Annotated in this window: 61 protein-coding genes, 2 riboswitches and 2 other annotated features (2 of these 65 only partly in view); of the genes, 36 read left to right on the top strand and 25 right to left on the bottom strand. The window is 49.5% G+C overall.

Annotation, left to right across the window (positions count from 1 at the left end; translation table 11 throughout):
* The 4 genes from KNO91_RS03940 to cydC all read left to right on the top strand — a co-directional run.
* Positions 1-480, top strand: the end of a protein-coding gene (locus KNO91_RS03940; RefSeq protein ID WP_214816346.1) for a glycoside hydrolase family 31 protein. 1,863 nt of this gene lie to the left of the window's left edge; the window shows 480 of its 2,343 coding nt (coding positions 1,864-2,343); the start codon falls outside the window, past its left edge; the stop codon is at positions 478-480.
* Positions 481-593: 113 nt separating this feature from the next.
* Entirely contained in the window at positions 594-1,283 is a 690-nt protein-coding gene (locus KNO91_RS03945; RefSeq protein ID WP_214816349.1) for a Crp/Fnr family transcriptional regulator, read from the top strand.
* A 122-nt stretch (positions 1,284-1,405) separates the two neighbouring features.
* Entirely contained in the window at positions 1,406-3,130 is a 1,725-nt protein-coding gene (cydD, locus tag KNO91_RS03950) for a thiol reductant ABC exporter subunit CydD (protein WP_214816352.1), read from the top strand.
* Complete coding sequence (gene cydC, locus KNO91_RS03955) at positions 3,127-4,845, top strand: thiol reductant ABC exporter subunit CydC (protein WP_214816355.1); 1,719 nt, start codon at positions 3,127-3,129, stop codon at positions 4,843-4,845. The genes cydD and cydC overlap by 4 nt, the downstream gene beginning before the upstream one ends.
* Positions 4,846-5,102: 257 nt before the next feature.
* Here the strand turns inward: cydC and KNO91_RS03960 are convergent, their stop codons facing one another.
* Positions 5,103-5,627 carry a hypothetical protein gene (locus KNO91_RS03960; RefSeq protein WP_214816358.1) on the bottom strand — a complete coding sequence of 175 codons (525 nt, stop codon included), beginning with the start codon at positions 5,625-5,627 and terminating at the stop codon, positions 5,103-5,105.
* 128 nt (positions 5,628-5,755) lie between these two features.
* Positions 5,756-6,832, bottom strand: coding sequence for a diguanylate cyclase (locus tag KNO91_RS03965; protein ID WP_214786050.1), 1,077 nt, complete (start codon positions 6,830-6,832; stop codon positions 5,756-5,758).
* Positions 6,833-7,054: 222 nt separating this feature from the next.
* On the opposite strand from KNO91_RS03965, the gene KNO91_RS03970 reads away from it, so the two are divergent.
* The 6 genes from KNO91_RS03970 to KNO91_RS03995 all read left to right on the top strand — a co-directional run bounded on the left by KNO91_RS03970 (position 7,055) and on the right by KNO91_RS03995 (position 11,133).
* A complete protein-coding gene (locus KNO91_RS03970) occupies positions 7,055-7,237 on the top strand; it encodes a hypothetical protein (RefSeq protein ID WP_031422036.1) in 183 nt (60 codons plus the stop codon).
* A gap of 82 nt (positions 7,238-7,319) precedes the next feature.
* On the top strand, positions 7,320-8,270 hold the full coding sequence (msrA, locus tag KNO91_RS03975) for a peptide-methionine (S)-S-oxide reductase MsrA (protein ID WP_012727512.1): 951 nt from the start codon (positions 7,320-7,322) through the stop codon (positions 8,268-8,270).
* 13 nt (positions 8,271-8,283) lie between these two features.
* Positions 8,284-9,570 carry a DUF2252 domain-containing protein gene (locus KNO91_RS03980; protein WP_214816361.1) on the top strand — a complete coding sequence of 429 codons (1,287 nt, stop codon included), beginning with the start codon at positions 8,284-8,286 and terminating at the stop codon, positions 9,568-9,570.
* A gap of 62 nt (positions 9,571-9,632) precedes the next feature.
* Positions 9,633-9,911, top strand: coding sequence for a DUF5327 family protein (locus tag KNO91_RS03985; RefSeq protein ID WP_214816364.1), 279 nt, complete (start codon positions 9,633-9,635; stop codon positions 9,909-9,911).
* A gap of 109 nt (positions 9,912-10,020) precedes the next feature.
* Positions 10,021-10,386, top strand: coding sequence for a rhodanese-like domain-containing protein (locus KNO91_RS03990; RefSeq protein ID WP_012727509.1), 366 nt, complete (start codon positions 10,021-10,023; stop codon positions 10,384-10,386).
* A gap of 114 nt (positions 10,387-10,500) precedes the next feature.
* On the top strand, positions 10,501-11,133 hold the full coding sequence (locus KNO91_RS03995) for an HAD family hydrolase (protein ID WP_214792643.1): 633 nt from the start codon (positions 10,501-10,503) through the stop codon (positions 11,131-11,133).
* 48 nt (positions 11,134-11,181) lie between these two features.
* Here KNO91_RS03995 and KNO91_RS04000 read toward each other — a convergent pair whose 3' ends face one another.
* Entirely contained in the window at positions 11,182-12,594 is a 1,413-nt protein-coding gene (locus KNO91_RS04000; protein ID WP_214816367.1) for an NAD-dependent succinate-semialdehyde dehydrogenase, read from the bottom strand.
* Positions 12,595-12,686: 92 nt separating this feature from the next.
* On the opposite strand from KNO91_RS04000, the gene KNO91_RS04005 reads away from it, so the two are divergent.
* Together KNO91_RS04005 and KNO91_RS04010 are read left to right on the top strand one after the other, a co-directional pair.
* Positions 12,687-13,199, top strand: a complete 513-nt coding sequence (locus tag KNO91_RS04005; protein WP_214792648.1) for a glycerol-3-phosphate acyltransferase — start codon at positions 12,687-12,689, stop codon at positions 13,197-13,199.
* Positions 13,196-14,779 (top strand): GNAT family N-acetyltransferase, encoded by a 1,584-nt coding sequence (locus KNO91_RS04010; RefSeq protein ID WP_214816369.1) that lies wholly within the window; start codon positions 13,196-13,198, stop codon positions 14,777-14,779. Before KNO91_RS04005 ends, KNO91_RS04010 begins: the two co-directional genes overlap by 4 nt.
* Here the strand turns inward: KNO91_RS04010 and KNO91_RS04015 are convergent.
* Positions 14,718-16,355 (bottom strand): ABC1 kinase family protein, encoded by a 1,638-nt coding sequence (locus KNO91_RS04015; RefSeq protein ID WP_214786070.1) that lies wholly within the window; start codon positions 16,353-16,355, stop codon positions 14,718-14,720. The two genes, KNO91_RS04010 and KNO91_RS04015, sit on opposite strands and share 62 nt — an antisense overlap.
* 93 nt (positions 16,356-16,448) lie before the next feature.
* Here KNO91_RS04015 and KNO91_RS04020 point away from each other — a divergent pair, with 93 nt between their 5' ends.
* The 3 genes from KNO91_RS04020 (at position 16,449) to KNO91_RS04030 (ending at position 19,348) form a co-directional block, all read left to right on the top strand.
* The gene (locus tag KNO91_RS04020) at positions 16,449-17,054 is read left to right on the top strand and encodes a trimeric intracellular cation channel family protein (protein WP_012727503.1); all 606 of its coding nucleotides are present in this window, start codon (positions 16,449-16,451) and stop codon (positions 17,052-17,054) included.
* Between the two features lie 12 nt (positions 17,055-17,066).
* On the top strand, positions 17,067-17,432 hold the full coding sequence (locus KNO91_RS04025; RefSeq protein WP_214786072.1) for a DUF423 domain-containing protein: 366 nt from the start codon (positions 17,067-17,069) through the stop codon (positions 17,430-17,432).
* Positions 17,433-17,854: 422 nt separating this feature from the next.
* Positions 17,855-19,348, top strand: a complete 1,494-nt coding sequence (locus KNO91_RS04030) for a murein hydrolase activator EnvC family protein (RefSeq protein ID WP_214816370.1) — start codon at positions 17,855-17,857, stop codon at positions 19,346-19,348.
* Between the two features lie 85 nt (positions 19,349-19,433).
* On the opposite strand, the gene KNO91_RS04035 is transcribed toward KNO91_RS04030, so the two are convergent.
* Positions 19,434-20,795 (bottom strand): amino acid permease, encoded by a 1,362-nt coding sequence (locus KNO91_RS04035; protein WP_214816371.1) that lies wholly within the window; start codon positions 20,793-20,795, stop codon positions 19,434-19,436.
* A 194-nt stretch (positions 20,796-20,989) separates the two neighbouring features.
* Positions 20,990-21,218 (top strand) — a binding site (T-box leader).
* Positions 21,219-21,266: 48 nt separating this feature from the next.
* Positions 21,267-21,494 (top strand) — a binding site (T-box leader).
* A gap of 55 nt (positions 21,495-21,549) precedes the next feature.
* Here KNO91_RS04035 and trpD point away from each other — a divergent pair.
* From trpD to trpA, 5 genes are read left to right on the top strand one after another with little or no spacing between them, the layout of a single operon-like run.
* Entirely contained in the window at positions 21,550-22,539 is a 990-nt protein-coding gene (gene trpD, locus KNO91_RS04040; RefSeq protein ID WP_214792662.1) for an anthranilate phosphoribosyltransferase, read from the top strand.
* Positions 22,536-23,297, top strand: coding sequence for an indole-3-glycerol phosphate synthase TrpC (trpC, locus tag KNO91_RS04045; protein ID WP_214816372.1), 762 nt, complete (start codon positions 22,536-22,538; stop codon positions 23,295-23,297). The genes trpD and trpC overlap by 4 nt, the downstream gene beginning before the upstream one ends.
* Positions 23,273-23,845 (top strand): phosphoribosylanthranilate isomerase, encoded by a 573-nt coding sequence (locus KNO91_RS04050; RefSeq protein WP_214792668.1) that lies wholly within the window; start codon positions 23,273-23,275, stop codon positions 23,843-23,845. The genes trpC and KNO91_RS04050 overlap by 25 nt, the downstream gene beginning before the upstream one ends.
* Positions 23,827-25,011, top strand: a complete 1,185-nt coding sequence (trpB, locus tag KNO91_RS04055) for a tryptophan synthase subunit beta (protein WP_214816373.1) — start codon at positions 23,827-23,829, stop codon at positions 25,009-25,011. Before KNO91_RS04050 ends, trpB begins: the two co-directional genes overlap by 19 nt.
* Entirely contained in the window at positions 25,008-25,775 is a 768-nt protein-coding gene (gene trpA, locus KNO91_RS04060) for a tryptophan synthase subunit alpha (protein WP_214816374.1), read from the top strand. Before trpB ends, trpA begins: the two co-directional genes overlap by 4 nt.
* A 37-nt stretch (positions 25,776-25,812) precedes the next feature.
* On the opposite strand, the gene KNO91_RS04065 is transcribed toward trpA, so the two are convergent.
* Complete coding sequence (locus tag KNO91_RS04065; protein WP_214786089.1) at positions 25,813-27,303, bottom strand: potassium/proton antiporter; 1,491 nt, start codon at positions 27,301-27,303, stop codon at positions 25,813-25,815.
* A gap of 152 nt (positions 27,304-27,455) precedes the next feature.
* Here KNO91_RS04065 and KNO91_RS04070 point away from each other — a divergent pair, with 152 nt between their 5' ends.
* A complete protein-coding gene (locus tag KNO91_RS04070) occupies positions 27,456-28,394 on the top strand; it encodes an ATP-grasp domain-containing protein (protein WP_214792678.1) in 939 nt (312 codons plus the stop codon).
* Positions 28,395-28,397: 3 nt separating this feature from the next.
* Here the strand turns inward: KNO91_RS04070 and KNO91_RS04075 are convergent, their stop codons facing one another.
* Both KNO91_RS04075 and hemQ read right to left on the bottom strand, forming a co-directional pair.
* Entirely contained in the window at positions 28,398-28,544 is a 147-nt protein-coding gene (locus KNO91_RS04075; protein ID WP_012727492.1) for a hypothetical protein, read from the bottom strand.
* Between the two features lie 75 nt (positions 28,545-28,619).
* Positions 28,620-29,396: a hydrogen peroxide-dependent heme synthase gene (hemQ, locus tag KNO91_RS04080; protein WP_214786093.1), complete on the bottom strand. Its 777-nt coding sequence runs from the start codon at positions 29,394-29,396 to the stop codon at positions 28,620-28,622.
* Between the two features lie 338 nt (positions 29,397-29,734).
* Between hemQ and pta the strand changes: the two genes are divergently transcribed.
* The 3 genes from pta to KNO91_RS04095 all read left to right on the top strand — a co-directional run bounded on the left by pta (position 29,735) and on the right by KNO91_RS04095 (position 31,292).
* Complete coding sequence (gene pta, locus KNO91_RS04085; RefSeq protein ID WP_214792681.1) at positions 29,735-30,724, top strand: phosphate acetyltransferase; 990 nt, start codon at positions 29,735-29,737, stop codon at positions 30,722-30,724.
* Between the two features lie 104 nt (positions 30,725-30,828).
* Entirely contained in the window at positions 30,829-31,128 is a 300-nt protein-coding gene (locus KNO91_RS04090) for a rhodanese-like domain-containing protein (RefSeq protein ID WP_074035656.1), read from the top strand.
* On the top strand, positions 31,128-31,292 hold the full coding sequence (locus KNO91_RS04095) for a hypothetical protein (RefSeq protein WP_012727488.1): 165 nt from the start codon (positions 31,128-31,130) through the stop codon (positions 31,290-31,292). Before KNO91_RS04090 ends, KNO91_RS04095 begins: the two co-directional genes overlap by 1 nt.
* Positions 31,293-31,330: 38 nt before the next feature.
* Here KNO91_RS04095 and folE2 read toward each other — a convergent pair whose 3' ends face one another.
* Positions 31,331-32,242 (bottom strand): GTP cyclohydrolase FolE2, encoded by a 912-nt coding sequence (folE2, locus tag KNO91_RS04100; RefSeq protein ID WP_012727487.1) that lies wholly within the window; start codon positions 32,240-32,242, stop codon positions 31,331-31,333.
* 255 nt (positions 32,243-32,497) lie between these two features.
* Between folE2 and KNO91_RS04105 the strand changes: the two genes are divergently transcribed.
* Positions 32,498-33,328, top strand: coding sequence for a TerC family protein (locus KNO91_RS04105; RefSeq protein WP_214786101.1), 831 nt, complete (start codon positions 32,498-32,500; stop codon positions 33,326-33,328).
* 36 nt (positions 33,329-33,364) lie between these two features.
* Here the strand turns inward: KNO91_RS04105 and KNO91_RS04110 are convergent, their stop codons facing one another.
* Genes KNO91_RS04110 through KNO91_RS04125 form a run of 4 tightly spaced genes read right to left on the bottom strand, consistent with a single transcriptional unit; the run spans position 33,365 to position 36,327 of the window.
* Complete coding sequence (locus tag KNO91_RS04110) at positions 33,365-33,898, bottom strand: cupin domain-containing protein (RefSeq protein WP_214792686.1); 534 nt, start codon at positions 33,896-33,898, stop codon at positions 33,365-33,367.
* Positions 33,899-33,911: 13 nt separating this feature from the next.
* Positions 33,912-34,529, bottom strand: a complete 618-nt coding sequence (locus KNO91_RS04115) for a methylthioribulose 1-phosphate dehydratase (RefSeq protein ID WP_214816378.1) — start codon at positions 34,527-34,529, stop codon at positions 33,912-33,914.
* Positions 34,526-35,176 (bottom strand): 2-hydroxy-3-keto-5-methylthiopentenyl-1-phosphate phosphatase, encoded by a 651-nt coding sequence (locus KNO91_RS04120; RefSeq protein WP_214816381.1) that lies wholly within the window; start codon positions 35,174-35,176, stop codon positions 34,526-34,528. The genes KNO91_RS04115 and KNO91_RS04120 overlap by 4 nt, the downstream gene beginning before the upstream one ends.
* Positions 35,173-36,327 (bottom strand): 2,3-diketo-5-methylthiopentyl-1-phosphate enolase, encoded by a 1,155-nt coding sequence (locus tag KNO91_RS04125; protein WP_214792695.1) that lies wholly within the window; start codon positions 36,325-36,327, stop codon positions 35,173-35,175. Before KNO91_RS04125 ends, KNO91_RS04120 begins: the two co-directional genes overlap by 4 nt.
* 70 nt (positions 36,328-36,397) lie before the next feature.
* A riboswitch (SAM riboswitch) is annotated at positions 36,398-36,499 on the bottom strand.
* A 205-nt stretch (positions 36,500-36,704) separates the two neighbouring features.
* Positions 36,705-36,807: riboswitch (SAM riboswitch) on the top strand.
* An 81-nt stretch (positions 36,808-36,888) separates the two neighbouring features.
* Here KNO91_RS04125 and mtnK point away from each other — a divergent pair.
* Genes mtnK through KNO91_RS04150 form a run of 5 tightly spaced genes read left to right on the top strand, consistent with a single transcriptional unit; the run spans position 36,889 to position 42,519 of the window.
* Positions 36,889-38,040 (top strand): S-methyl-5-thioribose kinase, encoded by a 1,152-nt coding sequence (gene mtnK / locus KNO91_RS04130; protein ID WP_214816384.1) that lies wholly within the window; start codon positions 36,889-36,891, stop codon positions 38,038-38,040.
* Positions 38,037-39,071: an S-methyl-5-thioribose-1-phosphate isomerase gene (mtnA, locus tag KNO91_RS04135; RefSeq protein ID WP_214816387.1), complete on the top strand. Its 1,035-nt coding sequence runs from the start codon at positions 38,037-38,039 to the stop codon at positions 39,069-39,071. Before mtnK ends, mtnA begins: the two co-directional genes overlap by 4 nt.
* Positions 39,064-40,143: a sugar ABC transporter substrate-binding protein gene (locus tag KNO91_RS04140; RefSeq protein WP_214816390.1), complete on the top strand. Its 1,080-nt coding sequence runs from the start codon at positions 39,064-39,066 to the stop codon at positions 40,141-40,143. The genes mtnA and KNO91_RS04140 overlap by 8 nt, the downstream gene beginning before the upstream one ends.
* Positions 40,143-41,516 (top strand): sugar ABC transporter ATP-binding protein, encoded by a 1,374-nt coding sequence (locus KNO91_RS04145; protein WP_214816393.1) that lies wholly within the window; start codon positions 40,143-40,145, stop codon positions 41,514-41,516. Before KNO91_RS04140 ends, KNO91_RS04145 begins: the two co-directional genes overlap by 1 nt.
* A gap of 1 nt (position 41,517) precedes the next feature.
* Positions 41,518-42,519: an ABC transporter permease gene (locus KNO91_RS04150; RefSeq protein WP_214792710.1), complete on the top strand. Its 1,002-nt coding sequence runs from the start codon at positions 41,518-41,520 to the stop codon at positions 42,517-42,519.
* A 15-nt stretch (positions 42,520-42,534) separates the two neighbouring features.
* On the opposite strand, the gene KNO91_RS04155 is transcribed toward KNO91_RS04150, so the two are convergent.
* Positions 42,535-43,017: a GNAT family N-acetyltransferase gene (locus KNO91_RS04155; protein WP_214816396.1), complete on the bottom strand. Its 483-nt coding sequence runs from the start codon at positions 43,015-43,017 to the stop codon at positions 42,535-42,537.
* 75 nt (positions 43,018-43,092) lie between these two features.
* Between KNO91_RS04155 and KNO91_RS04160 the strand changes: the two genes are divergently transcribed.
* A complete protein-coding gene (locus KNO91_RS04160; protein WP_214792716.1) occupies positions 43,093-43,473 on the top strand; it encodes a VOC family protein in 381 nt (126 codons plus the stop codon).
* A 28-nt stretch (positions 43,474-43,501) separates the two neighbouring features.
* Here KNO91_RS04160 and KNO91_RS04165 read toward each other — a convergent pair whose 3' ends face one another.
* A complete protein-coding gene (locus KNO91_RS04165) occupies positions 43,502-43,810 on the bottom strand; it encodes a winged helix-turn-helix transcriptional regulator (RefSeq protein ID WP_026824988.1) in 309 nt (102 codons plus the stop codon).
* 118 nt (positions 43,811-43,928) lie between these two features.
* Here KNO91_RS04165 and KNO91_RS04170 point away from each other — a divergent pair, with 118 nt between their 5' ends.
* From KNO91_RS04170 to KNO91_RS04180, 3 genes are read left to right on the top strand one after another with little or no spacing between them, the layout of a single operon-like run.
* Positions 43,929-44,420, top strand: a complete 492-nt coding sequence (locus tag KNO91_RS04170; RefSeq protein WP_012727473.1) for a lactoylglutathione lyase family protein — start codon at positions 43,929-43,931, stop codon at positions 44,418-44,420.
* A gap of 2 nt (positions 44,421-44,422) precedes the next feature.
* On the top strand, positions 44,423-45,403 hold the full coding sequence (locus tag KNO91_RS04175) for a zinc-binding dehydrogenase (RefSeq protein ID WP_214816399.1): 981 nt from the start codon (positions 44,423-44,425) through the stop codon (positions 45,401-45,403).
* 55 nt (positions 45,404-45,458) lie between these two features.
* A complete protein-coding gene (locus tag KNO91_RS04180) occupies positions 45,459-46,517 on the top strand; it encodes a threonine aldolase family protein (RefSeq protein ID WP_214816401.1) in 1,059 nt (352 codons plus the stop codon).
* Between the two features lie 45 nt (positions 46,518-46,562).
* Here the strand turns inward: KNO91_RS04180 and KNO91_RS04185 are convergent, their stop codons facing one another.
* From KNO91_RS04185 to KNO91_RS04210, 6 genes are all read right to left on the bottom strand, one after another.
* Entirely contained in the window at positions 46,563-47,063 is a 501-nt protein-coding gene (locus KNO91_RS04185; RefSeq protein WP_214792728.1) for an SRPBCC family protein, read from the bottom strand.
* Complete coding sequence (locus tag KNO91_RS04190; protein ID WP_214792731.1) at positions 47,060-47,392, bottom strand: ArsR/SmtB family transcription factor; 333 nt, start codon at positions 47,390-47,392, stop codon at positions 47,060-47,062. The genes KNO91_RS04185 and KNO91_RS04190 overlap by 4 nt, the downstream gene beginning before the upstream one ends.
* Before the next feature lie 63 nt (positions 47,393-47,455).
* On the bottom strand, positions 47,456-49,747 hold the full coding sequence (gshAB, locus tag KNO91_RS04195) for a bifunctional glutamate--cysteine ligase GshA/glutathione synthetase GshB (RefSeq protein ID WP_214816404.1): 2,292 nt from the start codon (positions 49,745-49,747) through the stop codon (positions 47,456-47,458).
* Entirely contained in the window at positions 49,731-51,059 is a 1,329-nt protein-coding gene (locus KNO91_RS04200; RefSeq protein ID WP_214816407.1) for an MATE family efflux transporter, read from the bottom strand. Before KNO91_RS04200 ends, gshAB begins: the two co-directional genes overlap by 17 nt.
* A gap of 130 nt (positions 51,060-51,189) precedes the next feature.
* Positions 51,190-51,657: a hypothetical protein gene (locus KNO91_RS04205; protein WP_214786127.1), complete on the bottom strand. Its 468-nt coding sequence runs from the start codon at positions 51,655-51,657 to the stop codon at positions 51,190-51,192.
* Positions 51,654-51,863, bottom strand: a complete 210-nt coding sequence (locus tag KNO91_RS04210) for a helix-turn-helix transcriptional regulator (RefSeq protein WP_214792743.1) — start codon at positions 51,861-51,863, stop codon at positions 51,654-51,656. The genes KNO91_RS04205 and KNO91_RS04210 overlap by 4 nt, the downstream gene beginning before the upstream one ends.
* 116 nt (positions 51,864-51,979) lie before the next feature.
* Here KNO91_RS04210 and KNO91_RS04215 point away from each other — a divergent pair, with 116 nt between their 5' ends.
* Positions 51,980-52,915 carry a ring-cleaving dioxygenase gene (locus tag KNO91_RS04215; protein WP_251126541.1) on the top strand — a complete coding sequence of 312 codons (936 nt, stop codon included), beginning with the start codon at positions 51,980-51,982 and terminating at the stop codon, positions 52,913-52,915.
* A gap of 19 nt (positions 52,916-52,934) precedes the next feature.
* Here the strand turns inward: KNO91_RS04215 and KNO91_RS04220 are convergent, their stop codons facing one another.
* Positions 52,935-53,375 (bottom strand): RrF2 family transcriptional regulator, encoded by a 441-nt coding sequence (locus KNO91_RS04220; RefSeq protein ID WP_214792746.1) that lies wholly within the window; start codon positions 53,373-53,375, stop codon positions 52,935-52,937.
* A gap of 186 nt (positions 53,376-53,561) precedes the next feature.
* Here KNO91_RS04220 and KNO91_RS04225 point away from each other — a divergent pair, with 186 nt between their 5' ends.
* On the top strand, positions 53,562-54,662 hold the full coding sequence (locus KNO91_RS04225) for a globin domain-containing protein (protein WP_214816410.1): 1,101 nt from the start codon (positions 53,562-53,564) through the stop codon (positions 54,660-54,662).
* 41 nt (positions 54,663-54,703) lie between these two features.
* Here KNO91_RS04225 and KNO91_RS04230 read toward each other — a convergent pair whose 3' ends face one another.
* The 3 genes from KNO91_RS04230 to KNO91_RS04240 all read right to left on the bottom strand — a co-directional run.
* A complete protein-coding gene (locus KNO91_RS04230; RefSeq protein WP_214816413.1) occupies positions 54,704-55,261 on the bottom strand; it encodes a hypothetical protein in 558 nt (185 codons plus the stop codon).
* 68 nt (positions 55,262-55,329) lie between these two features.
* Entirely contained in the window at positions 55,330-55,743 is a 414-nt protein-coding gene (locus tag KNO91_RS04235; RefSeq protein WP_012727460.1) for a DUF350 domain-containing protein, read from the bottom strand.
* On the bottom strand, positions 55,740-56,241 hold the end of the coding sequence (locus tag KNO91_RS04240) for a glutathionylspermidine synthase family protein (protein ID WP_214816416.1). 728 nt of this gene lie beyond the right edge of the window; the window shows 502 of its 1,230 coding nt (coding positions 729-1,230); its start codon lies beyond the right edge, outside the window; its stop codon occupies positions 55,740-55,742. Before KNO91_RS04240 ends, KNO91_RS04235 begins: the two co-directional genes overlap by 4 nt.

Here is a 56,241-nt window from a genome sequence, read left to right on the forward strand (position 1 = left end):
GTCTTCCCAGGTGCCTCGAACACGTTCACGATGTACGAAGATGACGGGGAGAGTCGGGATTATGAGAAAGGCGCGTCTCTCGAAACAACGTTCACGCTCGATTGGGAAGCGCGTACGCTCCACATCGAGACGTCGGGTGATTTGACACTCGTGCCGGCGGATCGGACGTTGACGATTCTTGTCCGTGGGGTCGTCGGGGAAGGGGACTATGATGCGGAGACGCAAACGTTACACATCCCACTCGGTGAATGGAAACAGGAACAGACCGTGACACTTCCTGTCGAAGTGACGCAGAACGCACATCGACTCGACCGACTCTATCGGTTCTTAGACCGTGCTGAAATCGCCTATGATTTAAAAGATCGCCTGTATCAGATGGCGACGACAAAGACACGTCTCGAGGCATGGTTGTTTGACCTTCATGCGTTAGAACTCGAGCGTGATTTGCAGGATGCACTGTTGGAACTCATGCTGGACTGAAAAAGGGGGGGCGACCCCCTTTTGTCATGTCAGAAAACTGTCGGAATTAGAAAGCGCTTTCAATAAAAATCCCATTATACTGAGGATAGAAGAGTAGAAAAGAGGGGATGCACATGCGACACATGTGGACGATTGACGATTTACGGCAGTTGACGCTATTCGCGACATGTCCGAGTCGAACGCTTGAACAGCTGATTCCGCACGTCTATTGCCGAACGTATCGGAAAGGGCAACTGTTGTTCATGGAAGGGGATCCGCGAGAACGTGTCTATTTCTTGATGAGCGGTTACGTCAAACTCGAACGGATGAACGAGAATGCGACCCATCATTATGCCGACTATGTGAAACCGAAACAATTTTTTCCTTACAACGGTTTATTCACGGAGGAAGACTATCGTCATACGGCCGAGGCCGTGACGGACATTGAGGTCATCTATATCCCGACGGATCGATTTGAGCGGTTCGTGTCCACGCAGTCGAGCATGTTGCTCTATATCATCAGCCAGATGAACCGGATTCTCGATCTGCATGAGCGTCGTGTCCAAGAAATCATCACGCCAAGCGCGAAAGAGCGTGTCATCAATACGCTCCATTTCTTAATTGAAGATTTAGGAGAGCCTGACGAGCAAGGCGTTCGTGTCCGCTGCCCATTCACTGCGATCGAACTCTCTCGTTTGTCCGGAACGTCCCGGGAGACGGTTTCGACGATTTTAGCCAAACTCCGAAAAGAAGATGTGCTTCGCATGGATGCCCATCAACTCGTCATCGGGCATCCTGAATATTTTGAACAAGACAGCGATTGACGCCACTCAGATGATGGCGTCTTTTACATACTCAAACGAGCGGAGCGTTCGCTTCAAAACGTAGCATATTGTATAATTAGTGATGAATCTCACAAAGCAATGGAATTGTAAATAGAGAAAGGATGAATGCAGTGAAACGACTGCAAGCCCTTGCTTTCGCTGAAAGAAGTCATATCATCGGACTCGTGTTGTCTGCGATCATGATTGGACTATCGATTTTAGCGCAAGCGTATTTAATCGTCGACATCGTCGACCGAATTTTCTTGAAAGATGAATCATTCGAAGCCATCCTTCCGGCATTGGTGTGGCTCGTTGTCGCTTTGTTGGCGCGAGCACTCTTCGGCTACGTATCGGGACGAATCGGTGCGAGTTTGTCCGAAAAAGCAAAACAGGCATTACGCCTACAATTGTTGGATCGGTATGCCACGAGCCCGGTCGAATCGTCCTTGACGGGTCAGTCCGGGAAAAAGGTCAGCGTGTTCATGGATGCAGTTGATGAGGTGGACGCTTACTTTAGCCAATACTGGCCACAAGTCATCCAAACATCGATTATCCCGCTTCTTATTTTGGTCGTCGTCTTCAGCCAACACTGGATCTCAGGAGTCATCATGATGGTGACGGCACCGTTCATCCCGCTGTTCTTCATCATCATCGGGATTGCGACCCAGAAAAAATCGGAAGAACAAATGGAGAAGATGAACCAATTCTCCGGTAAGTTTTTAGATGTGTTACAAGGATTGACGACGCTCAAGCTTTACAATCGCACCGAGCAAGAAGCGAAGGCGATTGAGAAGAGTAGCCTCGACTTTCGGGATGCGACGATGGTCGTCTTAAAGACGGCGTTCTTATCGGGACTCATGCTCGAATTTATCTCGATGCTCAGTACCGGTGTCGTGGCGTTAGAGGTCGCCTTACAGATGGTCGTTTGGGAGAACCTGACGTTCTTCTCTGGCTTCTTGATTCTCGTGTTGGCGCCGGAGTATTATTTGGCGATTAAAGATTTAGGAAGTGCCTTCCATACGGGACGTGGAAGTATGGGTGCGGCAGAAAGAATCTTTGACGTACTAGACGCCCCGGATGATCGCATCGAATGGGGATCGAAGTCACTTCGTTCACGGACACCGGACCTTGAGCTGGAAGATGTGTCTTTCGAATATGTAGGCGGACGCTTTGCGCTTCAGCCGTTGAGCGGTCGGATTCCTTCTGGCACCCATCTGGCCTTAGTCGGCGCAAGCGGGTCCGGGAAGACGACAGTGCTCAACGTCATTTCCGGACTCTTGCAAGTGAAGTCGGGACGCGTCCTCGTAGACGGTGAGCCACTTCATTCGTTTGACGAGTCCGTCTGGTATGGAAACATTGCCTATATCTCACAAAACCCTTATCTATTTGCCGGGACGCTTGCCGATAATATCGCATTAGGCGAAAAAGCCGACGAGCTCGCGTTACAAGAAGCAGCAGATGCGGCAGGACTTTCTGAGGTGATCGACCAGTTACCGAATGGAATCTGGACGGAGCTTGGAGAAGGCGGGTTCGGTCTGTCAGGCGGTGAGCGACAACGTCTCGCACTCGCCCGAGCGTTCTTTAAACGACCAGGCATCCTACTGTTCGATGAACCGACGACCGGTCTCGATTTGAAGACCGAGCAGATTGTGAGGCGTTCAATCGCTGAGCTGTCAAAAGAGGCAACGTTGATCACGGTGGCACACCGTCTGCATACAATCAAAGAGGCAGATATGATTTGGTTTATGGAGGATGGGAAGCGCATCGCAGAAGGGACGCATGACGCGTTGCTCGCTGTTCCAGAGTATGCGGAACTATTTGCGCTTCAGAAAGGAGTGAGCCGATGAACTCGCTTTGGACAATCACAAAATGGATGATGCGTGAGAAGAAAGATATCCTTCTCTCCATCTTCTTTGGATATGCAGCTGGGATCGCGGCGGTCGCCTTGTTTGCGGCAAGTGGATACCTCGTATCACGTGCGGGTCTCGTCCCGCCGCTGTATGCGCTCATGGTACCTGTCGTCCTCATCAAACTGTTCGGGGTCATTCGGGCAGGCAGTCGTTATCGGGAGCGTCTCGCGTCACACCGAGCAACGTTTACGATTTTGAGCGAGCTACGTGTCCGTTTTTATCGACAACTTGAACCGCTCGTCCCGTCGATTTTTGCGAAATATCGGAGCGGGGATTTACTTGCACGTGTCGTCGGAGACGTCGAGAGTCTGCAAAACTATTTCCTTCGTGTGTTTTATCCGCCGATCATACTCGTGCTTGTTTTCTTAAGCACCATCTTTTTTGTCACGTTCTTCTCGTTTGCAGTCAGTGTATGGATCCTACTCGGTGTACTCGTCACTGGATTCTTGATTCCACTTGGCTTTGCTCGGATTCGTGCTCATCATGACGAGACGATTCGCGCATTGCGCGGGGATGTATCGATTCAGTTGACAGAGATGATGTACGGATACCGAGATTTGAAGCTTCATCATCAACTTGACCGGACGAAGCAAGCCGTCTATACGCGAAGCGAGCGATACATGGAAGCAGAACGGAAAGACACGACCAACCAGTTTTTCAACTCCGCGCTCGTCGTCGCTGCCTCTTTACTCGTCTCATGGGGTGTCTTGGCGATTGGGGCATATCAAGTGGTAGAGGGAGACTTGAACGGGTTGTTCTTGGCGATGCTCATCATGATGTCGCTCACAGCATTTGAGAATACGACACCGATGGCCGTGTTCCCGGGTCATTTTGCGGACAGTAAGCAAGCCGCTGATCGATTGTTTGAAGTGACGGAACCAAGTGAAGGAATTGAGGCGCTTGAAGCGAAACGGAATGACGTGACCTTCGCGACGTCCCCATCGATCTCATTTGAGCATGTTCGCTATCGCTATCCGGACACGTATCGGGACGTGATCGACGATGTCACGTTACACATCCCGAGCGGTTCGAAGACGGTCATCGTCGGGCCGAGCGGATCTGGGAAGTCCACATTACTTCAACTTTTATTGGCGTTCGTTCGAACAGAAGATGGAACGATACGATTAGATGATCAAAACTTGAATGATTTGAAACAGACTGCAATCTGGCAGCATGCGAGTGTCGTCTTGCAAGACAATCACTTCTTTTATGGAACAGTACGTGAGAATTTGGCACTGGCCGGTGAATTTAGTGATGAAGAGATGCTTGTGGCGCTTGAACGTGTCCGTTTATCGTTTGCGCTTGATGAACCGGTCCTTGAGAAAGGAGCGAACTTGTCAGGTGGAGAACGGCAACGTCTGGCGATTGCACGAGCCCTTCTGAAAAATGGGCTGATGTGGTTGCTCGATGAACCTACTTCAGCGCTTGATGCCGGAACGGAAGCGCACGTCTTTTCTGAACTGTTGAATCAAGCTGATGCAGGGACGCTCATCCTCGTCAGTCACCGCTTGACGGGACTCGAAGCCTTCGACCAAATCATTGTGATGGAAGCTGGGCGGATCGTTGAAGTCGGTTCGTATGAAGAACTGATGACGAAGCGAGGCATGTTCTACGAATTGAAACAAATCGAACAAGAAGTGTTCGCATCATAAAAAGACGAGCAGCCCCGTCGGTGGGCTGCTCGTCTTGTTTTTGGCAAATATGGGTGCAACAAATGGGGGTTGTCGCAGCAATGCTTTCAAAAAGTGTGTCGTGGAGGGGAATCCACGTGACGTGATGTGTTTGGGGAACGTGCACGTCAAGCTTTTGGGAAGCTACATCTAGAGTATAGTTGATAACGATTCTCATTGTCAATAAGAAAGGTAAAAAAAGACCCATCCATGCGAACATGGATGGGACTCTGTTTTGCTTAGTTCGAAGCGACGCCTTTTCGAACGGTGAATCGAATGAGACTGAACAAGTATCTCGTGAAGAAGAGAGCGAACGCGAAAAATAGCGCAATGAACGGTGACTGGAGATGAATCCCCGGGATGTTCATCAAAAACTCTAACACGAGAATGGATAGCAAGAATACGTAAAGGGCAGCGTCTAAATAAAGTGGCATGAGACGACCACGCTGATGCCAAAACGTACGGATCAGTGGTGCGACGGTCATTCCGATAATCCGTTCAGCAAAACCGATACTGAGCACGGCGATCAGGAAAGATGGGACGGTGTTAAATGCTACTAAATCTGAGAATACGAATCCTGAAATCAATAAGAGTGGGCCGATGACGATCATCATCGAGAGCGACGTACGGAAGAAAATCCATAAGTTTTGTTGAATCGAACGAATTCCCCCGAGTGCCGATTGTTGAAGCGTCTTCCCACGTTTATAGTCAATCGCGAACGAGCTGATAAACATAATTCCAAACAAAGATAACAAAACTGACATGAACGATGTTTCCCCTTTTCTGAATAAATCCTGATGTACCAATCTGAACCAAAGTCTAGCCTAGTTTAACGATTCATTTCGAGAAAGTAAAGCGAGAAAACATGCTCAAGTGTGAAGTGTTCAATCGATTAAGAGGCGAGGATGAAGCGATTTCGTCCAGACTCTTTTGCGTGATATAACGCTTCATCTGCGTGCTTCAATACACTATCGATTTCAATATCGTTCGAATGACAGGCTCCTAGCGAAACGGTGATGTGTAGCGTTCCTGCGCTCGTCTCAAACGGGAACGACGAAACCTTTTCTCGGATAGATTCTGCGAGGCGAGACACTTCATCTCGCGTAGCGTGTGGCATGACGATTAAAAATTCTTCACCGCCGAAGCGACCGACCAAATGCCGCTCTTCACTTTCATTGACGAGCAGCATACCGAGTTCACGTAACACATCATCCCCAACGTCGTGCCCATACGTATCATTCACTCGTTTGAAGTGATCAATATCGACTAAGATTAACGCATATTCTTCTGCCTCGACCGTCAAGTTGGCCATCGCTTCATTCAAGAGACGACGGTTGGCAATCCCAGTGAGTGCGTCCGTTCGAGCAAGCTGTTGTTGATGTTGGACGTTCTCGAAATGACGGCGTAGTTCGAGAAGCAATCGATAGGCAGCACAAGAACCGCCATATGACATGAGTGTATAGACGATTAAGACGGGATAAAACAGATTGAGCGGTAGCGCGGTATAGATAGCTGCCCCGAAGATGGCGATGCTAATCGTTGTAAAAACAAGTAAAGTGGAACGCGTGTTATCCATACGTTTACGCAAAATGCCTGTCGCCCCGACTAACACAATCATTGTCGCGATGGCAAGATAGAGACCGAGCATAGCTCCATCTGTAAAAAAGAGGACCAGGAAGCGCCCCGTCAATAAGATGACACCCGCGACAGCCCCGCTTACCCAGCCGCCAAACAGAACGGCGAGTATGATTGGAATGTTGCGCAAGTCGATGAGCACGCCTTCGAGAGGTAAGGCATTGACTAACAATAGGATTGCAATGCCTCCGGTTTGTACACCGAGCAAGATTCTGCCTTTTAGTGGGGATTGTGGTGTCAAACGAGGGCGATTGCGGAACGGTAAAAAGGAAATCGTGAAGAGCGTGAACAAGATACACAGGTTGATAAAGAATGCATTAACGATTGTGAGCATCGAAGCTCCCCCTTATCCTGTATGGAAATATTTAGTTACAGTATAAAGCATATGATCTGAAACAGGTAGGATTAACCTGCGACTTAAACAAGTTATTCTAGATTAGAATTCACGCACAACCCCGATTACTCCTCTTCGGTTTCACAGACATGTTTCAACTTTTAGAACTTTCGCTATCGGAAATCGAAAGTTTGGTATGATAAGAGAAAAGGAGGACTGTCCGTGCGTTACTGGGATCATTTTAAACGAGCGTTTATTCCGATTGCGCTCATTTTGATTGGATTAGCGATCTTTTATACTTTATCGGCTCGAGATAACATGGTGTTGACCCTTTTGGGGGCTGCGATTGTAGGAGTCATCTTATTTTTAGTGATGCGTCATGTGAACCAAGTCGAAGAAGACTGAAGCGAGAACACATTTTGTGGTTCTCGTTTTTTGTTGTCTGATGACTTTTTTGGGTACACTACAAAGTAAGGAGGGATTTTTTATGGCAAAAGCTACATTTGCGGGAGGCTGTTTTTGGTGCATGGTCAAACCGTTTCATAAATATGAGGGGGTTGAGCGTGTCATTTCCGGATACACTGGAGGACATGTCGATAACCCGACGTATCAACAAGTCTGTTCAGAGACGACGGGACATTTAGAGGCGGTCGAGATCACGTTCGATCCTGAGGTCATCTCTTATGAGGAACTGCTCCGCATCTATTGGCGTCAAATCGACCCAACTGATGGTGGGGGACAATTCAACGATCGCGGCGAATCGTATCGCCCGGCCATCTTCTATCATTCAGAGGAACAACGGGCTGCAGCAGAGCGTTCGAAACAGGAAGTAGAAGACTCGGGAAGATTCGACCGTTCGATTGAAGTCGATATCCGACCGGCGAAAACGTTCTGGGAAGCAGAAGATTATCATCAAGACTATTATAAAAAGAATCCGTTCCGCTACGAGATGTATCGGGTCGGGTCGGGTCGCGCGAAGTTCATCAAAGAAGCATGGAGTGACCGTAAGCAACAACAAGCGCTCCGTGAGCGCTTGACACCGATGCAATATAAAGTGACGCAAGAAAATGGAACGGAACCACCGTTTCAAAATGAATACTGGGACGAAGAGCGGGAAGGGTTGTACGTCGACATCGTCGATGGAACGCCACTATTCACGTCTCATGATAAATTCCAGTCAAATTGCGGATGGCCGAGTTTCTCACGTCCAATCGAGGAAAAACGGGTTGACTTGAATATGGATACGACGCACCACATGGTTCGGACGGAAGTGCGTTCAAAACAAGGTGACAGTCACCTCGGTCACGTGTTTGACGACGGACCGAAAGAACTAGGCGGCTTACGCTATTGCATCAACTCGGCTGCTCTCCGATTCATTCCTGTAGAAGAGCTTGAAGAGGCTGGGTACGGGGAATATAAACACTTATTCAACAAGTGAAGGAGAGAGCCGTATGTTCACAGCCGTCAAACAACAAATTCGGTGCGAGACGATCGGGACCGTCCTTGATTTTTACGATCAGTCGGTTCGACATCTGTCGGAAGAAGCGAGACAAGAGAAGTATGCGAAGATGAGTTCGAGCCCGTTCTCGTTCTTTCGAGGAAGTTCACACTTGTTCTATTATGACTTTGCGAAAGTTCCGATTGCGTTTGACACAGGTCCTGAGCACCCGACGTTCATTCAAGGAGACTTGCACTTTGAAAATTTCGGTGTGTTCGAGGATGGTGCCGGTACGATCATTTATGACGTAAACGATTTTGACGAGGCGTACATCGGATCATATTTGTTCGACTTGTTGCGGATGGCGGTCTCTGTCGACTTGTTCGCGGCTGAGTCTGGGTTTGATGGAAAAGCGGCTATCGAGGCGTTTGCCCGCTCTTACGCAGAGGCGATTGAGAAGCATGCGAACGGGCGAAGTGAGCATATTCAATTTACAAAAGAGAATACGTGTAAAGCCGTGAAAAAAGTCATTAAAAAAGCGGAGAAAAAGAAGGACGAATTCATGTCCGAACGAACGGAAGTACGGGATGAGGAACGTTACTTTTCAACGAGTGAGGATTTGATTCCCCTTTCATCAGGTATGCGCGAGAAGATCGAGACGGCCTGGGGAGATTATCTGTCTTCTTTGTCGGAGAAGCATCGTCATCACGCCGATCATTATGAAATCAAAGACATTGCCATCAAGCTTCAAAGTGGAACGGCTTCTATCGGTCTAGAGCGTTACTATATTTTGATTGAAGGAGCAGACAAAGAGCACGATGAAGATGTCATTTTAGAAATGAAACAGGCACAATCTGCCGTCCCGTCGCTCTTTTTGCCGACGCATCCGCTATTTGAGAACGGATTATCGCATCAAGGAGCGCGTGTCGTGGCCGCACAGCGGGCAATGGTCCATAGTCGTGATCCATATCTCGGTTATTTGACGATTGATGGAAAAGAGTATTATGTAAGGCAGCGCTCACCTTATAAGCGCAAAGTGAAGGCGAAACACATGAAAGATGAGAAGTCGCTCATCGAGACGTTGAAAGTGCAAGCGCAAATCACAGCGAAGATTCACGCACGGGCCGATGCGACGTCTGATGCGTTGGATTATACGGCGAGTGAACGAATCACGGCGGCAATCGGTGACTCCCCATCACTATTCGTTCGTCAATTATCGAGATGGGCTGACTTTTATGCAAATCAGGTTCGCTTTGACTACGACGCCTTTTTGAATTGGGTCGAATCAAGGAAGCGTTAAGGAAACTTGCGAATCGAAGGGGAAATCCTGCACAATGGAAGCGTAAAGGATGTGTAAGGACCATGATTACAGAACAGCAAGTCATCGCTCAGATGCGTCAGGTGATGACACAGATTGAGTCATCGACGGGCGAAGTACAAAAGCGTCATTTGGCAAAGTTGATGGGCTTTTGCGAACTGCTATTAGCGGAGACGTCTGAAGCGAAGGGTGTCAGCACGCCACAAGCGACGATACCGGCGAGTGAATCAAAACCACCGCTCGATCGTCAGATGGCCGCCTTCCTAGGGATTCCAATGGAAGAAGACGAACAACCTAAATCGGATTCATTGCTCGATTTTTGAACCACATGTGCATCACATGTGGTTTTTTTTGTGGAATCACTTTCATTGACTTAAATACCTTAGGGGGTATAATGGGTGTAAGAAATGAAAATCAAATGGAGGCATGAATATGTTGGACTTTCTTTTTGTAGCGGTCGTCATTGGACTTGTGTATTTCTGGTGGAGTCGCCGAAACAATGTTAAAACGGTCTCGACGGATGACTTGAAACGAAGAATCGCGGAAGAGCGGAACATTCAACTGTTGGACGTGCGTGAGCCGCATGAATACCGCGGAGGACATATTAAGCAAGCGAAAAATGTGCCTCTTTCAGGATTTGGGAACGCGCAAGCGAAATATCCGAAGGAAAAAGAGCGTCCTGTCTACGTGATCTGTCAAAGTGGCATGCGTAGCCAACGCGCCGCAGCGATGCTCAAGAGTGCCGGATATACCGACGTCTATTCTGTAAAAGGCGGAATGAATTTCTGGCGAGGATAATGGACGCGACTGAACGAATCGGTTCAGTCGTTTTTTTGTCACTACGTTTTCCCTTTTGCATTTTCGGGGATTCTGCTACGGTAGGGAGAGAGTGAAAGAGAGGGGATCAATCCAATGGCAGTGATTTTATTTGATATCGATGGCACGTTAGTAGATACGACAGGACCGATGACACAAGCAATTCATGAAGCGCTTGAGGAACTTCCTCATCTTCCGAAACCGAGTGAAGAAGCAGTCCGCTCAGGATACGGCTTGGCAGGTAACGCATTTTGGGAGCATGTTATTCCAGAAGCGTCGCTCGAAGAGATTCGTCTCATTCGCAGATTGCGTCACACGACGCTCGAGAAGACGATGGAAGGGCAGAACGTCTTATTCGATGGAATTCGTGACATGTTGGAAACACTTCACGAACAAGGCCACACGTTGACGACGGCGAGTAACTGCGGCGTCCATTACATGAACCTGATTTTAGATACGCAACAGATTCGTTCATATATGACGGCGCCGGAATGCTTGGAGTCCGTCAGTGGCGAGAAGAAAGCAGACATTCTGACGGCGCATCGGGTCCGTCACGGTGAGGCGGACTATATTATGGTCGGCGATCGCAAATCGGATGTCGAGGCAGCACGGGCGCACGATTTTCCGGTCGTCTTGACAGGATTCGGATTCGGAAATGAAGAAGAGTGGGCGCTTGCGGATCACGTCATCAAGTCACCGAACGATTTAGTCGAATGGGTCAACCGATAAGAAAAGGCTTGTCGCACATGTCGACAAGCCTTTTTTGTATGCCTCTATTTACAACCCGAGTGAGATGTATTTGACTTCTAAAAATTCTTCGATACCATGGTGACCACCTTCACGGCCGAGTCCGCTCTCTTTCCAACCACCGAAAGGCGCTTGAGGAGTTGACGGTAGCCCATCGTTCACACCGACAATCCCATACTCTAACGACTCTGCTAAGTAGACGGCTTCATTGATGTCTTGCGTGAATAGATAGGCGGCTAATCCGAACGGCGTATTGTTCGCCCGTTTGATCACTTCGTCGAGTGAATCGAATGTCGCAATCGGTGCGACCGGTCCAAATGTTTCTTCGTTCATGCAGAGCATGTCTTCGTTCGCGTAACGGATGACCGCCGGACGAATGAAGAGCCCATCTAACACTTCACCACCATACACTTCACCGCCACGAATTTGAGCGTCCTCGATGTGTTTTTCGACTTTACTGAGCGCGTCATCGTCGATGAGTGGACCGATATCGACACCTTCCTCTAATCCGTTCCCGACTTTCAACGCTTCGACCTCTTTGATGAAACGCTCCGAAAATTCATCGACGACGGCTCGTTCGACATAAATTCGGTTCGCACAGACGCATGTCTGTCCACCGTTACGGAACTTCGTGGCGACCGCTTGCGGGACAGCTTTATCCAAGTCCGCCTTGGCCGTGACGATGAGCGGGGCGTGGCCACCGAGTTCGAGCGAAATCTTTTTCATCGTGTCCGCAGCGTCACGCATGAGCATCTTCCCGACTTCGGTCGACCCTGTGAACGTCAATTTTCGAACCCGTTTGTCTTGTTGCCACGCCTTGACGATATCAGACGCTTGCCCTGTGACAAGATTGATGACCCCTTTTGGGAATCCTGCCTTCTCGGCCAATTTGATTAATTCAATCGCCGTCAACGGAGTCGCCGATGCGGGTTTCATGACGACCGTACATCCAGCAGCAAGCGCTGGTGCGACTTTCCGCGTGATCATGGCAGCCGGGAAGTTCCATGGCGTGATGGCGGCGATGACGCCTACCGGTTGTTTGATGGCAAAGATTCGTTTCTTGTTCGAAGAGGCGGGAATCGTCTCCCCGTACACTCGTCGACCTTCTGCGGCATACCAATCGATAAAGCCGTTCGCATAGTTGATTTCACCGATTGCTTCTTTGAGCGGCTTTCCTTGCTCCTCGACCATCGTCCGTGCGAGTTCTTCCGTATGTTCTGCAATCAAACGATGCCACTCATTCAGTAGCGCCCCTCGTTCATCTGCGGTTTTTTGTTGCCATTCCTGTAACGCCTCGTGCGCCGCATCAACGGCTTGTGTCGCTTCCGCGGTATCGCTTTTCGTCACAACGGCCATCACATTTCCGGTAGCCGGATTTCGTACTTCGATCGTCTGCCCCGTTTCTGTCCATTCCCCATTAATAAAGTTTTTCTCTTCTCGCATCTTGATTTCCCCTTTCCAAAAAGTGCACAGTTAATTAGAGGATACCCGTTTTTCTAGAACGCACACAATTTTCCAAAAAATGAGGGGATACCATGTGGATCATTATTGTCGGCTATTTAGTCGGGGGCCTACTCGGGGGTAGGCTATATGGGTTACTAAGTGGTCATGATTTAGCGACATCCGGTTCAAAAAACACAGGGGCCCGCAATGCGCATCGCATCGGAGGGGTATGGGCGTTTTTCATCGTGTACGGATTCGACGTGCTGAAGACGATCCTTGTCTTGCAGATGAGCGGACCGTATTTTTGGCAGACAGCGCTTGCGCTCACGCTTGGTCATATTTATCCGTTTTGGCGAATTCGCGCAGGCGGGAAGGGATATGCCGTTTTTTCTGGAATCATATGGGCATACGACCCGTGGTGGTTTATCGGTGGTCTCCTGATCTTATTGCTCTTGATCAAAGTGACGGGCAATTCACGTGAGACAGGACTGGTCATGCTTATGCTACTACCGCTAGCAGCCCTCGGAAGTCTCGAACATATCATCTGGGCCATGCTCATTGCGATGATCATTATTTATCATCATGTGAAGGAGGGGAAAGCATGATTATGTATCGAAAAGCCGGTGAATCGGATTTTGACGCCATTCATCGATTGAATTACGAAACGTTTGTCGAAGAGATTCCGCAACATTCACCGAACCCGGAACGACGGCTCGTCGATCGGTTTCATGGACAGAATACATATTGGATTGGTGAAGTAGACGGTGAAGTGGTCGCCATGTGTGCACTACGTGGCGAAAGACCTTTTTCGTTGGAACAAAAAGGGGTGCGCATTCCTGATGGGGATTGGATCGAAATTCGTTTGCTTGCTGTGAAGAGAGCGTATCGACGCAATCGGACATTCGCCGGACTGATGCGAGCGGTCATTAAAGATGCGACCGATCGTGAAGTGGATGGGATTGTCATCAGTGGGACGACGCGTGAACAAGTGCTCTATCACCGATTCGGATTTATTCCATTTGCGGATCCAATCGGCCCTGAGGAAGCAAGGTACGTTCCGATGATGTTAACGCGTTCAGCCTTTTATGAATCAAAGTCTGCGTCGACGCTTCGACCAATAAGTTTCCTTGCGGGCCCTGTCGAATGTTCGGAGCGCGTGAGAGCACGACTCTCAAGGCAACCACTCCCACACCGTTCAAAAGAGACGAGTCGCATGCTCGAATCGGTTCAGCAACAACTGACAAAGCGAATCGGACTTCCTTACGTCTATACGCTTCTCGGAAGTGGCACGGTCGCCAATGATGCGGTCGCGGCAAGATTGCGGGGACATGGTGTCGTTTTATGCGCCGGCGAATTCGGGGAGCGTCTCATGGATCACGCATCCCGCGCCGGTCTCTCATTTGATGTCATTCAAGTGGACGGGGAAGGGAAATGGGAGGTTGCTCAACTTGAGCAGATTGAACCGGAGTGGGTGTGGACGGTACATTGTGAGACATCTTTAGGCATCTTAATCGACCTCGCCCCGCTTCACACGTGGCAAGGTGTCGTCGCCGTCGATGCAATCAGCGCGGTCGGGACACTTGTCTATGATTATTCTTTCGCGGACTACGTGACTTTTTCCTCGGGGAAAGGATTACGGAATGCGCCAGGTCTCGCGTTCGTCGCGATGAAAGAGCGGGCGGAAATGATGCGAGACGTGCCACGCTACTTTGATTTGTCCCTCTATCAACCAATCGCCTTCACACAATCGGAACCGCTCCTTGCGGCGATGGATGTCGCATTAGAGGAATTAACGGAAGAACAGGTCGCATCGCATCAGGAGAAGATGGCATTGTTGGTCAACTCACTTCGCGAGAATGGCTTACAATTCAAGCTGAGTCCCGCCCAATCACCTGGCATCATCACGATTCCGATGCCGTGCGGACAGTCCTCGATTGAGTTAGGTCGACAACTATCCTATCAAGGTTATCTCGTCCAATATGAGAGCGAATATTTGAAACGGGCGAACGTCATCCAAGTATCGACGATGGGCTGGACGACAACTCGCATGATGCGTGACGTTGGTGCCTATATTGCCGAGTGGATGCAACAAAAAACCGCCACTCTGGAAAGTGACGGTTCGCTTACACACGAAAATCCTGACGTGCCAAGTGACGAATTTTTCGTCCGAGGCGTCTCCAATTGAAGTAAGCCAGCACAGACACGACGCCACCTGACCAGAACAGCCATTCATCTGGTCGGATATAGCCGAGTAGCCCGACGAGCAACCCGAGCAAGATGACGATGGCATTGAACGTCTGACGGTGCAAGAGTTCTTTCGATTCCAAGTTGCGTTGGAACATCGCTTGCTCCGACAGGCGTTTTCGTGTCGGCTCTTTTAAGTAATTGTCGAGAAGCGGTGGCACGTTCAACAATTTCTTCGCATAGTTGATCCCGGTCTTCACATAACGGTTTTGAAGTGTCGTGCCGTCCTCCTCGAGCCATTCGATGACAATCGGTTTGCCGAGTGTGAACAGGTCGATTTTCGGATCGAGGATTTGCAGGATGCCGAGCAAAGTCGAGGCGGCCCGACCGAAGAAGGCGAATTCCGCCGGGAGTTGGATCGGTTCGTTTTTGACGAGCAACTGAATATCCTGCAACACTTTCTCAATTAACTTCGTATCGACGGTGTCGATATCGGTCTCTAAATAAAAAGTGACGGCTTTCTCGAGTGCTTGGCGGATGTTTTGCTTGTTCGCCGTCGGCAAGAGGAAGCGTAAATCTTCTAGGCCGTCGACGATGCTGTCATAGTCGAGCGAGATGAACGCCTGTAAGATGTTTCGGATCGTTGCCATGTCCTGTGCCGTCGTCTGTCCGACCATCCCGAAGTCGAGTAGGATGATGGTGCCGTCTGCTCGGATTTGAACGTTTCCGGGGTGCGGGTCAGCGTGGAACTGTCCTCCGAACAACAATTGTTCGGCGGCGAGCGTAAATAGTCGTTCGGCTAGGGCGGAGCGATCGATTTCATTTTCTTTTAAGAAGGCGAGGTCGGTGATGCGTCGTGCATCGACCCAGTCCATCGTCAAGACGCGGTTCGTACAGAGGTGTTCGTGATAATCCGGGATGTAAACGTCCGGATTATCCGCATATTTGGCTTTGAAATATAAGGCGTTTTTTAATTCGGTTTGAAAATTTAGTTCATCCCCGATGACAAAAATCATTTGGCGATATAAGCTATCTAAGTCGGTCGATTTTGCGAGGGATGTCCGCTTCAACATCGACGTGACAATCCGCATGGCCCGGAAGTCGGTACGGATGATTTTTTCGATATTCGGACGTTGAATTTTGATGGCGACCCGCTTGCCGTTTTCCAGAAGGGTGGCACCGTACACTTCCCCGATTGAGGCGGAGGCGACGGCGTCGATGCCAACGTCTTTGACGACTTGCGTGTAAGGGACGCCCCATTCCGCCTCTAGAATCGCGCGCGACTTGTCCCAACCCGATGTCGGGACACGGTCGACGAGTTCAGATAGTTCGTTCAAGACGGCCGGAGGCAATAAATCGGCACGAATGGACAAGAATTGTCCGAGCTTGATCAACAAGCCTTCGAGTCGGAGTGCGTTTCGTTTATACTCACGCGCGAGCTTGAGCATGAGTGCTTCATATTCTTCTGTCGTGGCGACACCTTGCTGTTGCTTACGTGAAAAGGCGTATAGCCGAATGATGAATCGGGCGAACATGGTGACGATAATCCATATGCGGAACAAAGCGATACGTTTCATTGTAATACCGACATCCTTTACGACAGTCGCTCGACTGACCTGATTTTTTGTAACTATACTTTACCATACAATGCGTTGAAGAAAGGGCAAGGGATGTTCATGGAGTGGGAATTGCTCAACGTCGTCGGAACGATTGCGTTCGCGGCGAGCGGAGCCATCATTGCGATGGATGAAAAATACGATATTTTTGGGGTATGGTTGCTCGCGTTTATCACCGCCTTTGGGGGCGGCGCGATTCGGAACGTCCTGTTAGGAAACCCCGTCAGTTTGATTTGGCAACAGAATGATTTATTTATTTTATGTTTTCTGGTCGCACTCCTCATCTTCCTGCTACCAAGTGTCGTATTGCCACATTGGGAACGCTGGGGTGTGATTGTGGATGCAATCGGATTGGTCGCCTTTGCCTTTCAAGGAGCACAGGTCGCCATCAAGCTGGATTTACCGTTATCGGCAGCAATCGCGGCGGCTGTCCTGACCGGGGTCGGGGGTGGTGTGGTCCGCGACTTACTGGCTGGGCGTAAACCGCTCGTCTTGCAATCAGAGGTGTACGCGATTTGGGCGATTCTCATTGCGGTCATCACGTATTACTTCAAGCTCGAAGGCGGTCTTGCCGTCTATGCGCTTTTAATTGTCGTAGCGACACTTCGAGTGATATCCTACTATCGGAAGTGGAATTTACCAGCACGAAAAGTCAGATAAGGGGGAACGAAAATGAAGATTTTACTAATGATTGGTGCCGGATTGATGGCACTCGGTGTGGCACTTGGCGCGTTCGGTGCCCATGCGCTAAAAGAGAGACTGTCACCGAACATGTTGGCGAACTGGCAGACGGGCGTGCTCTATCACATGATCCATGCGCTCGGGATCGTCGGGATCGCAGCGCTCCTCATGCGTGTGAGTATCAGCCAATTTAACATTGCCGGCTGGCTCATGTTTGCGGGAATCATCTTTTTCTCTGGAAGTTTATACGTCATGGCGTTGACGGGAATCACGAAACTCGGAGCCGTGACACCAATCGGCGGCGTCTTATTCATTGCTGCTTGGATTTTTGTCATCGTCGGTGCGATGAAATTATAATGACAGAATCAATTTATTTCGACATCCATGTCTTTGCTCATGTTCACATGCAGCGAAGGCATGGATTTTTTTGATGAGTCATCCCATCAATTGGAAAACAGATTTGCGCTTCATGTATTTATTATTTGAAAATAGGGTAAAGCGTTCTCTATTTACATAAAATATTACAGGAACATGTCAGAATGGACGATTAGAAAAGGTATTGATAAATAATAAGTTCAACACATTCGTTGCCTATGCTGTTGTGCGTGCGTAATAAAATTGAAATATAACTTTAACAGGAAAATATCTAGCAGTTAGATATAATTAGTCGTGTTGAAACTCAACCAAATGATCGTTTTTGTTACATACTGAAACGGCTTTAAAATATGTAGTGTAGTAGGTACTCACGTTTGTCATTTAAGAAAGGATGTACCCCATTCATGAATTGGAAACGCACAGTCTCGACGCTGACGCTTGGTGTGATGCTCATCAGCACACATACAGTTGCCGACGCATCGACTTCGATTAAAGAAAAACAAGAAGAACAACAAAAAGTACAAGAGAAGCGCAATGACGTGAAAAAGAACCAAGCCGATACGTCTTCAAAGATTGAAGTGAACAAAGAAGAGATTTCAAAAGTTCAGGCAGAGGTCAATAAAATGGACGCACAGTTGCAGGACATCATCAACGATGTCGCCATGAAGCGCCAAGAAATCAAGCGTACCGAGATGAAAATCGAGGATCTTGAAGCCGACATTAAAGATTACCAAGAAAAAATGAAGGCACAAGAAGCGATGATGAAAGAACGTATGGCCACGATGCAAAAGAACGGTGGCGGCTCAATTAACTGGGCTGAATTCATCTTCGGTTCAAAAAACCTCTCTGATCTTGTCACGCGTATGATCACGGCTGGAACGATTCAGCGTAGTGACCAAGAGTTGTTCGATGACTATGAAGCGACACAAAAATCGCTCAAAGAAGCACAAGCTGACTTGAAAGCAGAACGTGCCTCACTTCTCAAACAACAAAAAGCACTTGAAGTGCGTCAAGCTGAGCTCGAGAAGAAAATGAAGCAACGTGAGAAGCGTATCAAAGAGCTTGAAGAGAAGAACATCAAGTTTGAATCGCAAATCTTCGACCTTCAAGAAATTGAAGCGACGTTAGTGGCACAAGAACAAGCAATCGCTGCTGAAATCGAAGCGCAGCGTCGTGAAGAAGAGGAAGCCCGTCGTCGTGCTGAAGAAGCAGCTCGTCAAGAGGCGGCACGTAAGGCAGAAGAAGCACGCCAAGCAGAAGCTGCACGTCAAGCTGAGGCTGCTCGCAAGGCAGAGGCAGCACGAGAAGCGGAAGCGGCTCGTCAAGCTGCTGCACAACAAAAGCAAGACAATAAAACGAATACCCCGTCTTCGTCGTCTTCAAACAACACGGCTCCATCAACACCAGCACCAAAACCGGAGCCAGCACCAGCGCCGAAACCGGAGCCGAAACCGGCACCGACGACATCGACGCCAGCACCGTCTAGCTCAATGTTCATTCAACCGGCTTCAGGACGCTACTCACAAGGGTGGGGTCCGGCGAGCGGTGCGTACGGCTACACGTTCCATAACGGTGTAGATATCGCTGGTCCAACAGGTACACCGATTCGTGCATCTGCGACAGGTACAGTTATTCGTGCAGGCTGGGGTGGCGCTTACGGGAACCACGTCATGATCGCGCACGTCATCAACGGTCAAGTTTGGACGACAGTTTATGCACACATGAACTCAGTATCTGTCAGCTCAGGACAGCGTGTGACACAAGGATCAAATATCGGGACACTTGGAAACACAGGGAACTCGTCAGGTCCGCACTTGCACTTTGAGATTCATAAAGGCGGCTACTCGTACTCGGCAACGAGCGCAGGTAGCACGGTCAACCCGCGTCAGTTCTTCTGATGCCCTATACAGAAAGCTCCTTTCGATTGCGAGAGGAGCTTTTGTGCGTACAAAAAATCCCTCCGCGATGGCGAAGGGATGCTCGTTAGTTGGCTTGCTCGATATCGTTTGAATGATCTTGTTTCTTACGCATGCGTTCACGCACGTAATAGATAATCGTCAACCCAATCAACCAAGGTACCCCGAACTTCAACAAGATGTTGAAATCGGTGAACCATGTCGTGATCATCAGGCTGAGGAGTAAGACAGCTCCAAGTATTGGGAGGAACGGATATCCCATCATACGGACAGGGAGTTTTCGTCCGGTCCATTTCTTCCGGAAGAACAAGTGGGAGACGAAGACCATGAACCAAGTGAAAATGGCTCCAAACATCGAGATTCCCATCAAGAACGGATATGACGATTCCATAAACACTTGTAATAAAGCGGCTAGGACGATGCCACCCGTTGAAACGAGTAATGCGAACATCGGGATGCCGTTTTTGCTGATTTTTTTGAACACTTTCGGTGCATCGCCGGCTTCTGCGAGCGAGTACATCATGCGTGTTGATGCATAGAGCTGTGCGTTCATCGCTGACAAGGCGGCAATCAAAATCACGAAGTTGAGGATACCTGCCGCGAACGGCACATCAAACTGTTCCATGACGAGCACGAACGGACTTTGATCGATACCCGCTTGCTGCCATGGGATGAGCATGAGCATGATGGCGAGCGTGACGACATAGAAGAACGTCAATCGGAACACGGTAGCGCGTAAAGCGCGTGGTACGGCCTGATCCGGGTCTTTTGCTTCGCCTGCTGTGACGGCGACGAGTTCGGTTCCAAGGAAACTGAAGAGGGAGATGAAAATCGTCACCCACATTCCGTAAAACCCGAAAGCGAAGAAACCTTCGTTTCCAGTCGTGATCGATTCAATCGGTGATCCTGGTTCGCCGAACAATGTGGCGGCACCGAGAACGATGAATAGGATAATGGCAGTTACTTTGATGAAGGATAACCAGTATTCGGTCGTCCCGAACGTGTGAACATGACGGGCGTTGACGTAAATGAGTAGTCCACCGAAGAGGGCGACCCAGACGAACCCGTTCACATCCGGGAACCAGTAGCGCATATAGATAGCGATGGCACTGACCTCAACCCCTACAGCGAGTACGTTCGCGACCCAGTAAGAGTAACGGACGAGAAAGCCTGCGAGTGGATGGACGTATCGCTCGGCAATCGTTCCGAATGATCCAGATGTTGGATGGGCGACCGTCATTTCGGCGAGTGCACCCATGAGTAAGAGGACGATGAACGCCCCGATGGCATAGCTGACGAGCACGCTCGGACCAGCGGTTTGGATCGCGAGCCCGCTTCCGAGGAACAGCCCGGTTCCGATGGCACTCCCGAGGGAAATCATCGTGAGTTGCCGGGTGGACAGCTCGCGTTTTAGTTTGTTTGTTTCCAAAATCGATTCTCCTTTAGTTGAGTGAAATGTTGTTGTGGACGACTATAGCAGACAGAAAAAAACGATGTCAATTCGAAAAACCGATGAAGGTTCTCGATTTCGGGGTGCACATATAGAGGCAAAGTTTTTCGATTTTTTTTATTTGACAGGGATGCATCCTCCCTGTATAGTACGAGTTAACTTAACTGAAACGAATAAAGGCGTCGACGAAGAGAAGTAACGACGAATCTTGTATGACAGAGAGCTGATGGTTGGTGCGAATCAGTATACAGGACGTCGCGAATGGACTTCTGAGCTCTAAACCGAACTTTGAGTAGGCTTTAGCGGGTTACCCACCGTTATCATGGGGAAGCGGATGATCGTCCGTGAAGTGGGTTTTTCGGAACCAACGAAGGTGGCACCACGGGGTTACTCGTCCTTCTTGTAGCATAGGCTATGAGGAGGCGGGTAACCCCTTTTTCGTTTCTATAACATAAATCGAGGATTGAGAAGAGTAGCGCGAGAAGACGTTTCGTCCAGAGAGTCAGGGATGGTGAGATCCTGACCGAGGTGTCCGCGTGAATGGGCTCATGAGAGCATGGCTGAATGAAGTAGGTCGTGACGGCTTCCCCCGTTATCGGGATACGATGTGATTGCATCGGAGAGTGGATTCTTCGGAATCAACGAGAGGTGGCACCGCGGTCTAGAACCGTCCTCCATACGACGACTGTCGTGTGGAGTTTTTTTATACACATTTTTAGAGGGGGAACAGACGATGATTCAACAATTGGAGACAAACGCACTATCAACAGCAGATATGAAAGTGGCAGCAAGCGAGATGTTCCAAGCGGATGAAGCACAAATCGAACGGGTGCTACTCGCGATGAAAGAACGTGGGGAGACGGCAGAAGAGATGGCGGGACTCGCGGCATACATCCGTGAAGCAGCACAGTTCCCCCCGACGGATTTGCCTGTACTTGATGTCTGTGGCACGGGCGGCGATGGGGCGCACACGTTCAACATCAGCTCGACCGTCGCCTTCGTGTTGGCCGGTCTCGGCATCCCGGTCGCCAAACATGGGAACCGTAGCGTATCGAGTCGGTCTGGAAGTGCGGACGTCCTCGAGGCATTGAACGTTCCGATTGTGAAGACGGCGGAAGAAGTACATGCCGACTTGAAACGGACGAACTTGAGTTTCTTGTTCGCCCAGCATGTCCACCCGATCATGAAGCACGTCATGCCGGTCCGGAAACGACTCGCGACGGCGACCATCTTCAACCAAATCGGACCGCTTACGAATCCGCTTCGTCCGAAACGACAACTGATTGGTGTCTACCATCCATCACTACTTGAGAAGATGGCGACAGCGATGCGTCATCTTGGAGTAGAGCGTGGCATGGTCGTACACGGTGCGGGTGGCCTCGATGAAGCGAGCCTCGCTGGTGTGAACGAGGTGTACTTCTTTGACGGGGAACAGACGGCGCGTTACGCGGTCGACCCACGAGATGTTGGCTTGATGCGGGCACCGCTCGAAGCACTACGTGGAGGAACGCCGGAAGAGAACGCCGCGACACTACTCGCTGTATTGAACGGGGAGTCGGGCCCGGCGCGAGATGTCGTCTTATTGAATGCGGCGCTTGCCCTTTGCACGTACGGCACGACTTCAACGCTTCGTGCAGGGGTGAAAGAGGCGAAACGCAGTATCGATGAAGGGCACGCCTTACGCGTGTTACAACACTTACAACGTACGGAGGTAGAGGCATGAGTTATTTAACGAAAATCATCGGAACGAAAATCGAAGAGGTCAGTCGTATGGAGCCAATCGATGTCACCGTGACAGAGCCGATTGCTCTCTTGAATCGAATGCGTGATGGATTCCACATCATCTCGGAAATCAAACGTTCATCACCTTCGAAAGGAATGATTCGGGAGGATGTGAACGTCGCCGAACGGGCTCGTCAATATGAACAAGCCGGAACGACGATGATTTCGGTGTTGACGGACACGACGTATTTCAATGGGTCTTTTGAAGATCTACAACAAGTCGCCGACGTGGTCACAATCCCGGTACTCTGCAAAGACTTCATCATCGATGAACGACAACTCGACTATGCGAAGCATTACGGTGCGAGTGTGGCGCTCCTCATCGTAGCGGCACTTCATCCGAAACGTCTCCACGAGTTGACACGATACGCTCGCTCGATCGGTCTTGACGTCTTGGTCGAAGTGCATGACGAAGCCGAGTTACACATCGCGCTCGAGCTCGATGACGTGTTGATTGGCATCAACAATCGAGACTTAAAAACGTTCGAGGTATCACTTGAGACATCAATCGATTTGATGGAACGTTATCCCGATGTCACGTTCGTCAGTGAAAGTGGAGTCAGCACCGTCGAGGCGGCAGCGCGTCTAAAAGAAGCCGGGGCCAGCGCCATTCTCGTCGGAGAAGCACTCATGCGGGAAGAAGACCCGACCCGGTTACTCGAGGAGTTGAAAACATGTTCGTTAAAATTTGTGGATTGAAAACAGAAGAAGCGGTCGAAGCGGCGGTCGAAGCGGGGGCGGATGCCATCGGATTCGTGTTCGCCCCGAGTTCCCGTCAAATCGACGTGGCCACAGCGAAGACGTTAGCAACGTTTATCCCGCAATCGGTTCGAATCGTTGGTGTGTTTTTAAGTCCTTCAATGGAAGACATCGCGCAAACGATGGACGTGGGACTGACGGATTTACAAATTCACCATCGAACGCAGTCGATTGAACAACTGCGAATCTTCGGATTACCGATTATCGATGCTTCAACTGAGGTGGCGGCGGATGTTCGATTGATGGACCATCCGACCCCGGGCAGTGGACAGATTTTAGACTGGGCAACGATTGAGCGACCGAATCGTCCATTTTGGCTAGCAGGTGGCCTATCCCCAGACAATGTAAGACAAGCGATTCAAACGATCCAACCAGACGGCGTCGATGTCTCGAGCGGTGTTGAGACAGACGGTGTGAAAGATATCAAAAAAATTCGCACGTTCATTCAACGTGCCAAGGAGGAACTAGGATGTATGCACAACCAGTGAACGGGAAATTTGGACAATACGGTGGAAAATATATTCCGGAGACGCTCATGCAGGCAGTCGAAGAATTAGAGGTCGCTTACGAAGAGGCGAAGCAAGACCCTGAGTTTCAAGAACGCTTCTCTTCCTTATTAAACGAATACGTGGGACGTGAGACGCCGCTCTATTATGCGTCGAACCTGAGTCGTCGTCTTGGGACGAACGTCTATTTGAAACGTGAGGACTTGAACCATACCGGTGCCCATAAGATCAACAACACGATCGGACAGGCGCTCCTTGCGAAACGGATGGGGAAACAAAAAGTCGTCGCCGAGACGGGAGCGGGTCAGCACGGTGTCGCGACTGCGACAGTATGTGCGTTACTCGATTTAGAATGTACGATCTTCATGGGTGAGGTCGACGTTGAACGCCAGGCGTTGAACGTGTTTCGGATGGAATTGCTCGGAGCGAAAGTCGTTCCGGTCAAATCAGGTAGTCGTACACTAAAGGATGCCGTCAATGAAGCGCTCCGTTACTGGGTCAAACATGTCGACGATACCCATTACGTGATGGGTTCAGTACTTGGACCGCATCCGTTCCCGCAGATGGTACGTGATTTCCAAAGTGTGATCGGGACAGAGACACGTCGTCAAATCCTTGAACAGACAGGACGCCTCCCAGACGCCGTCGTCGCTTGTGTCGGTGGAGGAAGCAACGCCATGGGCATGTTCTATCCGTTCTTGAACGATGAGTCGGTCGCCCTCTATGGTGTCGAGGCAGCAGGCAGTGGGATTGATACAGACAAACACGCGGCGACACTCACGAAAGGTGAAGTCGGTGTGTTACATGGGTCGCTCATGTATGTGTTGCAAGACGCGGCCGGTCAAATCGAGGAGGCACATTCGATCTCAGCCGGGCTCGACTACCCAGGGGTAGGACCGGAACACAGCTTCTTGAAAGACATCGAACGGGTGCGGTATGCAGCTGTCACGGATGACGCAGCGCTCGATGCGTGTCTCGCACTCAGCCGCCAAGAAGGGATTATTCCTGCCTTGGAGTCGTCTCATGCTCTCGCTTACGCAGAAACGCTCGCGAAGACAATGGGAGAAGACGAAACATTGGTGATCTGTTTATCAGGACGCGGAGACAAAGACGTCCACACAATCCGAGAGAAGGTGGCGACACGATGACATTAGAGACAGCGATTCGCGAACGAGAAGGAGCGGCATTCGTTCCGTATATTATGGCCGGTGACGGTGGGATGGACCGACTCATCCCGACCATTGTTGAACTAGAACGGATGGGTGCGACAGCGATTGAACTCGGTATCCCGTTCTCCGATCCGGTGGCAGATGGTCCAATCATTGAGGCGGCAGGAATGCGTGCGCTTGAAGCGGGCGTGACGCTCGAAATGGTATTGAACCATTTAATAGAAGGAAATGATCAATTTAACGTTCCGATCGTGTTGATGACATACTTGAATCCTGTGTTTCGATTCGGGATTCAACCGTTCTTTGACCGAGCGAAGGAATGCGGGGTAAGCGGGGTCATCATTCCGGACCTTCCGTTTGAAGAAAGTCTTCAATTATTCGCAGATATCGAGCGGCATGACGTCGCGGTCATCCCGCTCGTGACGTTGACGAGCAGTGAGGCGCGGACAGCATCCATCTTAGAGAAAGCGGAAGGATTCGTCTATGCGGTCACGCTCAAAGGAACGACAGGGAAAGCCGATGTGTTCCCGGACGAATTACTTGCCTATTTGACTCGATTGACAGAGCAGTCACGCGTTCCTGTTTTGGCAGGATTCGGCGTACATTTACCGGAGCAAGTGCAGACGCTTGGAAATGCATGTGATGGTGTCGTCGTCGGAAGCTTTATCGTCGAGGCGCTCCATGAAGGACGAACAAAAGACGTTGAGACGTTGATTCAATCAGCAAAACAAATGCACGTATAAAAAATCAGCGCTTCATACGAAGCGCTGATTTTTTTGCCTACAATTCCACTCGGTCGAGACCGTCTTCACCAAATTTCTGGTCGAGTTGATCATGACGATACATCGAGGCGAGTACATATAAAAGGTCGCCTTCCTCGATGGATGTTTGTCCATTTGGTGGAATCAAATATTCGTTTCGGACGATGGCGTTCACGACGGTGTTCGGTGGGAGCGTGATATCCGCGAGCGTCTTGCCAATCATCGAGGAACTCTCCGTGACGACGTAAGGAACGAGTTTATGTTGGGACTGTTTGCTCGAGACGAGGGCAATGGTATATGGGGAACGGATTTTATCCGGACCGAGTAATCCCAATTTCTCGGCAAGCGGTGTCAATGTCGTCCCTTGAATCAAAGCGCTCGTCACGACGACGAAGAAGACGGCATTGAATAAGAGTTGACTGTCCTCAATACCAGCAATTAACGGGAATGTAGCTAAGACGATTGGAACAGCTCCCTTTAGGCCGGCCCATGAGATAAACAGCTTCTCTTTTCTCGTGAATGCCATCCCGAGCGTCGATAAATAGACGGCGATCGGACGAGCCAAGAACATGAGGACGAATGAAATGAGCAGTCCTTTCCAAATCAAGTCCGGTTCGATGAGTTGACGAGGGAAGACGAGTAACCCAAGGATGACGAACATGATGATCTGCATGATCCATGCGAGCGCTTCTGAGAATTGGACGATCGTCACTTCATGCGCCGTGTCCGCATTTCCGACAATCATCGCAGCGATATAGACCGCGAGCAGACCGCTTCCTAATAAGTATGCGGTGACACCATATGTGAGAAATGCCATCGAAATCATGAGCACGGCATGAAGACCGCTCGACTCTAATCTTAGGTGATTCAACATGAGGCGGGACAGTTGACCGAGGATGAAACCGATGAGAGCCCCGACCACGATTTGAAGGACAAACATCCAGATGCCATCCCAGATAGTCGTATCTGGCTTCATCATGAAATCGAGGGCAAGAATCGTTAAAAACATCGCCATCGGGTCGTTCGTGCCGGACTCGGCTTCGAGTGTCGCACCGACTTTCGGTGAGATATTCTTTCCTTTAAATGCGGCAAAGACGGCCGCCGCGTCGGTCGAACCGATAATCGCACCGAACAAGAAAGATTCAATCCAATCGAAACCAAATACGAAACGAACGGCCACAGCAACAACGCTTGTCGTGATCAACACACCAAACGTAGCGAGTGAGGCGGCTGGAACGAGGACGTTCCGCATCGACGACCATTTCGTCTGAAGACCCCCTTCAAACAAAATGACGATTAAGGCGGCGACTCCGATCAACTGCGCCAGATTCGAATCGTCGAAGAAGATGAGACCGGTGATATCACTTCCCATGATCATGCCGATTCCCATAAATAAAATCAAGGCGGGCAAGCCGAATCGAGTGGAGATTCGCGTCGCCATGACACCGGACACGAGTAGTAATCCGAAGAGTAAAATGAGTACATCAGTACTTAGAACAGGTACGGGCAAGCACAACACATCCTTTCAAAAACAATACTCTTAGGTTCATTGTACCATGAAATCGTCTGATATTTCAGAATTGGCGATTAGACAAACCATACACATTGGAATTGTCAGTTATAAATGTGATAAAGTGAAAGCAACGATAAGGAGGGATGATGATGTCTAAAATTCACGTCATTCATGAAAACGAAGAATGGACGAACCACCTTGTCCATCGCTTAGAAGAACTACAGTTACCTTATGAATTATGGCACTTGGACCAAGGGACGATTGATCTCGAAGCAACGCCCCCGGAAGGTGTCTTCTATAATCGCATGAGTGCCTCTTCGCATACACGTGGACATCGGTACGCACCCGAGTTAACGGAAGGTGTCCTCGCTTGGTTAGAGGCGAACGATCGGACCGTGTTCAACGGCACACGTGCCATCCGCCTAGAAGTGAGCAAAGTCAATCAATACACGGCGCTTCGCCGCGAAGGGATCCGCGTACCGAAGACGATTGCGGCAGTCGGTAAGGACCAAATCATCGAGGCGGCCGAAAAGCTTGGGATGACACCGTTCATCACGAAACACAACCGTGCCGGGAAAGGGCTTGGCGTCCAGTTGTTCCATACGATCGAAGGACTGAAAGAATATGTATATGGTCCCTCGTTCGAGGACTCGGTTGACGGCATCACCCTCATCCAACAATATATCGAAGCCCCGGAACCATATATCACTCGCTGTGAATTCATCGGTGGGAAGTTCTTATATGCGGTTCGTGTCGATACGTCGGAAGGCTTCGAGCTCTGCCCGGCAGATGCGTGCTCGATTGAAGATCAGTTCTGTCCGGTCGGAGAGACGCCGCCTGCGAAGTTCGAAATCGTCGAAGGATTCAATGACCCGATCATTCCACAGCTCGAGCAGTTCCTGAAAGCGAATGCGATTGATATCGCCGGGATCGAGATCATTCGAGACCAAGATGGCAACGTCTACGCCTATGACGTCAATACGAACACAAACTATAATTCCGATGCCGAAGCAAAAGCGGGGCGTTTCGGGATGCTTGAATTGGCAACTTTTTTAGGGGACGCACTTCACGTCATCACGACAAAATAAGGGTCAGGCGCTCGCCTGACCCTTTTGCTGTGTATGTTTGAGTTGCTCTTCAAATCGATGTTGGACTAATTCTGCTGTCGGTGCCATTCGTTCGATGAACGAATCTAAACGTTCCGCAGTGTCTCGATCGGTTTCTTTGAACACGCGCATCGTTGTTCACCTCGTTGATCAGGATTACTTGCTTACATCATCCTTAATTCCCGAGGTGCTATACACGTAAACCTTTTACACGCTAAAGAATGTGCTCAAATTTTCTTTCGGTAAGATATTTCCGACGTAGAAGTCACCGAACTCACCATATTTCGCACTCACTTCGTCGAAACGCATCTCATAGACAATTTTCTTGAACTGAAGTGAATCTTCAGCGAAGAGCGTGACGCCCCATTCCCATGCGTCGAATCCAGTCGACCCACCGATGAACTGTTGAATCTTACCGGCATAGCTACGGCCGATCATGCTATGGCGATACATGAGGTCTTTGCGCTCATCCATCGACAACATGTACCAGTTGTCTCCGTCACGACGAGCCTTGCTCATCGGATAGAAACAAATGTGTGCCGTTTTTGGAAGTGTCGGATAGAGACGTGAGCGGATATGAGGATTTTGATACGGGTCCCCATCTCCAGACCCGCGATACATACCGAGCTCGATGACCGATACGTATGAATACGACGGAATCATATAGTCATATAGTGCCGTTTTGCGGAATGCGCGCTCGACATCTTCAAGTTCGTTGAATGTCGGGCGAAGCACCATCAAGACGAGGTCTGCCTTTTGACCGAGAATCGAGTAGAAAGCGTGGCTTCCCTCACCGTTCACTTCGACTTCTTCGAGTGAAGCGAGGAACGCAGTGAACTCGTCAATCATCTGTTGACGTTTCTCAGCATCGACGAGCTTCAAACGAGCCCAATCGATCGTACGGAAATCATGAAGTGAATACCAACCGTCTAACGTGGCGGCGGCATGTTGTGTATCTGTTGTAGGTATTGGACGTTCTGACATAAAAAAACTCCTTTCGGGACTTGGCTTCGCCGTCTATTTTACCATACACGCTTCACTGACTGGCAAATTTGAGACACTGTGAGGGTTATCACGATTCACGAGGGGTAAAGAACAGAAGGTACCGGGATGAAAACGGCTACAAAAATGGCTGTATCAGTCGATTTGTTAAAACTGTTCTATTCATATAATGATTGATTCTAAGCGATTTATGGCGAAATGGGCAGAATAGTTTATTTTAAAAAGGGTACTGTGTATAATTGAAATCGCGTAAAGACACAAGTCAACGGCAAGACCATTCGTCGTCATGCTGTAAATTGAGAAAAAGGGGTTCATTCGTTATGAAATTATTTGAAACGTTGAAGCAAAAAGTCAGCCCGGTTCGTCCGACCATCGTCTTCCCAGAAGGCGTCGATGAGCGTGTTCTTGGAGCCGCTGTTCGTTTGAAAGCGGACGGTATGGTTGAGCCGATCGTCGTCGGTGCAAAAACAGACATCGAAGCGGTTGCTACGAAGCACGGTTTCGACATCTCAGGTTTGACACAATACGACCCAGCGACATACGAAGACATCGATGTCCTCGTCGAATCATTTGTCGAGCGTCGTAAAGGGAAAGCGACGGCTGAACAAGCTCGTGAGCTCCTCACATCGGATGTGAACTACTTCGGAACGATGCTCGTTCATACAGGAAAAGCAGAAGGTCTTGTCTCAGGCGCGATGCACGCGACGGCTGATACGGTACGTCCGGCACTTCAAATCATCAAAATGCAACCAGGCATTAAAAAGACGTCAGGTGTGTTCATCATGGTACGTGACGATGAGCAGTACGTCTTCTCAGACTGTGCAATCAACATCGCACCGGACGCAGCGGATTTAGCAGAGAACGCGTTCTTGTCGGCATCGACAGCGAAGACGTTCGGCATCGACCCACAAGTCGCGCTTCTTAGCTTCTCAACGAAAGGTTCTGCGAAGTCACCTGAAACAGAGAAAGTCGTGGAAGCGACACGCCTTGCGAAAGAAAAATCACCGAACCTTCCAATCGACGGAGAACTTCAATTTGATGCGGCATTCGTCCCTAGCGTAGCGGCGAAGAAAGCACCAGGTTCTGATGTGGCTGGTAATGCGAACGTATTCGTCTTCCCAAGTCTTGAAGCAGGAAATATCGGTTACAAGATGGTTCAACGTTTCGGTGGATTCGAAGCGATCGGTCCAATCCTTCAAGGTCTCAACAAACCAGTGAACGACTTATCACGTGGCTGTAACGAAGAGGACGTCTACAAATTGACACTCATCACAGCAGCACAAGCAATCGACGAGCGCAACGAAGCGTAAGTTTTTGGCATCCTTCTTCTTAGAAGGGTGCTTTTTTTGTGTTTTTTTGAATAGTAGCTGAGGTAAACTATAAGAGGAATCCATTATTGAAAGGGGAGCTATGTATGCAAAGCATTCATGCGACGGAATTACGAGAAAAGTTAGAGAACGGGGAGTCTCTCCATATCATCGATGTGCGCGAACAAGATGAATATGATGCAGGGCATATCCCGAACGTACCGCTCTATCCACTATCTGAATTCCCACATGTGACAGAAAAATTGGCGCAAGATAACGTCTATCACGTCATTTGTCGTTCAGGTGGACGGAGTCAAACAGCGTGTGATTACTTAGAGTCACAAGGCTACAAAGTCGTCAACGTCGACGGCGGGATGCTCGCTTGGGATGGCGACATCGAAGCGTGATGTTAGAAAATCCTTGGGTCGTCGTACCCCTTCTCATCGCGCTTTACCTTACTGTCTATGCGGTGATGAAGCGATTTGACTGGGAGAAGTGGCGACTCGTCTGGGCAGTCTGGGTGATGCTCATCATCATCTTGTTGACGATTGAACTCGTAACCAGTCTATAAAAAATGCGGAACCTCTATTAAAGAAGGTTCCGCATTTTTTATGCGTCTTGGCGCTTATCAAAAGTGATTGATGCGATGGCATCATGTTGGTGAATCGACTCTTCGTTACGGCATTCGACGAAGAAGTTCACGACTTGTTTCATCTCGTACAAGTCAGCCGCAATCAAGCGGACCATGTCCTCGACGAAACGTGGGTTTTCGTATGCGATTTCAGTCGCACGTTTTTCATCCGGACGTTTGAGGACCGGGTGAAGTGGTGCAGAGGCGTTCGACTCTGCCGCATCGAGAAGGGCTGCACGCCAGTCGAATCCGTCCATCGACGTCTCATCAAGACCGGCTTCGATCGTGATGTAACCACGTTGGTTATGAGCGCTATACTCACTGATTTCTTTTGAACATGGGCAAAGCGTCGTGACGTTGATAACGAGACCGACTGTCACGTTTGCGACGCCCGTTTCAAGGTTGTACGTCACACGGTGCATGACGTCTGCGTTCATCAAACCGCTAAGACCTGTCGCAGGTGCTTTACGTGTGAAGAACCATGGGTAACGGATTGTCAATTGCCCTTCCGTTTGTTCCATACGCTCGGCAAGTTCCTGTGCGAACTCGATCAACGAACGGTTCGATACCGTCCATCCTTGTTGATGGTACGCGTCGAGCTGTTCCGTCAAACGAGACATGTTGATTCCTTTACGGTCTTGAACGAGCGATGTTGTCAATTCGAATGTAGCGACCGTAGATTGGACCCCTTCTGGCGTCTCGACGTTCACCGGGTGCTTCACATTTGAGATGCCGACACTGTCGAGGGCGAATAAGAAGTTTTTCGGTGTATTTTGTAAATCGACCATCTGTTCTTTCTCGGTCGGTTTTGTTCCTTTAATCGGTGGGACCGACCCGAACAATTTATGTCGTTCTGCTTTTGTAGGTAAAGCGACATGGCTTGTAGACATAATCGGATTCTCCTTTTTTTAGAGCGGTTCAAATGACCACTCGTTCTTGTTAGGATTTTATCACGAAATGATGGCTGAACGGGTATGATTTTGCTCTCATAACATGTTTTCAATATGCAATCGGAAAAAAATCCTTCAGATATTGAAGAAAGAGGATTGATTTACGTTATGAACGGGAATAAAATGGTCCTGTGAACTTAAAAAATAGATCACTATTAAATATGAAGGAATTGAAAGAAAAAAGGAGATGTTTTTATGGATTGGCAGTTAGTCCTGCAGTATGCCTGGATCGTCGTCGTACTCGTCGGTTTAGAAGGCTTGTTATCTGCAGACAACGCGCTCGTTTTGGCCGTCATGGTCAAACATTTGCCGCGTACGGAGCAGAAGAAGGCATTGTTCTACGGACTCTTAGGGGCGTTCGTCTTCCGATTTATCGCATTGTTCTTAATCTCATTCTTGATCAACGTATGGCAAGTACAGGCACTCGGTGCACTTTACTTAATCGGGATGAGTGCGCGACACCTGTATATGACCTATAAGGCGAGAAAGGTGGAGCCGCAACAGGAGTTGGCGGCCGAAGCGAAAGAAGAGACGGCTGTCACAGAAAAGCCGGTATCGAAGAAAGAGTTTTGGCTCACTGTCGCGAAAGTCGAGTTTGCGGATATCGCCTTTGCGGTCGATTCGATTTTGGCAGCGGTCGCGCTTGCGGTCAGCTTGCCGCCACTCGGTCTCGGTGAAATCGGTGGGATTGACTCAGGTCAGTTCTTCGTCGTCTTGACAGGTGGTCTCATCGGGGTCGTCTTAATGCGATTTGCGGCACGTATTTTCGTCAAGTTGCTTCATCAACGTCCGACACTTGAAACGGCTGCTTTCATCATCGTCGGTTGGGTCGGGGTCAAGTTGACAGTTCTCGTACTCGAACATCCGGGATTCAAAGAATTGATTGCCGGTACACCGTTCGAATTCATGGGACTCCCAGACGGATTTGTTCACTCGACGGCTTGGACGATCTTCTTCTGGTCGGTCATGGTCGGGATTGCGACATGGGGCTGGTTCTCATCGAAACCGACAGCGGTCAAACATTAAAAAATGGTCTCTCGTTTTTAAGCGAGAGACCTTTTCTTATGCATTCACGTTTTCTTTTTCGTAAATCGGCACCCAGCCCTCAGTCGTCACGAAAATGCGAACGGCGACGACTTGGCGGTCTTCTTGCAACGTGAAGTAATGACGTGTGTTGACAGGCACCGAGATGAGGTCACCCGGATTGAGCTCGATATTGAAGTATCCGCGCTCTGCGTCGTCGATGGCAAAAATGCCGTGACCACTGACGATGAAACGAACCTCGTCGTCCGTATGGTGATGTTCTTTTTGGAAGTTGACGAGCAGTTCGTCTAAGTTAGGCGTCGCATCGGACAAGGAGATGACGTCAGCCGTTTGATAACCACGTCGCGTCGATACGTCTTGAATCTCGTCTTGGAACGTCGATAAAATGACGGCTTTGTCTTCGTCTGTTAGTTGATAGTTTTCTTGAAGGGAAGCCGGTAATTTCGCGATGTCCCATGCTTCGTAAAGGATGCCTCGTGATTCTAAAAAGTCACGTACCTCTTGTTGATCACTGACACGTTCTTCGGTTTGTTGAAAATAAATCGTTGCCATGTTGAATTCCTCCTTATGAATGGACGCCTAGGGCGCGTAATTTTAATGAATAGCTAAACAAAAATTCATATGCCTCTAAATAACGTTTTGCCGCAGCGGGCGTCTCTCCCCAAACGGTGATCCCGTGGTTCCGAATGAGGACGGCACCGGCATCGCTTGTGACATGTGGGGCAAATGCATGGGCGAGTGTCGGGATATCCGCGTGATTCTCGATAATCGGGATCCGAACACTGGCCGTTTCCTCCCAATAGCCGAGTGCCTTGATGATTTCTTGGCCCGTGAACGTGACATATCCTTTCGCTGCGTAAAGTTCTGAGATGACGTTATTGTCGACCGTATGCACATGAAGAGAACAGGTTGCGTTCGTGTTGCTAAAGATTTCGATGTGCAGCAATGTCTCCGCGGACGGTTTGCCTGACTGTTCTCCAATCAATTGACCTTTCGCGTCGACGAGCACGAAGTCTTTCTCCGTGCGCTTTCGTTTATCACGACCGCTTGCCGTCACGAGGAACGTCAACGGGTCGTCCGATACGCGGATTGCCAGGTTGCCACTTGTTCCGGGGAACCAGTCCCGTGCGGCAAGCTCGTCTTTAATGTCGGCAAGTTCTACCCATCGTTCTTGTATCGTCATACACGCACTCCTTTCAAATGAGCTGAAATATCGTGGAATGTCTCAAACGGAATATGTTGGATTCCTTCCGTCTCACAAAGAGAGATCAATTGACCACGCGCATACACGACATCGGCCCGTTTAGCGATTTCAAAATCGGTGACCGAGTCGCCGATGACAATCAACGTGTCGGTAGGTGAGACGATCTGTCGGGCAATCGTCGGCTTGCAACATCCACAATCGTTCGAGCAATAGGCATCGCATGAATGAGGCCATGTGACGCGTGCCGTCTCTCCTGAAAAGTCAACGTGATTGCAGTAAATGTGTTCAGGTACGACATGACCTTCTAGAATCGGATGGACGAAAAAGTCCATACCGCCACTGACGACATCAAATCGGAAGCCATGTGACTGCGTCTCTTGTAAAAACTCGATGAACCCTGGCCGAAGCGTGATGGTCGAAAGAAGAAACTCACGGTATCGTACTTCCTGGTCACTCGGAAGTAAGCCGAACATCTGACCGACACCTTCTCGGATGGAGAGCGTCTGGTTCAAGACGGCATCTTTGAGCTCGACCCAATCAGGAGGTGCGAACTGTCGCATCAACGCGATGATGTTATCTTCTTCGGTGATCGTCCCGTCGAAGTCACAGATGACATGCGTGCTCATCGTGCACCCCACGCATCCAACGCGGTCGATAGTGCATCGGTATCGTTCGTCTTGCCAAGCGTCTGGTCAATCGCCTGTCGGAACGCCTTCGCTCCAGCGACCGCACCGTCTGGATGCCCATGAATCCCGCCGCCGGCATTGATGACGACATCCGTTCCGAAGTCTCGAACCAAGTCCGGGACGAGTCCAGGATGAATCCCGGCAGATGGGACCGTCAGAATCGGTTTCGTCCAATGGGGTTCTGTCGCATACGTCTGAATCTGTTGCGCTTCGTCTTTCGGTGTCGACAGCGAACCATACGGCGACGGGAAGAGCGTCAAGTCCGCCCCGGCGAGTCGAATCAGTTTCCCGAAAAGGAGGGAATGGCGGACTGATCCAGTCAACGCCCCCGCAAAAGCGGGATGTGCCAAAATCGGAACGTGAATCTCAGAGTCTTTGGCGAGTTCTCGCAAGGCATCGAGCCCATACGTATACACGTTAAACAAGAGCGCGGTCGCGCCAGCCTCAATCAATTGCTTCGCCTGTTCGCGTAACGTGAAGACGGGTCCACTCAATGTCACGGCGTATAGAACGGAGCGACCCGTCAATTCTTGATGTTCTTGAATGATCGATGCCCCGACCCGTGCCCGTTCGAGCGACGGGGTAAGTGGATTGTCATATAAAATCTCATCGTCCTTGACGAGGTCGATTCCGCCGTTGAATTGGTCACGGAGCTGTGTCGCCAAAAAGTCGAGGTCCCGTCCGATAACACCTTTGAAGATACTCATGGCGAGCGGTCGGTCGTGTACACGAAGGATGTCGCGAACACCTTCGACACCGAATGTGGCACCAGGGAAGTCTGATGCGAGCTCTTCCGGGAGTGATAGGTCAATCAGTTGGACGCTTGGGTCGAGTGATAGTTTTCCAAACGTCGTCGTCAGAATGGACGAGAAGTCTGGCGTCACATTATGTAGCGGGTAACGAATAGAGAAGCGACTCGTCGTTTCTTGTTGGGACGTCTCGATGACCTCACCACGGAACGCCTGCAGTTGATGTTGCTCGATGTGGTTCAACTCGGTCCACGTGCCGACGGTCAGCTCATGTGCGATTTTTTCAGCCACGCGTTCGACGTGATCGGTATGTTTGATTTCATAAGTAGCGATAATTCCCATAAGTTCCTCCTTTCAGGTCAAACAAAAAATGACCTCATGCCAAGGCAAGAGGTCATTCGAAAACAATGAACTCTTATCTCTCAGCGATAGCTGCAAGAATTAGCACCGTGCCATTTCTGGTCGGTTGCTGCGACATCATCGGGCTTGTCCCTCCGTCTGCTCTTGATAAGAATAGTTGTGAAGTTGTGAAATTTAATTGAATTTTTACATAGAATCGCTCACTCGTCAATTCCTTTTTTTGAGAAAAAAAGTTTGAAAATAATGTTTCTATATATGCGTGTCAAAAATAGGGAGTCGACCGAAAATAGAGGATTGACAACTAGCGTCTCGAGTCCGTAATATTCGTCTCAACACGTCAAACACAATTAAATCATTTACTCTTATCGCGAGTTGGCAGAGGGAATTGGCCCTAAGACGCCGCAGCAACCGACCATTTGGCACGGTGCTACATCCACCAGACATATGTCTGAAAGATGAGAGGAACAACCAATTTGGGTGTGCCTCTTTCTCGCGGAGAAAGGGGCTTTTTTCATGTATATGCACAGGAAAGGGGAAAGCATCATGGCTTATAAGGCGTTTACAGAACAGAGTGTCGTCGACCATGTTCGACAGTTGGGGTTACTAGAAGAGGGGATCGCAGAATGTGAGGAAATCGGAGATGGAAATTTAAATCTCGTCTTTCGCGTTCGCCAAGGCGATACGTCATTGATTGTGAAACAGGCGTTACCATACGCAAAAGTCGTTGGAGAGAGCTGGCCGCTCACGCTTGATCGGTCTTGGATTGAACAGCTGGCCCTTCGTGAGTTTTACAAAGTCGTTCCACAGTTCGTACCGGGTGTCCTCGGGAGCGACCGTGAACTCGCTTATACGATTTTGGAAGATTTATCAGCTTTTGAGATTGTCCGCACCGGCTTTCTAAAAGGCGAGAGCTATCCGAATTTAGCGCGTCACGTCGGTACATTCCTCGGTGAAACGTTGTTTGCGACGTCTGACTATGCGAACGGTCCACTCGTCAAGAAACAAATCGAAAAGGAGTATTATAATCCAGAACTGTGCGATATCACGGAGAAACTCATCTTTACCGACCCGTATCGCGATGCAGAATCGAATCAGATTGAATCTGCCATTCGTACAGATGTTGAAAAATTATGGTCAGATCTCGCCCTGAAGATTGAAGTGGCCAAATTGAAGGTCGGGTTCGTGACGAAACATGAAGCGTTATTACATGGAGATTTACATACAGGAAGTATTTTTGCGACGCGTCAAGAAACGAAAATCATCGATCCTGAGTTTGCGTTTTATGGTCCGTTCGGCTTTGATATCGGTCAAATCATTGCTCATTTAGTGTTCTCGACGTATGCGCATCCGTTGAAACGGTTCGAACGCTTCACAGAAGTGCTCACCGTCTGGGAGACGTTTGAAAAAACGTTCCGCACACGCTTCACACAGGCGGTCGAACCGTTCAACACAGTAGGATTCGTGGACGAACTGTTGCCGTCGATTTTGAGTGATGCGATTGGTTACGCAGGCTGTGAACTGATTCGTCGAACGATTGGTCTTGCTGGGGTCGCTGACTTAGAAACACTACCAGACGACCTTCGCATCGAACGGAAACGCCACTCCTTAGAACTCGGCACGCGCCTCATCAAACAGCGCCATCAGATTCAATCGATTGACCAGTTGATTCCAGTCCTGTCGGAGGTGCGAGTATGAGTGTGCAAAGTATTCATTTCGATGCCGACACTGAAATCTTGACGATTTTAGATCAGACACAGTTGCCGCAAGAAGAGCGCTATATTGAAGTGTTGACGCTCGAACAGGCCGAACATGCGATCAAGTCGCTTCAAGTTCGAGGAGCACCGGCCATCGCCTATTTCGGGGCGTTCGTCCTCGCAAAAGAAGCATCACGTCTGCAAGATAATCCATATTTTCACCGCCAATTGGACCAAGTCGGGCAACGATTGATTGCGACCAGACCGACGGCGGTCAACTTACAGCACGTCATCGAATCACTCCTACGATTGAACGTAGGGGAGGACTTTGAACAGATCGCAAAAGCAATTAAAGAGCGTGCGATTGAAATTTATGAACAAGACGTGGCGACGTATCGCACGATTGGTGAGCATGCGCTCACCGTGTTACCCGCCGGTGGCAATGTATTGACGATTTGTAACGCCGGTGCCATTGCGACGTCACGTTATGGTACTGCGCTTGCCCCATTCTATGTCGGAAAAGAGCGTGGCATCCCGTTTCGGGTGTTCGCATCGGAAACCCGTCCACTGCTTCAAGGGGCACGGTTGACCGTATGGGAACTCGACCGGGCAGACATCGATGTCACGTTGATCACCGACAATATGGCGGCGTGGACGATTCAGACGAAACAAGTCGATGCCATCATCGTCGGGGCGGACCGCATCACACGTACCGGTCATACAGCCAATAAAATCGGGACACTCCAGCTCGCAATTTTGGCGAAACACTACGGCATCCCGTTCTATGTCGCCGCCCCGCATTCGACGTTCGATTTAGAGGCAGATGACACGATTCAAATCGAGGAACGGGACGCGCATGAAGTGACCCATATCGGGGGACATCCGACGGCACTCGTCGGCATCACAGTCTTCAACCCGGCGTTTGATGTGACCCCACCAGAACTCATCACTGGTCTCATCACGGAGACAGGTGTGCTCGAACCGACCGAGTCGGTCATTGTACAACACGTAGGAGGAAACGCATATGTCTAAAAAACTCATCTTCTTCCTGTTGACCGTCATCCTGGCGCTCGCCGGATGCACGAATGAACAGGCGCAACCGAAGACGACAGCGAGTCAAACGGAAACGAAAACGAAACCGGTCAGCGTATCTAACGGGACGCTTCCAAAAGACCTAGAAGTCGCCCTCGTCATGCAGATGTCGATTGGGACGTTCTCTTCGCAGTATATCGAAGGGGTGACCGAGCAAGTCGAAGCATTCGGTGGCAACGTGAAAGTGTATAACGCTGATAATGATTTGTCGAAGATGGCAAGTTACGTCGATACGGCGACGACGCAAGGGGTCGATGTGATCTTGATTGACCACGGACGTGCCGATGCTTTGAAAGAACCCGTTCAGCGTGCACTCGATAAAGGCATCAAAGTCGTCGCATTCGATAATGATTTAACGAATGAAGGGGTGACGGTCATCGACCAAGATGATTATTCCCTCGCTTGGCGCTCCCTTAAAGCACTTGCTGAAGATTTGGACGGCGAAGGGAACATCGTCACGATTTGGGTCGGTGGGTTCACCCCGATGGAACGTCGTCATACGATTTATGACGCGTTCTTGAAACGTTACCCGGGCATACAAGAAGTTGCGAAATTTGGTTCGGCGACGAACAATACGGCGCTCGATACACAAAGTCAGATGGAGGCGATTTTGAAGAAGTATCCGGAAGGGGAAATTGATGCGGTGTTTGCGATGTGGGATGAGTTCGCCAAAGGAGCGAGCCGTGCCATCAAGCAGGCAGGACGTGACGAGATTGCCGTTTACGGGATTGACTTGAGTGACGAAGACTTACAGCTCATGCAAGAAGATGGGAGTCCGTGGGGCGTGACGGCCGCTACAGATCCTGCTGAAATTGGTCGCATACAAGTCCGTTACGCTTATCAAAAAGTGGTCGGGGAAGAAACACCTTCGATTCACTCAGTTGATCCGTATTTAGTGGATCGTGACGTCTTACCGGATGAGCCTGTCACGATGAATGACCTCGGACAGTATGTTCCAGGTTGGGGTGAGTCGAATGCGGCATGGTCGGACTGGATGAAGGAGACGGACTGATGATTCGCTTGGAACGAATCACGAAACAGTACGGTGAGGTGATCGTACTTGATCAGCTGTCGTTCAGCCTGAAATCAGGAGATATCCACGGACTCCTCGGTCTGAACGGGGCGGGTAAGAGTACACTTATCAAACTGCTGAACGGAACGGTCGAACCGACGTCTGGGGAATTGTCGATTGATGGGAAAACTGTCCGACTTACACCGGCAGAAGCGATTCGTCACGGAATCATCACGGTATCGCAAGAAGTGGACGATGCGCTTTATTTGGATTTGCCTGTATATGAAAATGTACTTCCATGGCAGACAGTGAAGCGGGTTCGTCCACAATTTTTGAAGGAGCGAGCGAAACGTGTGCTGTCTCGGGTGGGGCTAGACATTAACGCCACTCTTCCGGCAGGTCACTTTCCGCTCAGTGTCAAACAGCGCCTGTTGATTGCTCGGGCACTTGAGAGCAATGCCAAGTACTTATTACTCGATGAACCGACCGCGGCCTTATCGGAAACAGATGCCGATTCCCTGCTCGAGTTACTTCGGACGCTTGCGGCAGAAGGAGTGGGGATTGTGTTGGTCACGCATCGGTCAGACGAACTCACGCGTGTCACGTCGACCACTACGTTTCTTCGGGATGGACGCGTTGTATATGAAGGACCATTTCAACAGCTTTCCACGGAAGCGGTTCAAACCTTTTTGAGTGGGACGACATTTGAGGAAGGTCTGGAAAAAGCGATCCCTGAGAAGGAGATTCGCTTGTCCGCACAGTTGACACTTCCAGCGTTCCAGACGAGTCTCACTGTTGAAGCATATCGCGGGGAAGTGCTCGGGATTGGAGGATTGACGGGGAGCGGGAAGACGGAACTGATGGAAGCATTGTTCGGTCTTTCTGGGCTTCGCCAATCGATCACGGTTGACGGGGCCGCACACGTCATCCAGCGACCGACAGATGCCGTACGCGCAGGATTTGCACTCGTTCCAGAGGAGAGACGTCATCACGGATTATTTCTCGATGAGTCGATTGAACGGAATGTGATTGCTGTCGCAGGAACGACAAGTGGTGTTTCAGACGTATTGGCATCGCTTCGTGTTCGTTATGCGAACGTGAGACAACCGGTCCGTGAGCTGAGTGGCGGAAACCAACAGAAGGTCGTTTTTAGTAAATGGTTACTCGATGATCGGGAGATTTATCTGCTCGACGAACCGACAAAAGGGATTGATATCGCTGCGAAACAGGACGTGTATGAGCGCGTCGTCGCACTCGCGAAACAAGGGAAGACCGTGTTGTTCACCTCAAGTGAGCGACATGAACTCGAACGGGTCGCCAATCGGATTCTTTGGCTCGACCGTGGACAAATTGTAGAGAAAGGAGGCGTGTAAGATGGCACAATTGGTGGTCAAGGAACGAAAACGAATTAGCGGACACATCGGGCAGTATGGAACATTACTCGCAATCCTTGGTTTGATTGCGGTCTTTACCGTGACGAACGATCAATTTCTGACGTATGCAAATTTTAGTGACATCATCAAATCGGTTTCGATTGTCTCGTTACTTGCCCTCGGCGTCACGTTCTCGCTCATCGTGGGAGGCTTCGACTTATCGGTCGGATCGACGGCGAGTCTTGCGACAATCGGGGCAGCGGCGAGCCTCGTCCTTCATCGACAAGAGCTTCTCGTCGCATTGCTCATTCCGATTGCCCTCGGAATTCTCGTCGGGCTGTTGAACGCGCTCGTCACAATCAAGTTTCGATTGCCAGATTTACTGGCAACACTCGCCATCATGTACGTCATTAACGGGATTCAATTGACGTATACGAAAGGGTTCTCGATTTATGATAATATGCCGATCGAAGGAGGGACGGCGCCAGGACGCTTCATCCCATCGTTCCTCTTCATTGGACAAGGGACGGTTGGTCCGATTCCGTTCGTCGCCCTGCTCATGCTAGTGTTCTTCATCGGGGCTCATCTGTTTTTGACCTACACACGGACAGGACGAGAGTTCTATTATGTCGGGTCGAACGCAGAAGCGGCCCGTCGCTCGGGGATTGACGTGAATCGTATCAAGTTGTACGCCTACGTGCTCAGTGGGTTGTTCGCGGCAATCGGCGGCATCATTCTCGCATCGCGAATCGGGACGGGGCAAGTCTCAGCTGGGGCGCCGCTTTTGATGGACGCCGTCGCGGCAGCCTATATCGGCTATGCCGTCTTTGGTACGGGGCGCCCGAACGTCATCGGGACATTGATTGGGGCTATTTTGATTGGAATCCTCTTGAACGGACTGACGATGTGGGACGTTCCATATTATGCGCAAGACATCGTCAAAGGGACGATTTTGATTGGAGCACTCGGTCTGTCGTATATTCAAAAGAAACAGCTGACCTAACAAACCCCCCGGACATTAAGCGTTCGGGGGTTCGTTCTGTTCACGTGTCATCGAAAGAAAGGGATACACCCCGCCATTCGTCTCCTGCATGAACGTTTTCTGTGGAATAAAACCGAGCGACTCGTATAATCGAATGGCCCGTTTGTTGAACGTGGCGACGGCCAATTGAATCGTACAAGGTTTATATGTCACCTCTATCCAATCTAGAATCGATGTGAGAAATCGGTTGCCATTCCCGTTTCCTGTCAGATCAGGGCGCATCCCTAGACCGATGGAAATGGTGTCCGTTGATTCGAACTGCAATGTGACGAAGCCGATCAGTTCATCGTCATCAAGGATGGCGAACGTCGTCTCTCCCCGTTCATCCGCATCTAAAAATAAGGCGAGGTCTTCCTCGTCGGCGTCCATATTGTAAAATGCATAGTTGCCTTCATAGCGCCATTCGAAGGCAATCAGTTCGGCTTGCTCTTGTGTGAGTGGATGAAACGTATGGCTCATAAAAATTCCTCGTCTCTGATCGAAGTGGTCGTGCTACACTCAAATCGTATCATGAAAACAAAGGGAGGGAACGTGATGGCAGTCAAGTTGGATATGGTCGGCATCGTCGTGAAAGATATGAAGCGCTCACTCGATTTTTATAGGGTGCTCGGGTTTGAGATTCCGGAAGTGATGAATGGGGAAGCACATGTGGAAATCGATGAGGGGGGCGTGCGTCTCGCGTTTGATACGGTGGAAGTGGCTGAATCGGTATACGGGGAATGGAAACAGGCAGACGGGCATCGGATTGAGCTCGCCTTCTTATGTGAGAGCCGTGAGTCGCTTGATCGATTATATGACACGGTTCTCGAAAAAGGATATGCGTCACACAAAGCCCCATGGGATGCGTTCTGGGGTCAACGTTACGCCATCCTGTACGATGCCGATGGGAATTTAATCAGTTTATTTGCTTCATAAAAATAATCCCGGGCCATGTGGCTCGGGATTATTGATTGTCGTGGCACTCTCCCCATGAACAAAGGGCATTCATGGCGGGTTGCAGTCCGAGGGCGTCTTCGGTCAATGAATATTCGACGTGCAGGTGCTTCTCGGTCGAGTAGTCGACACGGCGAACCATGCCGAGTTGCTCGAGCTCGCGCAATTGGTCGGTCAACACTTTTCGGCTGACGTCAGGAATCGCCCGTTGAATATCAGAAAAACGGAGCGGTCCATCTTGAAGCGTGCAGTACACTTGGGGGCGCCATTTGCCGCCGATAATCTCAAGTGCGCGGTTGACGGGGAACGATGTGGTCATGTTCAAGGAGCCTCACTTTCGGGTAGTTACTTCAATGTGCGTACTTTTTTTCTTGCTTCAATGACAGTATCTTATCGTTATCCGCTAAATTGAGCAAACAAAAAGGAGTAGATGAAACATGACATATCCAAGAACATTTTCACACATCGGTCTTTCTGTACCGAGCGTAACCGAGGCCGTTAAATTTTATGAGGACGTGATGGGGTGGTATACCATCATGACACCATCAGACGTCGTCGAGGATGATTCGCCAATCGGCGTGATGTGTACCGACGTCTTCGGACCAGGCTGGGGTAAATTCCGCATCGCCCATATGTCAACGGGAGATGGAATCGGGATCGAGTTGTTCGAATTCCCGAACAACGAGACACCAGAAGACAACTTTGAGTTTTGGAAGACAGGCATCTTCCACTATTGTGTACAAGACCCTGACATCGAAGGACTCGTCGAGAAGATTGTCGCTCACGGCGGCAAACAACGGATGCCGATTCGCGAATACTACCCAGGCGAGAAACCGTATCGCATGGTGTACTGCGAAGACCCATTCGGTAACCTCGTCGAAATTTACTCACATTCATACGAACTCACATATTCGGAAGGAGCTTACTAAACATGAAAGCATGGCTACTCGACCAACCCGGTCTAGATCATCTGCATATTGGAGAAATCGAGCGTCCGACACCTGGAACCGGAGAACTGTTGATTCGTGTCGAAGCGGTCGCCTTGAACCCGGTCGACTATAAAGTCGGCTCAAACGGAAACCCGAATTGGTCATATCCACATATTCTCGGTGTCGACCTCGTTGGAGAAGTCGTTGAGGTCGGTTCGAGTATCGCCAACATCATTACGGGGTCACGTGTAGCCGTGCATACGAATCTTTCGAAATATGGAGGATTCGCCGAGTATACGGTCGTCGATGCCCGGGCGTGTGCAGTCGTCCCACAAGGTGTAAGTGACGAGGCAGCTGCCTCGATCCTGTGCGCGGGAATGACAGCGTATGAAGCGGTCATGCAGAAGTTGAACACGCGGGATAAAGAAACGATTCTTGTGCACGCCGGTGCGGGCGGTGTCGGCGGTTTTGCGATTCAGCTCGCGAAGCGCCTCGGTCTGAAGGTGTTCACGACGGCATCTCCTGAAAACTTTGAGTGGGTAGAGTCACTCGGGGCGGACGTGGCGATTGATTATAACGTCGAAGATGTGACTTCACGGATCATGGAAGAGACGGATGGACGTGGTGTCGACTTGATTTTGAATACGGTCGGTCGCGACGTCGCGACGGCAGACCTCGATCGTCTCGCGTTCAGCGGACACCTCGCCTATATCGCCGGTCCACCAGATATGACGAACATGAAAGGCTTCACTCTTTCGCCTTCGATTCACGAGGTGGCGCTCGGGGCGGCGCATGCGAGCGAGGACGAACATGCGATTCGCAACTTGGCATATATGGCCGAAGAGTTGATGAATTTGCTCGATGCGGGTGAACTGAACGATCTCGTGACAGAAGTGTTGTCGTTCGACCAATTGAAAGAAGGTCTCGAAAAACTACAAACGCGAAAAGTGCGCGGTAAACTCATCGTCCGCATTCGCGACTGAAAAGACGGCTCCCTGTTATACTGACAGGGAGTTTATTTGTTGAGGAGGGGAAAGGATGGAACGATTGGCAGACACATATCGTCAGACAGATGTTCAGTTGAGCGGTCACGGGAAACGGGAAGTCGGGGTGTTGAAACGCGCGTTTGAACAGGTGCGTGAAGATGAGCCGAGTGACCAGTATGGACAGGGGAAAACGATTCGCCAGTTCGAAGAGAAAATGGTGCACATTCTCGGGAAAGAATCGGCGGTATTCTTCCCGAGCGGAACGATGGCACAACAGATTGCCTTACGCATTTGGTGTGATGAAACAGGGAAGAAGACGGTCGCATATCATCCGCTCTGTCATCTCGAGATTCACGAACAGGATGGCTTGAAAGAATTACATCACATCGAACCGATCTTAGTCGGGGACGAAAACCGATTGATGACACTCGAAGAGATTCAAGCGTTATCGGACATCGCATGTCTGTTGCTCGAACTGCCGCAGCGAGAAATCGGCGGGGAATTGCCGACGTTCGAGGAACTTGTGGCGATTAGCGAACACTGTCGTGACAAAGGGATTCATCTACATTTGGATGGTGCGCGACTGTTCGAATCGCTTCCGTATTATGAGAAAGAAGCGTCTGAGATTTGTGCGCTCTTCGATAGCGTGTACGTCTCATTCTATAAAGGAATCGGTGGCATTGCCGGTGCTATCCTTGCTGGACCGAAGGCATTTTGTGAGACGTCGAAAGTATGGAAACGACGCTACGGTGGTGACTTGATCAGCCTATATCCATACATCCTTTCTTCGGATTATTACTATGAGTTGCGGAAAGAGAAGATGACCGAGTATCGAGACGAGGCCGTCCGATTGGCAGCGCGCTTCAATGAACTCGATGGCGTGTGGACGACACCACACATCCCGGTCACGAATATGTTCCATCTTCACTTCCGTGGGGCAAAGGAGGAAGTAGGTGAGCAGATTGCAGGAATCCAAGAAAAAACGGGGATTGGTATCACCGGTTATCTCGTTGAAAAGGAAGGGTACTGTTCCACAGAAATCAGTATCGGGGACACGTTTGAACGAATGACGCAAGAACAGCTTGATCGATTGTTTCGGCAGTTCGGGTAAACAACAAAATGCACCCTTCCTATTTCGGGAAGGGTGCATTTTTTTTTACGGGCTAACAATCGCTTCAAGACGATCGAGCTGAGAGGTGAACCCTTCGACAGCGCCCATGTCGACGACTTGTTGGAGAGCCTCTTCATTCGGGAATTCGGAGCGGCTAATGAATAACGTGCCTTCTGATGTATCGAGAAATTCATTCGTAATCGTCATGACAGGCAAGTCCGGGTTGACGTGTCCGTCCGCATCCGAGAACGCATCCGTATAGACGATTCGGGAGTATGGATCGATGTCGATAAAGGTCGATTTTCCCCATGACTCCATACCGTAAAAGTCACCTTGATCTTTGTCGACACAAGTCATGCAATAATGCCAAATCCCATCTGGTTTGAAGTCGAAGCTGTATACTTTCGTCTCCCATCCAGACGGTCCCCACCATTTTTCTAAATGTGCGGGTGTCGAGAATGCTTCAAATACAAGTTGACGTGATGCCTTGAACAGACGTTCCATGATCAATGTCGTGCCCTCTACATGTGATTTGACCATACTCATGATCCATTCTCCTCTCGTTGTGACTCCGCTAAAAACGTCTCCAATCGATCGAGTCGCTCTGTTTCCCGAGCCATATAGGTCCGCCAAGCATCCAACGGTTCGAGTGCTTGAGACTTGAGTGCGTAGCGTCTTCGATTGGCATCAATGGTTACCGTGACGAGACCTGCGTCGTATAGAATTCGCAAATGCTTCGATGTCTGCGGTTGACTAATCCCAAGCTGATTTGCCATCATTCCGACCGTCCACTCTTGTTTCCGTAACAATTCGATCATCCGCAACCGGTTCGGGTCGGCTAACGCTTGAAACAAAGAAGCCAATCTCTCTTCCATTTTTTCGTCACCGTCCTCTTATTTTGAATATTCCCAATTAGGAATATTCCGAAACAGGAATACTCAATATTTAAACAATAAATCAAGTAGTATCTCACCAATCGATCGTTCTTTTCCCTCATAGGGGAACGCATGGATATGAATGGCGGGATTAAAATTCAGTTCGATGATGCCGTATTCAATATGCTCATCATTAAGAGATGGAATCATCATATCGACACCACAGATGGTTGCCCCGACTGACTTAGCGGCATCGACAGCAATGCGTTTATAGACGTTAGGAATTTGGTCTGTGTAGTCGATACTGTCGCCACCTGTACTGATATTAGAGTTTTCGCGCAAGAAGACACGCTCACCGACAGCGGGGATACTGTCAGGTGTCATATCTTGTGCACGTAAAAAGGAAATGACGATGTCATCGATTTCAATTTTCTCGAGTGGTGTCTTGTATCCTTTTCCGCGTAACGGGTCTTCATTTTTTGTCGCAACGAGTTGACGAATGGAAGAGGTGCCATCTCCAGTAACGTTCGCCGGAACACGATGGAGGATACCCGCGACTTCCTCTCCGATGACGAGGAAGCGATACTCTTTTCCAGGTAAGAATGTCTCTAGTAAAACGACATCGTCAAACGTTTTCGCATACTGAAATGCAGAGAGTGCTTCCTCATACGTCGCTCCGTCTTTAAAAATGTGAATACCGACTCCGAAGTTTGTGGACTTTGGTTTTAAGACGATGGGTTGTTTTGAAAATGAATGCCATGCCTGAGATAAATCTGATTCATCTTGAAGTTCTACCCCTTCAGGGACACGAATGCCGTGTTCGGCGAGTACAAACTTCGTCACCGTTTTATTCTCCATCATTAAGACGGAAACATAATTGTCTTTTGATGTTTTCGTTGCCTGTTTGACGTATTCTTCGTGTTTGCCGTTTCGAATCCGAATGAACTGGTCGGAACGATCGATGACGTCGACACGATAACCACGTTTAATTGCGGATTTCATTAAGATTTGAGTAGACAGTTCCAGGTCGGCATAACCGTGGATGCGAAAACGATTTGCATAGGCGTCCTCATAAAAATGTTCTGCTTGGGCTAGGGACCATGCGTGATAGCCTGTCTCGGTCATAATCGTCTTTAATCGGGAAGCGTACGTCCGGTCCACGTGATCAATTTTTTCGCGTACAGCGGGAAAGACATCTTCGAAGCCGAGGCCATGGTGTGTGTTGAACGCATCGATGGCATCGAAAAGTTCTGTTGCGTACGTGTGTAAAGGTATGGCGTGACCATCTCGAGTCAATATGCTTGTAGGAGACATGCCTTCTTTGGCGACACGTTGTTGATTATTGTACGCTTCAGCTTGCCAATCGAAATAAGGTGTCTCCTCAGTAAAGGTCAAGTACAGCAAAAACAGATGAAGGAACCGTAAATCCGAACGCGCAATTCCGGTCTTTTCAAACGGATTCAAATCAATATTGCGAATTTCGATATAATCGATGCCGTGTGCTTCGAGTTGATTTAAATCGTTACCACCTTTCGATGTTTTCAATCGGATGGGTGAGTAGAGTTCGTTCGGATTGGCAATCTCGCCTTTGGCAATGAACCGTCTTACGTCGTCTATATAACTTGAGAGTGTCGCATAATTTGGATAAAGCGGTTCAACATTCGTATACCCACAGTCGCTATTCCGATATGACAATGCTTGTTTATTTGAAAAGGTATCTTCGTGGAGCGCTTGCATCTGACTGACACATTGTTCTTCATAACTCACATGAACGGCTGGTGTAGCACCGAACAAATAGACGATGAGCCAACGCATCCGTAAATATTGACGAATCAACTTTAAGTAAAGCTGATCTTTGAAGTGTCGATATTGTTCAGGAGACCCTTCGTACAGTGCGGATAACATCTCATCGGAAAACGAAAAATTGAAATGAATCCCGGAAATGAGTTGTTTTTTCGCCCCATACTTGTGGAGCAAATGCTCCCGGTAACGGCTAGCTTCGAGTCCAGTCACACCAAAATCAGCGAGTGGAATCGTGCCACCTTCCGGCAATGCGCATGGCATCGATTGTGGCCACAGGCGTTCGTCGCCTATGTTTAGCGCCGTGATGTCGTATAGCGTTTCTAAAAAGTGATGTGCTTCCTCGATTGTCGGAAATGTCGGGGTGATGAGCTCGATTTGACTTTCCGAGAAGTCAGTCGTGATATATGGATGTGTCGCTTTATGACCGAGTGCTTTTGGATGCTTCGTAACAGCGAGTGTGCCGTCTGACGTGACCCGTAACATTTCTCGCTCGATGGCAAATTTTCCACTCGTGATGAGCTGGTGGGGTAGTTGATTAAACTGCTTCTGCAAGGGAAATCACTTCCTTTTTCGTTAATCGGACAAAGAGGGCGGAGACAAGTCCTTTCGTGATACTTGAAATGGCGATACTCCACCAGATGGCATCGATTCCGAGATAAGGCTCAAGAACAAATGCGAGCGGGATACGGGCCACTGTGAAAATAATCGAGATGGTCGCAGGGATTTTCGGTAATCCGAGTCCTGAGAAGTATCCGTTTCCGATCATTTCAATCGATGAGAAGACGAGCGAAATGCCGATAATTCGTAAGTAACTCGCCCCAATCTCGATGGTTCGAATGTCATCGACGAATAGAGCAATGAGCAAATCCGGAACGATTAAAAATACCAACATGATGAATCCCGTATAGATCATCCCGAGTCGGGTCGTTACGCGGTAACCTTCATACACACGATCTACTTTTCGTGCCCCGAGGTTTTGTCCGGTATAGCTAGCCATTGCTCCGTTCAAGCCACCAATCATCATGTAGGCAATCGACTCGATTTGGAGTCCGATGCGCTGTGCCGCAATCGCTTCTGTCCCATACGAACCGATCATGCGGGCAAGAAAAATACTGATTACCGTGAACAAAATACGTTGGGTTGCCATCGGAAAACCAAGACGAAACACCTCTACATAATCAGCTCGAGTCGGCTGAACGACTTCATCCCAACTGAACAATGTACGAGCGCGGTGCCAAAACAATCCGAACATGATGACGTTGGCGACAAGTGTCGCAAGAGCAGCCCCAATCACACCGAGTTGGAATGGATAAATGAAGATCGGGGAGAGAATCATGTTGAGGATGACGCCTGTCGCATTGATTCGCATCGCCGTTGTCGTATTACCATATGCACTGAATAGACGAGCAAACAACAGATTAAAGAAAGAGAAGATGAGCATCGGCGCGCTGACGAATAAATATTCGTACGCAAGCTGCTCCACGTCGGAGGCGCCCATATTCAAAAAGCCGATGAAGGTATGACCGAACAAAATCAGCAATGTGATGTACGAAAGACCGAGTGTTAGATTCAGACGCCTGCCGGCCCGGACATAGCGCTGAACCAGATCGAGGTCACGTCTCCCGACAGCTTGTGATACTTTGATGCCGGCGCCAACGACAATCAACGATTGAATCGCCTGGCCGAGCATGATATAAAAACTGGCCGCACCGATACTTGCCACAGCATCGCTCCCGAGCGCGCCGACCCAAAACATGTCGACGAGACTATACGTAAACTGTAATAATGAGCTACCGACGAGCGGAAGGGCGAGAGCCAGAATGACACGTTGCACGTTTCCAATCGTTAAATCGACAGTTTTCACGAAGCAAGACTCCTTACATTCTTTATATAACCATTTAGTTATATATAAGCACGGTGTAATAGAATTGGCAATCATGATGTCCGAATCGATGAAAAATGGACACAAAAAAAAGGAATTCGTGATGAATTCCTTAATGTTGATAGCCGCGAATCCAGGTCGTCATATAGACGAGTGTCGCGATGATGAGCGTTGAGGCGAGTGCATAAATTGGATAGGCGGGGAGTGTATCTTCAAACAACGGATAGAACATAAACGATCCCATGAAAATAGGAACGGAAATGCCGAACGAGACGTATGCAGCTTTTGTCGCTTTCGCTGTGATGATTTGTTCACGCTCATCGACCTCACTGAACTCGGTCATCCGGACAGACCATTGGGCAAAGCTCAACTGTTTATTCGGGCGGGTGTTAAACGAATAGACTGTCCAAACAATTCCAAAAACAATGAGTAATAGCAGTGGAAGTAGATTAAATTCAACTAAGAATCGGTCAGACTCGATGACGGTCTTCGAAACATCAGACAAAAACGAGCTGAATAGAAAAGCCATCAGGACATACAAGATGATACTGGAAATTGACTGAACGACGACGTGTTTCATTTTGTTTCCTCCTCGATTGTAAATATAGATTCGACCGGTTCCTCGAACACGCGTGCGATGTGCATCGCCAGCATGAGTGATGGTGTGTAGCTGCCTTTCTCGAGCGAGATGATCGTCTGTCTCGTCACACCGACCTGTTCGGCAAGGTCGCCTTGGGTTAACTGGTGCCGGGCACGCAGTTCTTTCACGCGGTTGACTAATGGCATCATGCCACCTCATTTCTAGTTTCTACCACCATTGTAAAACAAACTTTACATAATGTAAAGAAGACTTTACTTATTTAGAGATGATACAATAACGATATAGTCGAAAGGGGAGATGGATGGTGAAGGTGATTAGTGGACAACATCACGTGTCAGCGATGACCGGGGATGCCAAGAAGAACTTACGATTCTACACGGAAGTACTAGGGATGCGGCTCGTCAAAAAGACGGTAAACCAGGATGACCCATCGATGTATCACTTGTTCTATGCAGACGAGACGGGGACACCCGGAACCGATTTGACGTTCTTTGAGTTACCGTTTCTCGGACAGACGTATCGAGGGTCGAACAGTATCTCCCGGACATCGCTCAAGGTGCCGGATGGGGCGCTCACGTACTGGCAAGAGCGTTTTGACACGTTCAATGTATCTTACGGAGAAATCGAGTCGGTTTTAGGAAGGGCAACTCTTTCGTTCGAAGACCATGAGGGGCAACGTCTCTGTCTTGTGGAAGGTGGGAGTGGGACACCTTGGAAAAAAGGTCCTGTGCCAACAGATGTCGGTATCTTCGGTCTCGGATTCAGTGAGTGGACGGTACGACGGATCGAAAAGACGGCACGGGTATTGACTGAAATACTTGGCTATCGATATGTGACGACGTTTGAACGTGATAGTCATGACGTGCGCGTCTTTGAAACGGGAGAAGGTGGAGTAGCGACAGAGATTCATCTCGTCGATCGACCGGATTTACCATCGGAACGACCAGGGCGGGGAAGTGTGCATCATGTGGCGATTCGAGTGGAAGATACAGACGATATGGCGAAGTGGATTGAGAAACTTGACGAGCATGGGATCAGTCACTCTGGTCTTATTGACCGCTATTATTTCCAGTCGATTTATTTCCGTGAACCGAGTGGAATCTTAGTGGAACTGGCAACAGATGAACCGGGATTCGCGACGGATGAATCTATTGAGACGCTCGGAGAACGCTTGGCATTGCCACCGTTTCTAGAGCCGAGACGAGCAGACATCGAAGCAAAGCTAAAGCCACTGTAACCAAAAACCGACGGACTTTTCAGTCCGTCGGTTTTTGTATGCCCAATAGCATGGCGAGTTCGTTCGTTCGATTTGCGACGAGGTCCGCGATCGTGTAACGATCGAGCACATGAAAGAACGCCAACATCGCCTCGTTCAACACACTGCGTAAGTCACAGGCCGGCGCGATCACGCATCGGCCTTCCCCAAAGCACTCTACGAGCTCAAGCGGTTCCATCGACCGAACGACCTCGCCTACGTTGATGTCTTCCATCGGGCGCGCGAGACGGAATCCACCGCCGCGACCACGCACCGACTCCAAGTAGCCATGTTTGCCAAGTTCGTAGACGACTTTCATGACATGGTTTTTGGAGATGTTATATTGATCCGCCACTTCTTGAATCGTGACGAGCCGATGTGAAAACGTGGCGCTATACATTAACGTCCGTAGTGCGTAGTCACACGTTTGCGTAAGTCTCATCCATCATCACCTCTCGTTTCATTGTACAAGACAATCTCTAAAAGTGCGATTCGTGTAAATGTGAAAGGGTGATGACAGAAATGAGTCGGAATCGTGAAATCTGTTTTAAAGAAGTATTTCATATATTGCTTTAAAGTGATTAGACTCACATAATGAACGTGTACGAAACAAAAGGGGGATAAACATATGTTAGATCAACAAACGATTGAAATTGTAAAAGCGACAGCACCCGTTTTAAAAGAACATGGTGTGACAATCACGAAGCACTTTTATGAACGAATGTTTGAACAAAATCCAGAAGTTCGTCACTTCTTCAACCATACGAACCAAAAACGAGGACGTCAGCCAGAGGCACTCGCGAACGCGGTTTATGCGGCAGCGCTTCATATCGACCGGCTCGAAGCGATTCTTCCAGCCATTCAACCGGCACTCCATAAACATAAGAGTTTGAATATTCGTCCCGAACACTATCCGATCGTCGGTGAAAACTTGCTCGGGGCGATTCAAGATGTCCTCGGGGAAGACGCGACACCAGACATCATCGATGCCTGGGCAAAAGCGTATGGCGTGATTGCCGACGTCTTCATCTCACTTGAGAAACAGATGTATGATGACGCACCGTGGGTCGGATTTAAATCGTTTGTCATCGAAGAAGTCATTGAAGACACACCGGAAGTGAAGCGATTCCGTCTCGTCGCAAAAGATAAGGTCGTCGGTACAGCCATTCCAGGACAATACGTCTCGGTTCAGGCGCGAATCGCTGGTGAGGACATCGTGCACCACCGGCAATATAGTGTCATCGACACAACAGAAGACGGCTACTGGATCGCACCTAAAAAAGAGGGACTTGTCTCAAACTGGCTTCATGAACAGGCGGTCGGTACAGAAATCCCGGTGAGCGCACCAGCAGGCGAATTCATCCTTGAAGCGTCTGATCGTCCGCTCACACTGATTGCTGGAGGAATCGGCATCACACCGCTCTTCAATATGGCGAAGACGGCACTCGAACAAGGGCGCTCGGTCACATTGTTGCACGCGGTTCGCAGCACAACACTCCGTCCGCTCGGAGACGAACTTGATGAACTTGTGGATCAAGGGCTTCACCTCATCACACACGTGGATGACGAATCGGGTTGTATGAGTGCGACGCAACTTGAGGCACTCGATGTCGAAGGTCATGATGTCTATACGTGCGGACCGAACGCGATGATGGAGACGGTCGTACGCGTCATTCCTCAGGCACGATATGAATTTTTCGGACCGTCTGGAGTTCTCACGACCAACTAAAAAAGACGACTGGAAAAAGTCGTCTTGATGCACAACATAGGTTATTCTGTGAGTTCACTTGAATGTATGACTTGTTTGTTGGCATCCAAAGTTTCAAGATACCACGCGCCATCGGACCGTTTGGTTGTTTCAATGACGTATGTCATCGCATACCCTTCGTTCTCGGGATCGTTGACGAGAAAGTCTTTTGAGACATCGTCGCCGTTCAAACGTAAATAAACGACATCTTCCGGGCGCTCTTTTAGATGGACGGCGATATATTCGGTTTCTCCGTCTTCAAGCACAACAAAATCGAACGGTTCGTCCGATGTCACTTGTTTAGTGACAGACCCTAGGTACCCTGTCGTGACATCAATCTCGGCTAGACCGATGACGGAGCGATCTTCATTTGTGTAAAAAGATAGAATGGACTGTTCCATGTTATGAATCTCAAAATTGTACCAGTCGTTCATCGTGATGTAGCGGTTCAATTCTTTTTGGGCGTTTTCGTATGAGTTGCCGGCCTGAATATTAGTGTACGTGTACAGTCCGACACCGACTGCGATGGCCACGACGATGAGACCGGAGACGATTGTGAGTAGTCCGATTCGCTTGGACATGATTTTTCCTCCTGTCTTTTATAAACATAGACACCCCATGCCTCGTGTGAGTGCATGGGGTGTTTTGATTAGTACGTCAAACTCGCGGCGACGATGATCCCGACGACGAGTGATGCGGCGAACAAGCTGAAACCGATGGCCATGTTGCCGTTCTCGACTTCTTTTTCTAAGTTCACGCCAGGCGTGAGGATGTATTCAAACGTCCAGAACGCCAATACTTGGGCGGCGATGCCGACGAGTCCCCAGATGAACGCATCGAGCAAGTTGACGCTGTTCGCCCAAACCGTGTAGATGACGATGGCGAGTCCGAGCGCTTTCCCCCAAAGTTTCAACGCGACGGCCATGTTGCCTTCTTTGATTAACTTGCGTTCCGAATATTTTGTCGTCAGTGCGAAGATGATGAGTCCCGCGAGAATGAGACCGAATCCTGTCCCGAGGTGGGCGAGGAAGCTTAAGATTGAATCGAGTGTGATGAATGTCATGAGTTCGTCTCCTTTTGTGTAGGTGTGCCAGTGGCTAAGTAATAAGATTGGTTGTTCGTGATCATGCTACCGGCGCGAACGCCGAGTGCGGACGAGTGTCCATTCAGACAAAAACATCCGATCATATAATGTGTCTCGATCCGACCTTTGACGGTCATCGTCATCCGTGTCGGAAGTTCAATGAACTGTTGGTACACAGCCGTCTCTTCCGCATACGTTTGTAGTGCTTCGCGATGAAACGGTTGACCGTCTTTCGTGTACAAGATGACGGAGTCACCTTCACGTCCGAACGCCGGCTTTTTCACATAGTCCGCTTCACCGAGAAACGGTGTGTCTTCTAAGTAAGTCGGTAAAAAATATGTTCCGATGATGTCACGCTCGGCTTCATCGAACAGTGTCTCGGTCTCATACAATTCCCAAATCAGGGCCTGTACGCCTTTCGATTGCATGAGAAAAGCAGAGAGCGGGTTGAGCAGTGACACATGTTTTTGTAGGTTC

The sequence above is a fragment of the Exiguobacterium sp. s59 genome (genome assembly GCF_018617475.1).
Classification (GTDB): Bacteria; Bacillota; Bacilli; order Exiguobacteriales; family Exiguobacteriaceae; genus Exiguobacterium; species Exiguobacterium aestuarii.

Bases quoted from the DNA above. Each gene is read 5' to 3' on its own strand.
- KNO91_RS04150 (WP_214792710.1), top strand. From the start codon at position 41,518: ATGGCACAATTGGTGGTCAAGGAACGAAAACGAATTAGCGGACACATC.
- KNO91_RS03960 (WP_214816358.1), bottom strand. From the start codon at position 5,627: ATGTCAGTTTTGTTATCTTTGTTTGGAATTATGTTTATCAGCTCGTTC.
- KNO91_RS04095 (WP_012727488.1), top strand. From the start codon at position 31,128: ATGTTAGAAAATCCTTGGGTCGTCGTACCCCTTCTCATCGCGCTTTAC.
- KNO91_RS04115 (WP_214816378.1), bottom strand. From the start codon at position 34,529: ATGACGATACAAGAACGATGGGTAGAACTTGCCGACATTAAAGACGAG.
- KNO91_RS04015 (WP_214786070.1), bottom strand. From the start codon at position 16,355: ATGAAACGTATCGCTTTGTTCCGCATATGGATTATCGTCACCATGTTC.
- KNO91_RS04050 (WP_214792668.1), top strand. From the start codon at position 23,273: ATGTTCGTTAAAATTTGTGGATTGAAAACAGAAGAAGCGGTCGAAGCG.
- KNO91_RS03965 (WP_214786050.1), bottom strand. From the start codon at position 6,832: ATGCTCACAATCGTTAATGCATTCTTTATCAACCTGTGTATCTTGTTC.
- KNO91_RS04180 (WP_214816401.1), top strand. From the start codon at position 45,459: ATGGAACGATTGGCAGACACATATCGTCAGACAGATGTTCAGTTGAGC.
- KNO91_RS04000 (WP_214816367.1), bottom strand. From the start codon at position 12,594: ATGCGAGAAGAGAAAAACTTTATTAATGGGGAATGGACAGAAACGGGG.
- KNO91_RS04215 (WP_251126541.1), top strand. From the start codon at position 51,980: ATGGTGAAGGTGATTAGTGGACAACATCACGTGTCAGCGATGACCGGG.
- KNO91_RS04235 (WP_012727460.1), bottom strand. From the start codon at position 55,743: ATGACATTCATCACACTCGATTCAATCTTAAGCTTCCTCGCCCACCTC.
- KNO91_RS04225 (WP_214816410.1), top strand. From the start codon at position 53,562: ATGTTAGATCAACAAACGATTGAAATTGTAAAAGCGACAGCACCCGTT.
- KNO91_RS04110 (WP_214792686.1), bottom strand. From the start codon at position 33,898: ATGGCAACGATTTATTTTCAACAAACCGAAGAACGTGTCAGTGATCAA.
- trpA (WP_214816374.1), top strand. From the start codon at position 25,008: ATGACATTAGAGACAGCGATTCGCGAACGAGAAGGAGCGGCATTCGTT.
- KNO91_RS03980 (WP_214816361.1), top strand. From the start codon at position 8,284: ATGTTCACAGCCGTCAAACAACAAATTCGGTGCGAGACGATCGGGACC.
- KNO91_RS04165 (WP_026824988.1), bottom strand. From the start codon at position 43,810: ATGACCACATCGTTCCCCGTCAACCGCGCACTTGAGATTATCGGCGGC.
- KNO91_RS04160 (WP_214792716.1), top strand. From the start codon at position 43,093: ATGGCAGTCAAGTTGGATATGGTCGGCATCGTCGTGAAAGATATGAAG.
- KNO91_RS04025 (WP_214786072.1), top strand. From the start codon at position 17,067: ATGAAGATTTTACTAATGATTGGTGCCGGATTGATGGCACTCGGTGTG.
- KNO91_RS04090 (WP_074035656.1), top strand. From the start codon at position 30,829: ATGCAAAGCATTCATGCGACGGAATTACGAGAAAAGTTAGAGAACGGG.
- KNO91_RS04020 (WP_012727503.1), top strand. From the start codon at position 16,449: ATGTTCATGGAGTGGGAATTGCTCAACGTCGTCGGAACGATTGCGTTC.
- KNO91_RS04145 (WP_214816393.1), top strand. From the start codon at position 40,143: ATGATTCGCTTGGAACGAATCACGAAACAGTACGGTGAGGTGATCGTA.
- KNO91_RS03995 (WP_214792643.1), top strand. From the start codon at position 10,501: ATGGCAGTGATTTTATTTGATATCGATGGCACGTTAGTAGATACGACA.
- hemQ (WP_214786093.1), bottom strand. From the start codon at position 29,396: ATGTCAGAACGTCCAATACCTACAACAGATACACAACATGCCGCCGCC.
- pta (WP_214792681.1), top strand. From the start codon at position 29,735: ATGAAATTATTTGAAACGTTGAAGCAAAAAGTCAGCCCGGTTCGTCCG.
- KNO91_RS04170 (WP_012727473.1), top strand. From the start codon at position 43,929: ATGACATATCCAAGAACATTTTCACACATCGGTCTTTCTGTACCGAGC.
- KNO91_RS04120 (WP_214816381.1), bottom strand. From the start codon at position 35,176: ATGAGCACGCATGTCATCTGTGACTTCGACGGGACGATCACCGAAGAA.
- KNO91_RS04105 (WP_214786101.1), top strand. From the start codon at position 32,498: ATGGATTGGCAGTTAGTCCTGCAGTATGCCTGGATCGTCGTCGTACTC.
- KNO91_RS04010 (WP_214816369.1), top strand. From the start codon at position 13,196: ATGATTATGTATCGAAAAGCCGGTGAATCGGATTTTGACGCCATTCAT.
- KNO91_RS04005 (WP_214792648.1), top strand. From the start codon at position 12,687: ATGTGGATCATTATTGTCGGCTATTTAGTCGGGGGCCTACTCGGGGGT.
- mtnA (WP_214816387.1), top strand. From the start codon at position 38,037: ATGAGTGTGCAAAGTATTCATTTCGATGCCGACACTGAAATCTTGACG.
- trpC (WP_214816372.1), top strand. From the start codon at position 22,536: ATGAGTTATTTAACGAAAATCATCGGAACGAAAATCGAAGAGGTCAGT.
- KNO91_RS04190 (WP_214792731.1), bottom strand. From the start codon at position 47,392: ATGGAAGAGAGATTGGCTTCTTTGTTTCAAGCGTTAGCCGACCCGAAC.
- cydD (WP_214816352.1), top strand. From the start codon at position 1,406: ATGAATGCAGTGAAACGACTGCAAGCCCTTGCTTTCGCTGAAAGAAGT.
- cydC (WP_214816355.1), top strand. From the start codon at position 3,127: ATGAACTCGCTTTGGACAATCACAAAATGGATGATGCGTGAGAAGAAA.
- KNO91_RS04210 (WP_214792743.1), bottom strand. From the start codon at position 51,863: ATGCCATTAGTCAACCGCGTGAAAGAACTGCGTGCCCGGCACCAGTTA.
- KNO91_RS04155 (WP_214816396.1), bottom strand. From the start codon at position 43,017: ATGAGCCATACGTTTCATCCACTCACACAAGAGCAAGCCGAACTGATT.
- trpB (WP_214816373.1), top strand. From the start codon at position 23,827: ATGTATGCACAACCAGTGAACGGGAAATTTGGACAATACGGTGGAAAA.
- KNO91_RS04075 (WP_012727492.1), bottom strand. From the start codon at position 28,544: ATGCGCGTGTTCAAAGAAACCGATCGAGACACTGCGGAACGTTTAGAT.
- KNO91_RS04070 (WP_214792678.1), top strand. From the start codon at position 27,456: ATGTCTAAAATTCACGTCATTCATGAAAACGAAGAATGGACGAACCAC.
- KNO91_RS04030 (WP_214816370.1), top strand. From the start codon at position 17,855: ATGAATTGGAAACGCACAGTCTCGACGCTGACGCTTGGTGTGATGCTC.
- KNO91_RS04220 (WP_214792746.1), bottom strand. From the start codon at position 53,375: ATGAGACTTACGCAAACGTGTGACTACGCACTACGGACGTTAATGTAT.
- KNO91_RS03990 (WP_012727509.1), top strand. From the start codon at position 10,021: ATGTTGGACTTTCTTTTTGTAGCGGTCGTCATTGGACTTGTGTATTTC.
- KNO91_RS04205 (WP_214786127.1), bottom strand. From the start codon at position 51,657: ATGAAACACGTCGTCGTTCAGTCAATTTCCAGTATCATCTTGTATGTC.
- trpD (WP_214792662.1), top strand. From the start codon at position 21,550: ATGATTCAACAATTGGAGACAAACGCACTATCAACAGCAGATATGAAA.
- KNO91_RS04175 (WP_214816399.1), top strand. From the start codon at position 44,423: ATGAAAGCATGGCTACTCGACCAACCCGGTCTAGATCATCTGCATATT.
- KNO91_RS04140 (WP_214816390.1), top strand. From the start codon at position 39,064: ATGTCTAAAAAACTCATCTTCTTCCTGTTGACCGTCATCCTGGCGCTC.
- folE2 (WP_012727487.1), bottom strand. From the start codon at position 32,242: ATGTCTACAAGCCATGTCGCTTTACCTACAAAAGCAGAACGACATAAA.
- msrA (WP_012727512.1), top strand. From the start codon at position 7,320: ATGGCAAAAGCTACATTTGCGGGAGGCTGTTTTTGGTGCATGGTCAAA.
- KNO91_RS04125 (WP_214792695.1), bottom strand. From the start codon at position 36,327: ATGGGAATTATCGCTACTTATGAAATCAAACATACCGATCACGTCGAA.
- KNO91_RS04230 (WP_214816413.1), bottom strand. From the start codon at position 55,261: ATGTCCAAGCGAATCGGACTACTCACAATCGTCTCCGGTCTCATCGTC.
- KNO91_RS03945 (WP_214816349.1), top strand. From the start codon at position 594: ATGCGACACATGTGGACGATTGACGATTTACGGCAGTTGACGCTATTC.
- mtnK (WP_214816384.1), top strand. From the start codon at position 36,889: ATGGCTTATAAGGCGTTTACAGAACAGAGTGTCGTCGACCATGTTCGA.
- KNO91_RS04185 (WP_214792728.1), bottom strand. From the start codon at position 47,063: ATGAGTATGGTCAAATCACATGTAGAGGGCACGACATTGATCATGGAA.
- KNO91_RS03985 (WP_214816364.1), top strand. From the start codon at position 9,633: ATGATTACAGAACAGCAAGTCATCGCTCAGATGCGTCAGGTGATGACA.